The sequence below is a fragment of the Bacillus sp. AFS037270 genome (genome assembly GCF_002585305.1).
The window spans coordinates 1-57,671 of the sequence record NZ_NUNF01000016.1 but is presented as its reverse complement, the minus strand read 5'-3'; the positions used below and the strand labels follow the sequence as shown (position 1 = coordinate 57,671).

Annotated in this window: 58 protein-coding genes, 2 pseudogenes and 1 other annotated feature (1 of these 61 running past the window's edge); of the genes and pseudogenes, 18 read left to right on the top strand and 42 right to left on the bottom strand. The window is 37.6% G+C overall.

Annotated elements, in window-relative coordinates; genetic code table 11:
• The 6 genes from COD92_RS08700 to COD92_RS08675 all read right to left on the bottom strand — a co-directional run.
• Positions 1-336, bottom strand: partial view of a carbohydrate ABC transporter permease gene (locus COD92_RS08700; protein ID WP_098528260.1) — the 5' end (the start) only. Its footprint begins 567 nt before the window's first position; 336 of the gene's 903 nt are visible here — the first part of the coding sequence; the start codon lies at positions 334-336; its stop codon lies beyond the left edge, outside the window.
• Positions 337-351: 15 nt separating this feature from the next.
• A complete protein-coding gene (locus COD92_RS08695) occupies positions 352-1,248 on the bottom strand; it encodes an ABC transporter permease (protein ID WP_098528321.1) in 897 nt (298 codons plus the stop codon).
• A gap of 721 nt (positions 1,249-1,969) precedes the next feature.
• Positions 1,970-5,113, bottom strand: coding sequence for a beta-galactosidase, LacZ type (lacZ, locus tag COD92_RS08690; RefSeq protein ID WP_098528261.1), 3,144 nt, complete (start codon positions 5,111-5,113; stop codon positions 1,970-1,972).
• A gap of 198 nt (positions 5,114-5,311) precedes the next feature.
• The gene (locus tag COD92_RS08685; protein ID WP_098528262.1) at positions 5,312-6,349 is read right to left on the bottom strand and encodes a LacI family DNA-binding transcriptional regulator; all 1,038 of its coding nucleotides are present in this window, start codon (positions 6,347-6,349) and stop codon (positions 5,312-5,314) included.
• A 123-nt stretch (positions 6,350-6,472) separates the two neighbouring features.
• Positions 6,473-7,243 (bottom strand): IclR family transcriptional regulator, encoded by a 771-nt coding sequence (locus COD92_RS08680; RefSeq protein WP_098528263.1) that lies wholly within the window; start codon positions 7,241-7,243, stop codon positions 6,473-6,475.
• Positions 7,240-8,040 carry an IclR family transcriptional regulator gene (locus tag COD92_RS08675; protein WP_255286568.1) on the bottom strand — a complete coding sequence of 267 codons (801 nt, stop codon included), beginning with the start codon at positions 8,038-8,040 and terminating at the stop codon, positions 7,240-7,242. The genes COD92_RS08680 and COD92_RS08675 overlap by 4 nt, the downstream gene beginning before the upstream one ends.
• A gap of 117 nt (positions 8,041-8,157) precedes the next feature.
• Between COD92_RS08675 and COD92_RS08670 the strand changes: the two genes are divergently transcribed.
• Complete coding sequence (locus COD92_RS08670; RefSeq protein ID WP_098528264.1) at positions 8,158-9,369, top strand: 4-hydroxybenzoate 3-monooxygenase; 1,212 nt, start codon at positions 8,158-8,160, stop codon at positions 9,367-9,369.
• A 110-nt stretch (positions 9,370-9,479) separates the two neighbouring features.
• Here the strand turns inward: COD92_RS08670 and COD92_RS08665 are convergent, their stop codons facing one another.
• The 11 genes from COD92_RS08665 to COD92_RS08620 all read right to left on the bottom strand — a co-directional run bounded on the left by COD92_RS08665 (position 9,480) and on the right by COD92_RS08620 (position 21,852).
• Positions 9,480-9,719: a hypothetical protein gene (locus COD92_RS08665; RefSeq protein WP_141561089.1), complete on the bottom strand. Its 240-nt coding sequence runs from the start codon at positions 9,717-9,719 to the stop codon at positions 9,480-9,482.
• A 174-nt stretch (positions 9,720-9,893) separates the two neighbouring features.
• Positions 9,894-10,091 (bottom strand): hypothetical protein, encoded by a 198-nt coding sequence (locus COD92_RS08660; protein ID WP_098528266.1) that lies wholly within the window; start codon positions 10,089-10,091, stop codon positions 9,894-9,896.
• Positions 10,088-10,231 (bottom strand): hypothetical protein, encoded by a 144-nt coding sequence (locus COD92_RS31865; protein ID WP_176541091.1) that lies wholly within the window; start codon positions 10,229-10,231, stop codon positions 10,088-10,090. Before COD92_RS31865 ends, COD92_RS08660 begins: the two co-directional genes overlap by 4 nt.
• A gap of 411 nt (positions 10,232-10,642) precedes the next feature.
• Entirely contained in the window at positions 10,643-11,983 is a 1,341-nt protein-coding gene (locus tag COD92_RS08655; RefSeq protein WP_098528267.1) for an NCS1 family transporter, read from the bottom strand.
• A gap of 90 nt (positions 11,984-12,073) precedes the next feature.
• Positions 12,074-12,820: an aspartate/glutamate racemase family protein gene (locus tag COD92_RS08650; RefSeq protein ID WP_098528268.1), complete on the bottom strand. Its 747-nt coding sequence runs from the start codon at positions 12,818-12,820 to the stop codon at positions 12,074-12,076.
• A gap of 38 nt (positions 12,821-12,858) precedes the next feature.
• Positions 12,859-14,271, bottom strand: a complete 1,413-nt coding sequence (gene ncs1, locus COD92_RS08645) for an NCS1 family nucleobase:cation symporter (RefSeq protein ID WP_176541092.1) — start codon at positions 14,269-14,271, stop codon at positions 12,859-12,861.
• A gap of 116 nt (positions 14,272-14,387) precedes the next feature.
• The gene (locus tag COD92_RS08640; RefSeq protein ID WP_098528270.1) at positions 14,388-15,635 is read right to left on the bottom strand and encodes a hydantoinase/carbamoylase family amidase; all 1,248 of its coding nucleotides are present in this window, start codon (positions 15,633-15,635) and stop codon (positions 14,388-14,390) included.
• Between the two features lie 44 nt (positions 15,636-15,679).
• On the bottom strand, positions 15,680-17,470 hold the full coding sequence (locus COD92_RS08635; RefSeq protein WP_098528323.1) for a hydantoinase B/oxoprolinase family protein: 1,791 nt from the start codon (positions 17,468-17,470) through the stop codon (positions 15,680-15,682).
• Between the two features lie 3 nt (positions 17,471-17,473).
• Positions 17,474-19,546 carry a hydantoinase/oxoprolinase family protein gene (locus COD92_RS08630; protein WP_098528271.1) on the bottom strand — a complete coding sequence of 691 codons (2,073 nt, stop codon included), beginning with the start codon at positions 19,544-19,546 and terminating at the stop codon, positions 17,474-17,476.
• Between the two features lie 184 nt (positions 19,547-19,730).
• Positions 19,731-21,428 (bottom strand): sigma-54 interaction domain-containing protein, encoded by a 1,698-nt coding sequence (locus tag COD92_RS08625; RefSeq protein WP_098528272.1) that lies wholly within the window; start codon positions 21,426-21,428, stop codon positions 19,731-19,733.
• 211 nt (positions 21,429-21,639) lie between these two features.
• The gene (locus tag COD92_RS08620; protein WP_098528273.1) at positions 21,640-21,852 is read right to left on the bottom strand and encodes a DUF1540 domain-containing protein; all 213 of its coding nucleotides are present in this window, start codon (positions 21,850-21,852) and stop codon (positions 21,640-21,642) included.
• 183 nt (positions 21,853-22,035) lie between these two features.
• Here COD92_RS08620 and COD92_RS08615 point away from each other — a divergent pair, with 183 nt between their 5' ends.
• Positions 22,036-22,932, top strand: a complete 897-nt coding sequence (locus tag COD92_RS08615) for a DMT family transporter (RefSeq protein WP_098528274.1) — start codon at positions 22,036-22,038, stop codon at positions 22,930-22,932.
• Positions 22,933-22,970: 38 nt separating this feature from the next.
• Here the strand turns inward: COD92_RS08615 and COD92_RS08610 are convergent, their stop codons facing one another.
• Positions 22,971-23,399, bottom strand: coding sequence for a MarR family winged helix-turn-helix transcriptional regulator (locus COD92_RS08610; protein WP_098528275.1), 429 nt, complete (start codon positions 23,397-23,399; stop codon positions 22,971-22,973).
• 956 nt (positions 23,400-24,355) lie between these two features.
• Between COD92_RS08610 and COD92_RS08600 the strand changes: the two genes are divergently transcribed.
• Positions 24,356-25,453, top strand: a complete 1,098-nt coding sequence (locus tag COD92_RS08600) for a site-2 protease family protein (RefSeq protein ID WP_480254367.1) — start codon at positions 24,356-24,358, stop codon at positions 25,451-25,453.
• Between the two features lie 67 nt (positions 25,454-25,520).
• Here the strand turns inward: COD92_RS08600 and COD92_RS08595 are convergent, their stop codons facing one another.
• Positions 25,521-26,798 carry an MFS transporter gene (locus COD92_RS08595; RefSeq protein ID WP_098528277.1) on the bottom strand — a complete coding sequence of 426 codons (1,278 nt, stop codon included), beginning with the start codon at positions 26,796-26,798 and terminating at the stop codon, positions 25,521-25,523.
• 326 nt (positions 26,799-27,124) lie between these two features.
• Between COD92_RS08595 and COD92_RS08590 the strand changes: the two genes are divergently transcribed.
• On the top strand, positions 27,125-27,460 hold the full coding sequence (locus COD92_RS08590; RefSeq protein ID WP_098528278.1) for a hypothetical protein: 336 nt from the start codon (positions 27,125-27,127) through the stop codon (positions 27,458-27,460).
• A 150-nt stretch (positions 27,461-27,610) separates the two neighbouring features.
• Positions 27,611-28,603 (top strand): LLM class flavin-dependent oxidoreductase, encoded by a 993-nt coding sequence (locus COD92_RS08585; RefSeq protein WP_098528279.1) that lies wholly within the window; start codon positions 27,611-27,613, stop codon positions 28,601-28,603.
• A gap of 20 nt (positions 28,604-28,623) precedes the next feature.
• On the opposite strand, the gene COD92_RS08580 is transcribed toward COD92_RS08585, so the two are convergent.
• The 8 genes from COD92_RS08580 to COD92_RS08545 all read right to left on the bottom strand — a co-directional run bounded on the left by COD92_RS08580 (position 28,624) and on the right by COD92_RS08545 (position 35,375).
• The gene (locus COD92_RS08580) at positions 28,624-29,394 is read right to left on the bottom strand and encodes a TatD family hydrolase (RefSeq protein WP_098528280.1); all 771 of its coding nucleotides are present in this window, start codon (positions 29,392-29,394) and stop codon (positions 28,624-28,626) included.
• A 163-nt stretch (positions 29,395-29,557) separates the two neighbouring features.
• The gene (locus tag COD92_RS08575) at positions 29,558-31,261 is read right to left on the bottom strand and encodes a 2-isopropylmalate synthase (protein WP_098528281.1); all 1,704 of its coding nucleotides are present in this window, start codon (positions 31,259-31,261) and stop codon (positions 29,558-29,560) included.
• Positions 31,262-31,324: 63 nt separating this feature from the next.
• Positions 31,325-31,545: a binding site (T-box leader), on the bottom strand.
• Between the two features lie 109 nt (positions 31,546-31,654).
• Positions 31,655-32,206, bottom strand: a complete 552-nt coding sequence (locus tag COD92_RS08570) for a YitT family protein (RefSeq protein WP_176541093.1) — start codon at positions 32,204-32,206, stop codon at positions 31,655-31,657.
• Between the two features lie 144 nt (positions 32,207-32,350).
• Positions 32,351-33,385: a DUF3231 family protein gene (locus COD92_RS08565; protein ID WP_098528283.1), complete on the bottom strand. Its 1,035-nt coding sequence runs from the start codon at positions 33,383-33,385 to the stop codon at positions 32,351-32,353.
• A gap of 222 nt (positions 33,386-33,607) precedes the next feature.
• A complete protein-coding gene (locus COD92_RS08560) occupies positions 33,608-33,793 on the bottom strand; it encodes a sporulation protein Cse60 (RefSeq protein ID WP_098528284.1) in 186 nt (61 codons plus the stop codon).
• 178 nt (positions 33,794-33,971) lie between these two features.
• The gene (locus COD92_RS08555) at positions 33,972-34,142 is read right to left on the bottom strand and encodes an SPW repeat protein (protein ID WP_098528285.1); all 171 of its coding nucleotides are present in this window, start codon (positions 34,140-34,142) and stop codon (positions 33,972-33,974) included.
• Positions 34,143-34,321: 179 nt separating this feature from the next.
• Positions 34,322-34,771, bottom strand: a complete 450-nt coding sequence (locus tag COD92_RS08550; protein ID WP_176541094.1) for a helix-turn-helix domain-containing protein — start codon at positions 34,769-34,771, stop codon at positions 34,322-34,324.
• Between the two features lie 223 nt (positions 34,772-34,994).
• Positions 34,995-35,375 carry a VOC family protein gene (locus tag COD92_RS08545; protein ID WP_098528287.1) on the bottom strand — a complete coding sequence of 127 codons (381 nt, stop codon included), beginning with the start codon at positions 35,373-35,375 and terminating at the stop codon, positions 34,995-34,997.
• A 187-nt stretch (positions 35,376-35,562) separates the two neighbouring features.
• Here COD92_RS08545 and COD92_RS08540 point away from each other — a divergent pair, with 187 nt between their 5' ends.
• Complete coding sequence (locus tag COD92_RS08540; RefSeq protein WP_098528288.1) at positions 35,563-35,859, top strand: RNA polymerase alpha subunit C-terminal domain-containing protein; 297 nt, start codon at positions 35,563-35,565, stop codon at positions 35,857-35,859.
• A gap of 126 nt (positions 35,860-35,985) precedes the next feature.
• On the opposite strand, the gene COD92_RS31860 is transcribed toward COD92_RS08540, so the two are convergent.
• Both COD92_RS31860 and COD92_RS08535 read right to left on the bottom strand, forming a co-directional pair.
• A complete protein-coding gene (locus tag COD92_RS31860) occupies positions 35,986-36,129 on the bottom strand; it encodes a hypothetical protein (protein ID WP_176541095.1) in 144 nt (47 codons plus the stop codon).
• Positions 36,130-36,283: 154 nt separating this feature from the next.
• Entirely contained in the window at positions 36,284-37,156 is an 873-nt protein-coding gene (locus COD92_RS08535) for a sensor domain-containing diguanylate cyclase (RefSeq protein ID WP_255286570.1), read from the bottom strand.
• Between the two features lie 81 nt (positions 37,157-37,237).
• Between COD92_RS08535 and COD92_RS33315 the strand changes: the two genes are divergently transcribed.
• Together COD92_RS33315 and COD92_RS08525 are read left to right on the top strand one after the other, a co-directional pair.
• Entirely contained in the window at positions 37,238-37,378 is a 141-nt protein-coding gene (locus COD92_RS33315; RefSeq protein ID WP_098528290.1) for a GTP-binding protein, read from the top strand.
• A 489-nt stretch (positions 37,379-37,867) separates the two neighbouring features.
• A complete protein-coding gene (locus COD92_RS08525) occupies positions 37,868-38,107 on the top strand; it encodes a hypothetical protein (RefSeq protein WP_098528291.1) in 240 nt (79 codons plus the stop codon).
• A gap of 255 nt (positions 38,108-38,362) precedes the next feature.
• Here the strand turns inward: COD92_RS08525 and COD92_RS08520 are convergent, their stop codons facing one another.
• The 9 genes and pseudogenes from COD92_RS08520 to COD92_RS33310 all read right to left on the bottom strand — a co-directional run bounded on the left by COD92_RS08520 (position 38,363) and on the right by COD92_RS33310 (position 44,401).
• Positions 38,363-39,262, bottom strand: coding sequence for an aldo/keto reductase (locus tag COD92_RS08520; RefSeq protein ID WP_098528324.1), 900 nt, complete (start codon positions 39,260-39,262; stop codon positions 38,363-38,365).
• 149 nt (positions 39,263-39,411) lie between these two features.
• Complete coding sequence (locus COD92_RS08515) at positions 39,412-40,128, bottom strand: SDR family oxidoreductase (protein ID WP_098528292.1); 717 nt, start codon at positions 40,126-40,128, stop codon at positions 39,412-39,414.
• Positions 40,129-40,227: 99 nt separating this feature from the next.
• On the bottom strand, positions 40,228-40,740 hold the full coding sequence (locus COD92_RS08510; protein WP_098528293.1) for a type 1 glutamine amidotransferase domain-containing protein: 513 nt from the start codon (positions 40,738-40,740) through the stop codon (positions 40,228-40,230).
• A 121-nt stretch (positions 40,741-40,861) separates the two neighbouring features.
• Positions 40,862-41,380, bottom strand: coding sequence for a DJ-1/PfpI family protein (locus COD92_RS08505; protein ID WP_098528294.1), 519 nt, complete (start codon positions 41,378-41,380; stop codon positions 40,862-40,864).
• Positions 41,381-41,630: 250 nt separating this feature from the next.
• Positions 41,631-41,945, bottom strand: coding sequence for a thioredoxin (gene trxA, locus COD92_RS08500; RefSeq protein WP_098528295.1), 315 nt, complete (start codon positions 41,943-41,945; stop codon positions 41,631-41,633).
• Between the two features lie 974 nt (positions 41,946-42,919).
• A pseudogene (locus COD92_RS32740) lies at positions 42,920-43,333 on the bottom strand (GerAB/ArcD/ProY family transporter).
• A 157-nt stretch (positions 43,334-43,490) separates the two neighbouring features.
• The gene (locus COD92_RS32735) at positions 43,491-43,745 is read right to left on the bottom strand and encodes a GerAB/ArcD/ProY family transporter (RefSeq protein ID WP_255286571.1); all 255 of its coding nucleotides are present in this window, start codon (positions 43,743-43,745) and stop codon (positions 43,491-43,493) included.
• Positions 43,746-43,765: 20 nt separating this feature from the next.
• Positions 43,766-43,855: a hypothetical protein gene (locus tag COD92_RS32730; RefSeq protein WP_255295265.1), complete on the bottom strand. Its 90-nt coding sequence runs from the start codon at positions 43,853-43,855 to the stop codon at positions 43,766-43,768.
• Between the two features lie 177 nt (positions 43,856-44,032).
• Entirely contained in the window at positions 44,033-44,401 is a 369-nt protein-coding gene (locus COD92_RS33310) for a Ger(x)C family spore germination C-terminal domain-containing protein (protein WP_098528296.1), read from the bottom strand.
• Between COD92_RS33310 and COD92_RS31850 the strand changes: the two genes are divergently transcribed.
• The gene (locus COD92_RS31850; RefSeq protein WP_176550414.1) at positions 44,375-44,521 is read left to right on the top strand and encodes a hypothetical protein; all 147 of its coding nucleotides are present in this window, start codon (positions 44,375-44,377) and stop codon (positions 44,519-44,521) included. The genes COD92_RS33310 and COD92_RS31850 overlap by 27 nt on opposite strands.
• Before the next feature lie 70 nt (positions 44,522-44,591).
• Here COD92_RS31850 and COD92_RS08485 read toward each other — a convergent pair.
• Together COD92_RS08485 and COD92_RS08480 are read right to left on the bottom strand one after the other, a co-directional pair.
• A pseudogene (locus tag COD92_RS08485) lies at positions 44,592-45,335 on the bottom strand (spore germination protein); the annotation flags it as partial.
• A 190-nt stretch (positions 45,336-45,525) separates the two neighbouring features.
• Complete coding sequence (locus COD92_RS08480) at positions 45,526-46,308, bottom strand: SDR family NAD(P)-dependent oxidoreductase (protein ID WP_098528297.1); 783 nt, start codon at positions 46,306-46,308, stop codon at positions 45,526-45,528.
• 370 nt (positions 46,309-46,678) lie between these two features.
• Between COD92_RS08480 and COD92_RS08475 the strand changes: the two genes are divergently transcribed.
• Both COD92_RS08475 and COD92_RS33305 read left to right on the top strand, forming a co-directional pair.
• Entirely contained in the window at positions 46,679-47,557 is an 879-nt protein-coding gene (locus COD92_RS08475) for an IS110 family transposase (protein ID WP_098528298.1), read from the top strand.
• Positions 47,558-47,623: 66 nt separating this feature from the next.
• A complete protein-coding gene (locus COD92_RS33305; RefSeq protein WP_098528325.1) occupies positions 47,624-47,932 on the top strand; it encodes a transposase in 309 nt (102 codons plus the stop codon).
• 413 nt (positions 47,933-48,345) lie between these two features.
• On the opposite strand, the gene COD92_RS08460 is transcribed toward COD92_RS33305, so the two are convergent.
• Positions 48,346-48,780 (bottom strand): OsmC family protein, encoded by a 435-nt coding sequence (locus COD92_RS08460; protein ID WP_176541098.1) that lies wholly within the window; start codon positions 48,778-48,780, stop codon positions 48,346-48,348.
• Between the two features lie 510 nt (positions 48,781-49,290).
• On the opposite strand from COD92_RS08460, the gene COD92_RS08455 reads away from it, so the two are divergent.
• From COD92_RS08455 to COD92_RS08430, 6 genes are all read left to right on the top strand, one after another.
• Positions 49,291-49,566: a hypothetical protein gene (locus COD92_RS08455; protein ID WP_098528300.1), complete on the top strand. Its 276-nt coding sequence runs from the start codon at positions 49,291-49,293 to the stop codon at positions 49,564-49,566.
• 185 nt (positions 49,567-49,751) lie between these two features.
• On the top strand, positions 49,752-50,390 hold the full coding sequence (locus COD92_RS08450) for a response regulator (protein WP_098528301.1): 639 nt from the start codon (positions 49,752-49,754) through the stop codon (positions 50,388-50,390).
• A 12-nt stretch (positions 50,391-50,402) separates the two neighbouring features.
• Entirely contained in the window at positions 50,403-51,509 is a 1,107-nt protein-coding gene (locus COD92_RS08445; RefSeq protein ID WP_098528302.1) for a sensor histidine kinase, read from the top strand.
• A 143-nt stretch (positions 51,510-51,652) separates the two neighbouring features.
• Positions 51,653-52,588, top strand: coding sequence for an ABC transporter ATP-binding protein (locus tag COD92_RS08440; RefSeq protein ID WP_098528303.1), 936 nt, complete (start codon positions 51,653-51,655; stop codon positions 52,586-52,588).
• A 12-nt stretch (positions 52,589-52,600) separates the two neighbouring features.
• On the top strand, positions 52,601-53,719 hold the full coding sequence (locus COD92_RS08435) for an ABC transporter permease (protein WP_098528304.1): 1,119 nt from the start codon (positions 52,601-52,603) through the stop codon (positions 53,717-53,719).
• A gap of 1 nt (position 53,720) precedes the next feature.
• Complete coding sequence (locus COD92_RS08430) at positions 53,721-54,866, top strand: ABC transporter permease (RefSeq protein WP_098528305.1); 1,146 nt, start codon at positions 53,721-53,723, stop codon at positions 54,864-54,866.
• A gap of 55 nt (positions 54,867-54,921) precedes the next feature.
• Here the strand turns inward: COD92_RS08430 and COD92_RS08425 are convergent.
• Positions 54,922-56,258 (bottom strand): IS3 family transposase gene (locus tag COD92_RS08425; RefSeq protein WP_098528306.1). Its coding sequence is split into 2 segments (ribosomal slippage): positions 54,922-55,814 and positions 55,814-56,258, totalling 1,338 coding nucleotides; the frame shifts between segments, so codons are not numbered across the junction.
• Positions 56,259-56,563: 305 nt separating this feature from the next.
• Here COD92_RS08425 and COD92_RS08420 point away from each other — a divergent pair.
• Positions 56,564-57,409 carry a nuclease-related domain-containing protein gene (locus COD92_RS08420; RefSeq protein ID WP_306418539.1) on the top strand — a complete coding sequence of 282 codons (846 nt, stop codon included), beginning with the start codon at positions 56,564-56,566 and terminating at the stop codon, positions 57,407-57,409.
• Positions 57,410-57,671: the final 262 nt, after the last annotated feature.

Sequence of the window (57,671 nt, the reverse complement as noted above, 5' to 3'; positions counted from 1 at the left end):
ATACAAGAAATCCTGGCGCTGCAAGGCATAACCTGTCATTGCGACAATAAACAAACCTACCGCAGTCCCTACAATCGTAATACCCAACGTTACGATATAGGATCCAATGACAAGTCTTGGATTCTGGAAAACGATCTCATAGGCAAATGTAGAAAACTCTTTAGGCCATAAAGAAAATCCATGGTCCATAATAGACTTCTCTGTTGATAAAGAAGACGATATGATCAAGATAAAGGGCAAAAGACAAGATAGAGCAAAAACGCCGATAAAGCCATATCCAATAATACGAACCATTATAGTAGACACATCTATATTTCGTCTGGCCGTATTTTCCATAAATACGTCCCTCCTTTAAAATAATGAGTTATCTGGTGAAACCTTTTTAATAATCCAGTTAGCCACTAGGACAATAACGAGGCCAAAGAAAGATTGATATAAACTTACAGCACTTCCTAATGAGAAGTTAAAGTTCGTCATCAATGTTCGGAAGACATAGGTTTCAATAATATCTGTGGTAGGATAGAGCATGGTATTATTTGCCCCAACCAAGTTATAAAACAAACCGAAATTTCCTTTTAATACTCCACCTAAAGAGAACAATAGTAAAATGATGAAAGTTGGCTTAAGCCAAGGAATAATGATGTATCGAATACGCTGGAAGGCATTAGCGCCATCGATTTCTGCAGCTTCTATAATAGATTTATCTAGACCCATAATGGCAGCAAAATAAACGATTGATCCATAGCCTGTGGATTGCCATAGGAATGTAATGACAATAATATAAGGCCAAATATGTGGATTAGAATAAGTTTGTACTGGATCCAATCCAAACATTTTTAAAAATGAATTTAATAAACCATAATCGTAACTAAGTATGTTATAGGCTAAAAGTCCAACTAGTACTGCGGAAATAAAGTGTGGTAAAAACATAATCGTTTGTGATACTTTTTTGAACCATTTATTTGTCAGTTCATTAAGCATGATGGCTACTGCTATTTGTAGGAAATTACCTAGAACAATGAAAGCTAGATTATAAGCAATTGTATTAAAGGTTAACTTCCACAAATCACCGGTCATGACCAAAAAGCGAAAATTATCAAGGCCTACGAAAGCGCTTTTAAAGATTCCAAGTGAATAATCATAGTTTACGAATGCAAGGTAAAGTCCCGGCATGGGCAGATAAGCAAAGATAGCAAAGAAAATAATCGCAGGCAAACACATAAGAAGAAGGGTTCGGTTCTTCCACATTCTTTTAAATGCGGACTCTTTTGTTTTTGTTTGTTTTTCAACAATAGGTGTCGGTGATTCCACAGTAACAGTTTTCAAATAAATCCCTCCTAAACAACATATTTTGACCTATAAAGCGGCAAACCAGTATACAAAAACAAGCGACAATGTGATCTAGCAGATTACTAATCTAGTACCTGAAAAAAACTTTCTTTTAAGAAACAAAAAGATTTGGATAGGATATATGGCATATACCAATATCAATTAACCAGGATAATTGAAATGGGTTTCAAAAACATCCCCACAAGTATTCACATTCGGTTATTCTGTTCTTGTTTATTATGTATGTTCTAGCAGATAATGAAATGGGTTTCATTTAATTGAGATAAAAGTAATATCTTGTGAGGAATAACATAGAAGTCTTTATAATTCTTGGTTGTAAGCGGTTACCTGTCTTCATTATATTCCTGCGCCTACTAAATGTAAATACTGTTATTTTGATAATTTAAACTATTTTTAAAATTGTCATTATTAAAATCATAATTAAGTTACACAGACTTTTTAGGTAATCCGCTTGAAATAACATCAAATAGAAATGGGTTTCAGGACGATATCAATAACCGGTTTAGACGATGTTCCCTTGGCTAAGAATAAATAGTCCAAGGGAACACACTAACTCTAAAGCGGTAGGTCGTACCTAGTGATCGGAACGTCCTGATTGATCAAAATCACAAGACTTGGGCTATAAATCCTTTACACTAATTCCCTTAAGTTTGAATGTATAAGAGTAGCATCGATTGGCAAATAGCGTGAATTCAGGATGTGTTTTTTGCCCCCAGCTATCATCTCCGCCTACGCCCATTTGTTTATAATTAATCCGTACCACCGTCTTTACGCTTGGTGGTAATTTATATCCGTGATCATGTTCTTCAAGCTCAAATGGAGTATATGGTAAGGCATTCACCTCAACTGTAGGGCTTCCAATTATCTTTAACCCTGCCCCCTGTTGATCGGATAGTACAGCCCATCTTACGCCTGTTTTATTGCCGCATTCCTGAGGTTTTAAGTATGGTACATATTGATCTTTTACTTTCCCCGTATATAATCCAATTTTTGTGCCTTTTTCTTTATCCCAATAATTTTCATATGGGCCTTTTCCATACCAAGTGATGGTGTCAAATCTGCCATCTAATGTTGTCATCATTCCAACCTCTGGCAACTCAGGAAGATCGTTCCCTGGTTGTAGTTGATAGTCTACTGTTATTTCTCCATCACCCGTAATGGTGTAAACAACCTTGCATATAGATAATGTTGTTGGCAAACTGTATTCGGTTGTCACTACCGTAGTCGAAGGACTTTTCACATCCACTAAAAACGATGTCAGAACTTTATTCATCCCCGCATCTCTCCAAACAGAGCTGCGTTCATGCAATTTATTCCCACGGTCATTATCTGTCATTGCACGCCAAAAATTCAGACCTAATCCATTCTCAAGTAGAAGGATACCATTGAATCTATAAGACTCTAAATCCCCAGTGGTTTTATTAAAAACAACAGTAAAGCTAGCACCATTTATCGTTACATAATCTTTTTCTTGTCGTACTTCTGTTTTAGGTAGGTTGATAGGTAAACTTGCTGATTCTGTTTTCGAAGTAGGAATTACAAATTGTTCAAAAGCAACTTCATGGCCCTTCTGAGCCCAAAGCGTATTATTTTTCAAATGCAGGCTAACCGTTAAAATGTATTCATCTGACTGTTTACAGACTTCTGGAAGAGAGTAAGCGAGTTGAATCGTTTTGGTGGAGCATGGATTTACCTCTATTTCACCAGTCCCCTTTTGGATGAACACACCATTTTCTGCTAGCTGCCATACTAGTTCGTACTCTCGAAGGTCAGTAAACAGATAGTTATTCACCACATCAACACGACCTTCTTCCAGATTATTGGCTGTAAAACGAACATTCTGATAGCACTTTTTAACCTCGATAATCTTTGGTGAAATCGTACCATCGGCAAAAATCAAACCATTCCCTGAAAAATTACCATCATGAGGTGTTTCTCCAAAGTCACCACCATAGGCTAAGTATGGTACACCATTGTTCGTCTTTGTTAGTAATGCTTGATCCTTCCAGTCCCAAATAAATCCACCCTGAAGAATAGGATATTTTTCGAAGAGGTCTGTATACTTATAAAGGTTTCCACAAGAATTTCCCATCGCATGGCTATATTCACATAGAATGTATGGTTTCGGATTTTCTGCGTTCTCGGCATATTCAGCATATTTCTGCACACCTTCAGGATTTACATACATCGTGCTTTCAATATCTGAAGCTGCTTCTGATTTACGGAAATGGAAAATCCCTTCATAATGAACGATTCTAGTAGGATCATTTTTCTTTAAAAAATCATGCATTTTAATAAAATTATCCCCGCCAAATGATTCATTACCAAGGGACCAAATAATAATTGAAGGATGGTTTTTATCTCGTTGAAACATGGAATTACATCGATCAAGGACGTTTTCCCGCCATTCAACCTTGCTTCCTGGTACCGTATCGCCTTCATCTTTTTGCCCATACTTCCATGTCCCATGGGTTTCAAGATTCGTTTCATCAATCACATACAAACCATATTGATCACATAATTCGTACCAAAACGTATTATTTGGATAATGGGAAGTACGGACGGCATTAATATTATGCTGCTTCATTAGTTTAATATCATTAATCATATCCTCATAACCAACGGCTCTCCCTTTATCCGCTGCAAACTCGTGACGGTTTACACCTTTGAGGACAATTCGTCTGCCGTTGATTTTCATGAGACCGTCTTTTATTTCAAATGTTCGAAATCCAACCTTACAGTTTTCCGTTTCTTGAATGATTCCGCTTTCATCTTTTAAAATGAAAACCAGTGTATAAAGGTACGGTCTTTCTGCACTCCATTTAAAAGGATTTGCTATATGTGTTGAAGCATGAATCGAAATAAAGGATTGATTATTCATATCCACCTTTATTTGAAGAGAGTCCTCAAAAACAGGATTGTTATCTTGGTCATAAAGCATTGCTTCGACTGTATAACCATTCACTACCTGCTCAAACGCATTTTTAATTTTGGCTTCGATTTTTAATTCGGCATCCTTATAATCTTGATCGAACTCCGTGGTCACAAAGAAATCATTGATATGAACTTCTGGAGTTGAATACAGATAAACATCACGAAAGATTCCACTCATCCTCCAAAAATCCTGGTCCTCTAACCAGCTCGCATCACACCAACGATAGACCTCTACTGCTAACTTATTTTCGCCGTCAATTAAGTAAGGTGTTAAATCAAACTCTGCTGGTGTAAAGGTATCCTCACTGTATCCAACAAGTTCTCCATTCACCCACACATAAAAGGCTGACTCCACTCCTTGAAAGCTGATATAAACCGGTTGGTCCTTCCAATCCTCTGGAATCGTAAAGTTCCTGATATACTGACCAACAGGGTTATATTTTGTTGGAGCAAAAGGTGGCTTTATATCTTCTTTTCCTTCCCAAGGATATCGAAGATTTGTATATTGAGGATAATCATACCCTTGTAACTGCCAGTGTGCCGGCACCTTGATTTCATCCCACTCACTAGCATCATAAGCCTCTTTAAAAAATGCTTGATTTCTTTTTTCAGAATTCTCATAAAATGCGAATTTCCAGTTTCCATTTAATGAATGATAAAATTCAGACGAAGTTCGGTCCCCTTTTATTGCTTCCTCAACTGTTCTGTACGGCATTAATGTTGCATGAGCATCCAATCGATTTAATTGAAAGATCTCGGGGTTGTTATTCCATTCGGGATATCCATTTTTAGGTGGAGTATACTTATATTTATTCAGTTGTTTGAGCATAAAAATACCTCTCTTCCATACATTTAAATTCGTAATTTCTCCATTCATGAAACCCATTTCAAAAATTATTAAAATAATAATGGAATATTAATCATCTATTATAGTAAAATTGAATACTATCAATTAATATTCCAAACCTTACGAAACCCATTTCATTTTTATCGTACCCCAAATTATGGAAGGGTGCAATCATTTATTTTATGATTCTGAAAATAATTTACAAGAATCCCTCAATACGAGTGATGTTGGAACGACCGTTTCTTTCTCTGCTTCATTCTCATTAATTAAATCTACTAAAACATTGATAGCCGTCTGACCCAGCTGATCATAATTCTGGCTGACTGTCGTAATTCCTGGAGGAAAATGCTGCGCTAAATAAATATCATCAAAGCCAACAATGGAAACATCATCTGGAACTTTTAACCCAAATTTAGTAAGAACCTTTATGACCCCTATTGCTACTAAATCATTGGCACAGATAACCGCTGTAGGTCTTTCTTTTAAATAAAGCAATTGAGCAGCCACTTCTTCACCAGATTCAATATTAAACCCAGTACCAAAAATCCAATCTTTGTTGACGCCTAACCCTTTAGATTTCATGGCTTTCACAAACGTATTCTTTTTCACGTCCGTTGAACTAATTCCTTCCAATCCACCTAGAAAACCTATCTTTTTATGTTTTAGATTTACTAATAGTTCAACAAGCTTTTCAATCCCTGACTCTTCATCTGTTCTAACCATATGGGCATCCACCCCAGCCATTTGACCGTTCACAAAAACAACCGGAATTCTTTCCATCACTTTCTTCATTTCTTCCGCATATTCTTGATCGGTGTCTGTATCATTAATTCTTCCGCCCAGATAGATGATCCCATCCACTTGTTTTTCTATTAAACTTTGTAAGTATTTTGATTCATTTGCTGAGTTGTTCATCGTATTGCACAAAAAAGTTGTATACCCTAATTCCAATGCATGTGCTTCACATTTTTGAACCAGTGTTGAAAAAAATGGATGATTGATGTCTGGCAGGATAAAACCAATCGTTTTCGATTGCTTATGTAATAAGCTCCTTGCTAGACTATTAGGTCTAAAATTATATTTTTCAATTACATCTACTATCTTCCGCATTGTTTGAGGCCGCACTTTTGCATTTCCGGTTAAGACTCTCGAAACAGTAGCTGGAGATACATTAGCTTCTTTGGCAATGTCATATATAGTTATATTTTCCTTTTTCATAACTTTCCTCCATCGCTAATGATTTCATTGCATTCAAGAAGGAAGAATGAAACCGATTTCAACTAAATTGTAATCCTATAATAGCCACAAGTCAATATATTGTTTAACCACTCTTTGAGCAAATCAATTTTGTAAGCTTTTTGTCACTTCATCGGCCGCTTGCTGTACTTGTTTTATTAATTTGGGAATAGTTCGCTCATTTATTCTAGTTATAGGTCCTGCGATACTAACAGCGGCTATTGGTTTGCTTTTACTATTCCTAACAGCAGCTGCGATCGACACAACCCCTTCATGAAGTTCTTCCTTACTCACCGCATATCCTTTGGATCGGATTGTATGTAATAACTTTTTTAACATCATAGGATTTGTAATTGTTTGTGATGTATAGGATATTAGTCCCCTCTCCAACACCTGTTCAATAGTGGACTCTTCTTGATACGCTAACAAAACTTGTCCAGTGCTCGTACAATGAAGCGGACTTCTCCTCCCAGCATGCGACAATAAATGGACGGGATGTGCACTATCGATTTTCAGGAGATACATCAGCTGAAATTTTTTAATAATACCAATATGGGCTGTTTCACCCGTCCTCTCTGCTAGTTTCTCTATATGATTGAGTGACAAATGATATAAATTTTCCTTTTTAATGAGCGTCTGTCCCAAAGCTAATAAAGATGCTGCTAGACGGTAGGATTTAATGGATGAATCCCTGACAATAAAGCCTTCTACCATCAATGTATGAACTAAGCGAAACGCCGTACTTTGCCCTATTTCCAAACGGCTTGCAATATCCTCTAATTGTAATTCAGGTTCTTCCAAGGAAAATAGATTGAGAAGACGAAGAGCATTTCTAAAAGACGAGTAATGATAACTATTCGTAGCAGGATACCTCAATGTTCTGACCACTCCTTTTCAGGAATATTTCCTAATCTCAGCGATACTTCATTTGCTGCCTCCATGACCCTTCCAGTAAACCTATTAATTTCATGATTTTGAATACGGTCCCTTGCCCCGACAACACTGACGGCCGCTACTACTTCACCCGTGTAGTCCCTAACTGGAGCTGCAATACTTATAACATTGTCATGCATTTCATCGATACAGATGGAATATCCTTGTTCTTTAATTTGACGTAATTGAACGATTAGTTGCTCAGGGTCTGTCTGGCTGTTTGGTCCCATTCGTGGAAGACCTTCCCTGATGATGCTGTCAACTATATTCTTTTTCCCAAATGCCAATAAAACTTTGCCAGCACTTGTACAAGATACCGGATTTTTTTTTCCAATCGATGATAAAAGAGGTACTGGATTCGAGCATTCGACTTTATGGACGTAGGTAATTTCTATTCCTTCTAAAATAGCAACATGAGCCGATTCCCCTAAATCAAATACTAATTTTTTTAATATGTCTTTCGATTCTCGGTGGATTTCTAAATCGGAAGTAATCACGCCACTAATAGAAAGTAACGAAAATCCAAGACTATATTTATTCCCTTCTTTTTGTAAAAAACTTTCAGCAGTTAAATCGGATATTAACCTGCTAACTGAACTTTTATTCATTTCAAGTGCATTGGCAATCTCAGTGATTCCCCAAACAGGTTTTTCAATTGTAAAAAGTTTTAGAATTTGTAGTCCATTTTGGACCGATTGTAAAACAGATGTTTTTTTATTAGTCGGAATGATACAAATCACCTCAAAAGATTTAATTTGTTCCGTATATAAGAAGTTAACACTACTATTCAGAATATTTTAATTATATTATATCTTTATCAAAATATAAAACGCTTTCAAATAAAGGAGCTGGAAAAATTGAAAACACAAGTTGGGATTATCGGGGCCGGCCCAGCTGGTCTTATTCTTGCACAACTACTTCATCTACAAGGCATTGATTCTGTTATCTTAGAGCGTAAATCAAGAAATAATATCGAGGGAACCGTAAAAGCCGGTATTTTAGAACAAACGACGATTGATATTTTAAGAGAAATGGGTGTCGGCGACCGAATGGATCGAGAAGGTCATTTTCATAATGGCAACTACTTTCAATTTAATGGTCAAAGACGCCATATTGATTTAAAAAAATATTCTGGCGGCAAGCAGGTTGTGGTCTATCCACAGCATGAAGTGATAATCGACCTGGTCAATGCCCGCTATGAAAATGGCAAAGACATTATCTTTGACGTAGAAGATGTCACCCTACATGATATCGATACAAACCAGCCGAAAATAAGATACCGTAAAAATGGGTTGGACGAAGAGCTTGTTTGTGATTTTATTGCAGGATGTGATGGCTATCATGGACCAAGCCGTCTTGCGATTCCTGATAATATCAGAAAAGAACATGTTCATTTTTATCAGTATGGCTGGTTAGGAATCCTCTCCGATTCAGCACCAGCAGCGGATGAATTAATTTATGCGAGTCATGACCAGGGGTTTGCCTTGCTTAGTACACGTACACCTATTTTACAGCGTCACTATCTGCAGGTAGACCCATTTGATGATATTGCCAATTGGTCGGATGATCGAATATGGTCAGAATTAACCGCACGAACTAAAACAAATGATGGCTGGCAGGTGCCAGATGGACCGATTAATTCAAAAGGAATTTTTCAAATGCGCAGTTTCGTTTGTGAGACGATGCAATATGGCCGCCTCTTTATTGCCGGTGATGCTGCTCATACGGTACCGCCTACAGGTGCCAAAGGACTTAACCTTGCCGCTACGGATGTAAAAGTAATGTCGCGTGGAATTACCGAGTTTTATCAGGATGGCAGTACAGATATACTGGATCGTTATTCGGAAATTTGTCTTCGTCGTGTTTGGAAGGCAGAACGTTTCTCTTATTTCATGACAAGACTTCTCCATACCAATCCTAAATTTGATTCCTTTGAACGGGGTGTTCAGCTGGCAGAACTAGATTACTATACCTCATCTGAAGCTGGATTAAGTACGATAGCTGAAAATTATGTGGGCTTGCCGATTCAATGGGAGAAAGCTGGGGATTTTATGGCTTTAATCAAATAAAAGGAGGGTTGGTTTTTGGGTAATATCGGTAAAAAAGCCAATGTTGTTTAAAAATGAGCCAATGATGGCAGTAAATCGGCCAATGTGTGCAAATATTGAGACTATCTAGCCTAAAAATCATCCAAAACCCTTAGAAATTCAGCAATCAAATATTTAGGCACTAAAAAAAGGAATTTGACTCTGATCAAATTCCTTTTTCTTGAATTACTGTTTATTGCATCTTCTAAGAACACCTTTAAAGGCTTCTGATACTCTTCTTCCGCAACCGCATACGCCTTAGTATGCCCCGCTCCAGGCACAAACCAAAGAACTTTTTTACTCTTAGAAGCATGATAGATTTCATAAGCCATCTCAGTTGGCACCAGAACATCCTTGTCTCCGTGGTTGATAAACAAAGGTAATTTATTTTTCTTGACGCTCTCTAGTACTGAAGCCTCTTCAAATGTATGAATACCCTGCTCAGAATTTAGTAATCATACTTGTCACGTCCATGATTGGAAATGCTGGAGGGTGATAGAGATACTTTAATTGATGGACAATTCGGCCTTGACCGTTTTATAACCACTGTCCTCGATAATTCCTTTTACTTCACTTGGCACATTTTCTCCTGATGTCATTAAGTCTGTTGCTGCTCCCATTGAGAACCCATGCAGGAAGATCGTATTTTCGGTCTTTTCTTTTATTAAAAAATCAATCCAATTGATATAATCCCCTTTACTCATGCCATGACCTCTAGCATCAGATTTAACACATCATATTTCAGGTCGTAGTAATACTTTGTAAACCCTGGCATTTGTTCACTGCTGCCTTTATAGCCATGCGCTAAAATGACAGCTTTTCCGTGGGAGTTTGGGTTCTTCAAGTAGCGCCCTTTTAGGGTTAACCCATCAAAGGATTTGATTTGGAAGACTCAAATTTCTGCTGCTCGGTCCAATTAATAAGCGCTGCGATTTTGTCTTACTGTTCTTTTGTTCCTTCTATGTTTGCTGCGGCTGCACTGCTCCCGCCATCATGCAGTTAAGGAGGTCCTTCTTGGCTTCTTTTTGTGCCGACATTATAAAAATAGTTTCACGCAACTCCGAGCCCTATGACAATATTTGGACAAGAGAAATACCTACTTTCAACATTCTCTTCTTCAATTTACATGCCTATCTCTCTTTTTCTACAATTCTTACCTCTGTATTTTAGAAGTTCATATTGAAATAGTCCAAACACTAACTTTGAAATTTAAAAAAAGCATTCAAGGACGTATCCTTGAATGCCTTTTTCCTCCTTAGGAAGGGATTTCTACTTCATTATTAGATTTATGTGATTTATATGATGGGAAAACTTTATACCCTGCCCAGTATAAAATCGCACTTATCGGCATACTTACCATCCAGGAGATCGATAAGAAAAACACACCAATGACCCCACCAATAAGCAGTGAACCTAAACCTAACCAATTGTACTTAATATCCCTCTTGTAAAGGGCATCTACATCAAAGTTTTGCTTATGAACGAAGTAATAGTCCGCAATTAATATTCCAAGTAATGGTCCAAGGAATGCTGAATAAAATGCGATGAACGTATTAAATGCCGAACTGGTGATCAGTAACCATGGGAATGTAACAATACTTAATACTCCTACAATGATCACTGAAACACCCCAAGTAAAGTTAAATGTCTCCATCAATACAAGTGCTGGTGGTTTGATATTAATGGTTAAATTACTGGTAAACTGTGCTACTATTATAAAAATCATCATAGCGACCGCTACAATTGGATTAGGAATGACCGATACAATCGCTTGAACAGGATCCCAAATGCCGGTAGCTGCTGCCGCTAGGATTCCAATTACGAGCATGATGACAAACATTGGTACGATGCCAAAAAAGTGACCTATTGTGTTATAGCGTGGTTTATTCTCAAGATATCTTGCTAAGTCAGCATTATTAATAATGGCAGTGATTAAAACACCCACACATGCAGTTATTGCTGCAAAAAATGGCATTCCCCACGAACCAGTGGTATTCCAATTATCTGCGATCTTTAGTCCACCTACATTGATTAACTGTACCGTGATATAAATTAAAAATCCAAGAACAACTACTGATAAGAGCGAATCAAACCATTTAATCGAGTTAATCCCAAAATAGGCAATCGCTGTTTGAAGGACCTGAAATAGAATAAAATATAACCAGATGTTGCTATAACCCCAAATGGTTTCAGTAATATAGTCCGTAGCTGCTGCACCAATCCAGGAACCGATTCCATACCAAAATACTGCTGGTAATACCCTGATTAAAGAGGCAATCCTTGCTCCATTATATCCGAACGATGATCTTGCTTGAACGATAAAGGGGATACCATACTTAATACCAGGACGGGAGTTTACGATAAAAAGGTAGCCAATTAAAAAAGCGGAAATAACAGTGACGACACCCGCTTGAAACAGATTCAATTTTCCTGCAGGAGGTAGAAATGACTGTCCGACCATAAAAATTTGAATGACCACCATCGATGAAATCCACAACGTAATATAGGTGGTTAGACCAAATAACCTATTTTCATTGGAAACTGGGTTCAGTGATTCTCTTTTTGATTGGGATGTAATGTCTGTAGAATTAGCCATTTTTATAATTCCCCCACTACCTTAATTAGTTAAAAAAGTAGGATGCTCTTTTTTACGGAACATCCTATATAGATATATAGATTCGTTTCGTTATTTCTTTATTGAGCTATAACCAAAACTAGCTAACTTCCCGATATATTCCTTTTTCTCAGGATATTTATAGGTTTTTAATTTACTTGTTTTCTTGCCTAGATCAACAATCGATTCAGCAAACTTAACAGCGGCTAATACGCCATCAATAACTGGAACACCCAGTTCTTTTTCAAGACTATCCGCAAATTCGGCCATTCCCGCACAACCTAGCAGGATGGCTTCTGCATGGTCCTCCTCGACCGCTTTTCTTCCCTCTAACCGCAGCAATTCCATCCCTGCTTCTGGGTCTCTTTCAAAGTCCAAAACTCCCATAGGGGTGGTTCTAATATTCACGACACGCTTATGCATACCGTAAGAATCTACTAATTCTTCAAGCATTGTTTTGATCCTTGGTAAAACCGTTACTACGGAAAACCTAGCCGCTAGGATGGATGCTAAATAAACTGAGGCTTCTGCAATCCCTACAACAGGTTTATCCGTTACTTCCCTAGCTGCATGTAAACCTGGGTCGCCATAACAAGCGATGACAAAGGCATCGACTCCCTCTTCTTCACCTTTGATCACTTCTTCGATGACCCCTGGAATGCTCAAATACTCATCATAATAGGATTCAATCGATACAGGACCCATTTTAGGACTGACCGCAAGAATCTGTGTATCTGACCGTGCAGCCGACTTAGCCGCTTCCTCGATCCCCTTAGTCATCGCTATTGTAGTATTCGGATTAATTACTTTAATTTTCATACTCGTTCCCCCTATAAATTGAATTAATAGACTAATAACTATAATTTATGATTTACTTCTTGGACAATTACAGTACTGTTTGTTATTTCAGGCTGATCATAGATTTTGCATATCCAATATTTCATTAATGAATAGTATAGAATCCCCGAGATTAATAGTGCACTGAAAAATCCATAATCAGGCAAAAGGAAGACTGAAAGGCCTGCAGGAATATAACTGATAATCGCTGCGGGATTTACATTATTCCAATACTTGTATTGACCATTCACCTTATAGAGTTCACTGATATTCAACTGTCGTTTTCTAAGTAAATAATAATCCGTAAACATAATCCCAACGATTGGTGCTAGGGTGGCTGTAATCGCTAAAAGAATCTGTGGAACATAATCTGCGTAGTTCCATGGCTGAATCAACAGCCCGATCACACCAGCAATGATGGCACCTTTGGCAAATGATATTTTTCGAGGAAAAAGATTAACAATGATATATCCCGGCGGTAAAAGATTGGCACTAATATTAGTAGACCACTGTGCTAAAATAACAAACGCTAAACAAACAATTAACAACAATGGATTATCCTGACCCATGGTTTGAACCATTGCATCAATTGGATTCCACGTTCCTGTCGCGACACCACTAGTTAAACCAATAATGGTAAAGAGCAGCATAGAGCCGATTAATCCAAAGATATGTGCCCAAAAACTACCTTTATTGATTTTCCACCAATTCGTTTCACTACTTTCAAACTTAGTTTTCAAGAATCGCGTGAAATCAGGAGCATTTAAAGCCATCGTAATATAAGTACCCATCATTACAACAACCCCATATCCGAGAGATATGCCCCCTTCTCCACCTTTTGAAAAAATTTCACCAAAAGTGATATGATTTTCCTTCATAATGTACACTTGCAAGATAATACCGATGATAAGAATACTTGGTGAAGCTAACCACTCAAATTTGGTAATAGCCTCCATCCCCATTGCAGTATTAATAATTTGTACAGCACCAAAGATGATGATCAGTAAGGTAAGATTGGAGTATCCAGTTAGCATTTCCATGATCGTATTTAAGGCGTATGCCCCCATCCAGGTTTGAAACCCAAACCAAAAAATCGCTGGGATTGCTCGTATTAAAGCTGGTATATGTGTGCCTAAGTAGCCAAAACAGGCCCGTATATAAACTGCATAGGGGATTCCATATCTTACCCCTATATCTCCAAGAAGAGTTAAAAGAACGGCGACGATTAAATTCCCTAGGATGCAAGCGATGATAATTTGTGCAGGAGATAAGGCAGGATACAGTTGAGCTGCAGTAATAGGCGTGACAAGTTGAACCGCGATGCCAACCCATAGAATGAAGTAAGCTACAGCAGACATTGTTCTTTCACTGCTTGTAGATGGCATGATGTCCTTACCGGTTAAGCTAATTCCCTTTTCCGTTTCTTGACTCATGGAACTACCTCCCATTGATAGCTTTGTATTAATTAATAGAATTTTCAAAATACTAAAGCTATACCTTACCCTATTTCCTAAGCATGGCAGTCTGATCACTGCCATGCCAAGAAATATTAGATATAATTTAATACTGTTTCATAAAGGATTTCGGTTCCATTGACGATATCGGCCATTTCCGCCCATTCTTTCGGATTATGGCTAATTCCATCCCGACAGCGAACAAAAATCATTCCGATATCGGTTATCTCAGCTAATAGCATCGCATCATGACCAGCGCCGCTAACCATGATTGGGGCGGTAATACCTTTTGTTTCGCTAACCACGCTTAACCTATCTACAATCTCTTTGGAACACTCCACTGGGTCGATTTCCATATTACAATTAATCGTATAGGCCAAGCCTCTTTCTTTACAGATCTGCTTGAGTTTGGTTTCAATTTGATTAAAGACTCTGTTTCGTCGTGACAGGTTGATATCCCTCAAATCGAGTGAAAACTCGACCACATTTGGGATGATATTACTCCCGCCTGGATAGGCTTGGATAATGCCCACGGTGCCAACCGTTTGCTTTGCCGACTCGCCACTGCAAACCTTATCCACTTCTACGATTAATTCAGCTGCTCCTACGAGCGGATCATTCCTTAGGGACATAGGAACCGTTCCCGCATGACCTGCCACACCCTCCAATTTAATGGTATACCATGCCGGACCAGCAATTCCTTGAACAATCCCAACCGACTGGTTCGTAGTATCTAAGTATGGTCCCTGTTCGATATGCATCTCTAAATATAACTTAATCTCCCCATTAGTACGGATTGATTCTTCGAAACAATCCGGATTAATCCCGTAGCCAAAGGATTTAAGAGCTTCATATCTAGAAACATGGTTTTCATCCACTTTATTAAAATCTGCTTTGGTTATCTTACCAACTATGCCTCTACTTCCAAACAGGCCATCATTAAATCGAGAGCCTTCCTCTTCACAAAAGGCGACCACTTCAATTGGATGTTCATGGGCAAGGTTTGACAGAGAAATCGCATGGGCGATTTCGATTCCAGCTAAGACCCCAATGATTCCATCAAACCTCCCACCGTTTCGGACAGAATCGATATGTGATCCGATCATTACCACCGGTAATTGAGGGTTTGTTCCCTCTTTACGCCCGATCAAATTGCCAAAATGATCATGTGAAACGGTTAACCCAGCCTCCTCCATCCATTTGGATACAAGAATGTGAGCCTCTTTGTCTTCCTTACTTAACGCACGTCTCTCTACTCCATTTTGTTCGTTTTTACCAATCTCCCCCAGCTCCATAATGCGCGTATAGAGCCTTTCTCCATTTATTTTGCTTACTGTTTGCATTTCATACCCTCTTTTCCGGCAGCACTCCTGAATGTATGTTAGCTCTAATTATTTTTTCTTAGCGCATCTGTCTTGTCATAATCAATGGTCTCGTCATTGGTTATCACAACTCCATAATCTGAAAGAGCTTTCTCTTTCGTGATATATCCGTCAAAATAATCGGACAAGACTTTCTCTGGATTCCTTTCGAATGGGTCTCCATATCCCCCGCCACAAGGCCCGACTAACTGAATCGTACTTCCTGATGAAACCGTTCGATTGGGCAGCTTTGATGGCAGTTTCACGATTTCTCCTGTTTCCTCGTCGCTGATGGATAAACCGCCAACTGAACCTGATTTTCCATGATCAAATCCCCACGGTGCAAATTTGTGACCATCTGCTTCGACAGAAAAGCTTCCATCGCTTAAGAAGGTAACCTCGCGGACCGATCCAATCCCTCCACGCCATTTACCTGGGGCACTATAATGATCTCTGAGCTCGTAGCGATTTACTCGTAATGGATAGTGAGATTCGATATCCTCGATTGGGTTGTTTCGTGTATTAGCGTACAAAGTGTCAACGGCATCCATACCGTCCTTACCGTAACGACCGCCATAACTGCCTTCCATAATATCCATGTAAACCCAATAGTTTTCATCTTCGGTCTTCCCACTGAACGCGACTACTTGAAGGTTGCCGACTCCGGCACTTATTTGATGCGGAACCACCTGGGCCAATGCTTTCATGAGTGTATCTGCGACAATGTTCCCTGAGTTAAACCGGGCAATGGTCGGGGCTGGGAATATCGGATTACACATGGTTCCTTTTGGTGCCACTATGTTGATTGGCCGTGTTAAACCAGAGTTTTGCGGGAAGTTCCCGTATTTGGTGGAATCTAATAGAATAGATCTCAATGTTAAATAAATGGCGATATCAACTGTACCAACTAATGGCATGTTAATGGGTCTATCAGAAACCTGTGGTGAAGTTCCTGTTAAATCAACTGTTAATTCACTACCATTGACCTTCACAGTTACGGCAATTTTTAAATCCTTTTTAGATGGATCATCGCTGTCCAAGTATCCATCTAAAAACCCTTCAGCCGAATATTCGCCATCTGGCAGTTTGTTAATGGCATCTCTCATCATTTTTTCAGAGTAATTCATCAATTCCTCTGTGGCTCTTTCAACGGTTTCTAAACCATACTTTTCAATAATTTCGATATATCGCTGCGCCCCGATTCTAGCAGCAGCTATTTGGGCTTCCATATCGCCGACAACCAATTTAGGAGCCCGGATATTATCCATTAAAATATCCCAAACATATCGATTTTTAATTCCACTGTCGTAGACCTTGATGGCTTTAAATTGAAGACCCTCTGCATAAGCATCCACCGCATCCACAATGCCGCAGCTTCCTGGTGTAGAGGCGCCAATATCTAGGTGATGGGCGGTTGTAACTGAAAACCCAATGAGCTTATCTTGATAAAAAACCGGTATACAGAACCCGACGTCAGGCCCATGAGACGCGCCATGATAAGGAGAGTTATGCATAATCACATCCCCAGGTTGGAAAGTATCTTTCCTTTCCTCCATAATCTGTTGAATTCCCTTCACATAGCCTGGGATTGGACCGGACTGAAGAGGCGTACTATGAGATGATTCACATAATTGTTGTCCATTAATATCAACCAGAGCACAGCCAAAATCTTCTGATTCTCGGATAATACTAGAATAGGACATTCTTGCCAGCTTATGCCCCATTTCAATTGCCACGTTTTCTAAAGCCCCAAGCACAACCTGAACTGTGATAGGGTCAATCTTTTTTAATTCTGTTCCAACTTGAGTCTGTGTCATCATTTATACACCTACCTTGATAATCATATTTCCAAATTCCTCAATATACGCTGTACAGTTTGGCGGAATAACAGTTGTCGTATCTTTTTGAAGCACAATACAAGGACCAGCGAACTCTGTATCAACAGGAATTTTTTCTCTCTGATAAAACTTGGTTTCAACATTTTCAAGATTTCCGTCAATATTAAAAATTGTTGTACCTGTCTTAAGCAGTGCATCCACTAATTGATGCTGATGATGGACAGCTTGTTTCTCGATTTTTGGCATGTATCCTAGCCCTGTCACACGAATGTTGACAAATTCGATTGGGCTATCAAGGAAGTTATGGCCATATTCTGCCTTATGAATTTCATGGAAGTTATTTAATGCTTCAACGATGGTTTCTTTATCCAATACTCCACCTGGTAAGTCGACACGAAGCTCATAACCTTGACCTGCGTATCGACAATCCGCACTGCGGAGAACTTGAATCTGCTCTTCCTCTACGCCATCATCTTTTAATTGGCTAATAATTTGTTTCTCTAACGCTATAAAGTCTTCATTAAGCCCGATAAAATCAAAATGGGTGCTTATCATAAACTCTGTCTTGATTACGTCATATTTAAGGTCTGTTGTTAATAATCCAGTGGCTGAATTAATTCCTGGGTACAACGGTATAATGACCTCTGGGATATTTAAGATTTGTGCAACCTCTACGGCATGAAGTGGTCCTGCGCCCCCAAAGGCAACCAAGGAGAATTCTCTTGGATCCTCACCCTTTTGAATGGTTTTTTCCCGAATGGCATTGGCCATATTATTATTCATGATTTGAAGAATACCTTCTGCCGTTCTTTCTCTGCTTAAACCTAAATTTTCTGACAGCTCATCAATCACCTTATAAGCGGCATTGCTATATATTTTCATCTCGCCGCCTAGGAAATTGTGTTCATCAATTCGGCCTAGGACAACATTCGCATCACTAACGGTCGGCTTTGTCCCGCCATGACCATAACAAGCAGGACCAGGTCTTGAACCGGCACTTCTTGGCCCAACCTTAAAAGCACCACCTTCATTAATATGAGCGATACTGCCTCCACCTGCTCCAATCGTATGGAGGTCAATCATCGGAACCATTACTGGATATCCGGCAATCCATGTATCACGAGCAGATGATTCACTATATCCACTTCCGGTGATAATACCGATATCTGCACTCGTACCACCAACGTCAAAGGTAATTAACTTTTCTCTGTTCGTCAGTTCCCCTGCCCATGCACCGCCTAAAATTCCCGCTGCCGGACCTGAAAGCAGTGTGTTTACCGGTTTTTCTGAAACGGTTTTAGGTGTGGTCACTCCTCCATTTGAGCACATAATATGTAATTCAGCTGGGACTCCGAATTCTTTTAACCTCACTTCTAGGTTTTGAATATAACTTTTTACTTTTGGCCCAATAAAACCGTTTATGGATGAAGTAGTAAATCGTTCAAATTCACGAAACTGCGGCGAAACATCAGAAGAAATCGTGATGAATGCTTCTGGGTATTCTTCTTCAATAATTTCTTTTACTCTTTGTTCATGTTGTGGGTTGATATATGAGAATAAGAAGTTAACGATAATAGAATCAACGCCTGACTCCTTTAAAGTAGCGACTGCGCCTCGTACTTCTTCTTCATGAAGCGGTGTAATAACCTGATCCTTAGCAGGACCCATTCTCTCAGAAACAGTTAATCGGTGTCTTCTTTGAACAAGTGGGCGATCTTGCCATGGAATTTCCTGCATAATGGAATAGTTTTGCGGACGCTGGTGTCTGCCAATGTGAATGATATCCCGATATCCCTTTGTGGTAATCATTCCCGTTTTTGCCCCATCATTCTCGAGAATGGCATTGGTTGCAATTGTTGTCCCATGAAACACGTGGTCTATTTCTGTCCTGTTAATGTTTTGACGTTCACAGAGCTCCAGAATCCCTTGGACAACACCCGTGGATGGATCTTCCAATGTAGTTGGAACTTTATGAATGGCAGTGATTCTTTTTTCCGTGTCTGTAAAGATTACATCAGTAAATGTTCCTCCGACATCTACGCCAAATAATTTCATTCACTGTTACCTCCTTATTTTGCTTACACTTTTATAATTGCAAGAAGCATGCCAAGTTTAAGAATGCTATATATAAAGACTTTTGAATCCTGCGTTTTCTATGTAATTGCATTATTGCAACGAATAAAATTCTAAATTTTCAAAAAAACGACTTAATAGTAGTGGATAATAAAAAATTGCAATTTCACAATTGAAATTGCAATTTTGCAACGTTAATGTTGTATTTCCTCACTTTCCTTGTGATTGTCGATGCATCCACGCCCAACTTGATACTTGCTTCCTTCATGGTCGATGACGTCTCTAGAACCTGCAAAAGAATCTGTTTCTCATATCGTTCCATTTCTTTCTTTAGATTCAAGCCGTTCCCTATCTTTCTCGTTTTTGACGCATAGGATGGCAAAAATTGTTCAGGGAGATGTTTCATTTCTATACATTGATCCGGAGCGGTGACGATTAACCTTTCAACCGTGTTCTGCAGTTCACGGACATTCCCTTTCCATTCAAAATCTATAAAACTTTGAATTACTTCTGGGTCAAAGGATTTGTTTAATCTATATTTTTGATTAAACATCTCTGTGAAATGATTAATCAAGAAAGGAATATCCTCCTTACGATCCGATAAGGAAGGAATGTTGATTGGAATCACTACCAAGCGATAATATAGGTCTTCCCGGAATGACCCCTTTTTCACCATTTCTTCTAGGTTACGATTGGTTGCCGCTATAAATCGAACATCGACTTGAACGGGTTCTGTACCTCCAAGAGGAGTGAACTGTTTCTCTTGTAATAACTGCAATAATTTCGCTTGCAGGCTAAAAGGTAATTCTCCAATTTCATCTAAGAATAATGTTCCTTTATCAGCTGCAAGGGCCAACCCTTTTTTTCCTTCTTTATTTGCCCCGGTAAAGGCACCTTTCGTATATCCAAACAGCTCCGATTCCATAATACTCTCTGGAATCGCTCCACAGTTCACCTTAATAAAAGGGGATTTTTTTCGATTGCTTAATTGATGGATGGTCCTTGCTAATACTTCTTTGCCGACACCTGTTTCACCATGAAGATAAATCGTTGCGTCTACATTGGCCACCCGGCAAACTAGCTCATAAACCTTTTCCATTGCTCTCGATTTGACCACCATCTCTTTATTCTGTTTTGTTAGATGGCTTAGCTCGTTCTGATAGTAATCTAGTAATGTTCTTGTTTCTTCCAGCTTTTCATGAAGATTAGATATTTCTGTAACATCTTTAGATATATTGATTATTTTATTTAATGTTCCATCATCATGAAAGATAGGATGCCCTTCCACCATTAAGCGGCGTCCTGACTTAGTGGTTTGATGCATCGTAATTTTACGCTGTTTTTCTAAGACCTGTTGTGTGGAAGAAACATTAATAACCCCTGCTTTTTCTAAGCTATTGGTAGATTTCCCAACTAGGTCAACTTCTCTCACTCCAAAAAAGTGCTCACAAGTGTTATTTACCCGTAATACAATACCATTAGCATCTGTAATCGTGACCAATTCACCACTTAGGTTCATGATAGCTTCTAACTCTTGCTTTAACTCTATGACTTTAGGTAAATGATTGACAAAACCCTGAAAAATCTCTTCCTGAAAAATTAGAATGGCACCTAAATCTTGCTTTACTATTGGAAAATTCATTAACAGCATTCTTTCATTCAGGTAATAATTTGTGAACTCAATATTTCCTTCTTTAATGACCTTAATGATCGTACTACCGGGTAATAAATCTTGAATATTTTTGGATTTGTGTAACTCAAGGAAACCTTCACAAATTTCGTTGGCAAACGTTATGTATCCTTTACTGTTCACTACTAAAAGTCCAAAAGGTAGTTTCTCAGCAATATCTTGTGAATCAAACATTAACACCCCTCCTTTTGATAAAAGAAGTATCTGAATTTTCGATATTTTTATACTATATTCTATCTTATTTTTTTGATTTTTTATACCAATAAGGCAGAAATGAGCAAGATTGTGTATGAATAGGTCAAGATAGGTATCTTTTTAATCCATGCCAATCAAAAAGAGCATTCATCAGACCAAATCAAATGAATGCCCCTTTCTACTAACTAATTCAACTCCGCTTTGGCTTAAATGTTTTACAACAAGTCATCGCCGAATGGTCAGCTGTATCTTGATGATTCTTTTCACCTAACTCGGCAGACATTTCGGTATCATATCTTGCATGGCTATCCAGTTCAACCATAATTTTATCAGCAGTACAGACATTTCCATCTCCATAAAATGTGCAGTTCGAGATTGCACATGAAACTTCTACTTTGGGCATTTTAGTACCTCCTTTTTGTTATACCTTTGATAGCTATTTTTTGCAAATGTCGATATTTCATTCAATGTTGCAATTCCAATATCTCTCAAGTAATTATTTTCTGCTGGTTTTAAATGATATAATAAAAAGCGTATGACCTTAACGGTCTAAAAGGTAATTTGTGTTTATGTAAAGGGGATTTTTATGAATAAAAAAGCACTTGCTATGGCAATGATAACGGTAATCATATGGGGCTCTGCGTTTGCTGCCATCCGCGCAAGCCTGCAAGGTGGATATTCATCAGGCCACTTAGTGTTATTTCGCTATTTAATTGCCTCTGTTTCGTTTGTTATTTACGCATTTCTTCCCGGAGTTAAATTCCAACTTCCAACCAAAAAAGACTGGTTTAGAATTTTAATTTTGGGTTGGATAGGGATCAGCACCTACCATATAGGTGTTACCTTTGGTTCTCAAACCGTATCGGCCGGTACGGCAGCCATGCTTGTTGCGTCTTCACCAATTTTCACCACCATTATTGCCATGTTTGTGTTAAAAGAGCGGCTTGAGGTAATGGGATGGATTGGACTTTTCATTGGTTTTACAGGCATAGCCATTATAACCATGGGCTCAAATGACACATTTACTTTTTCTTCGGGAATCATCCTTATATTAATCGCGGCAGCGGCCACTTCTGTTTTCTTTGTTTTACAAAAACCGCTCTTTGATCGCTACAAGCCCATTGAATTGACAGCCTATTTTACATGGGCCGGCACACTTCCATTTCTAGTTTTCTCTCCTGGGCTGATTGAGGGGATTCAGCATGCAACATTACAAGCAAATTTGTCAGCCATCTACGTAGGAATATTCCCGGCAGGCATCGCTTATGTTACTTGGGCTATAGCTCTTTCGATGGGAAATGCCAGCTCTGTTTCAACCATTCTTTACATTGAGCCTGTATTTGCCATATTAGTAGCTTGGGTTTGGCTGCAAGAATGGCCAAGCACCCTCTCTATTGTGGGAGGAATCGTTACCGTTTCGGGTGTATTATTGGTAAATCTGTTAGGTAAAAAGAAAACAGTTGGTATGACAATTAACTATTAATCTATAAAGTGAAAAAAATTGGGGATTATAGCCAAATGCTATAATCCCCAATCCAATTTTAGTATCTCTTTAAGCAGTGTTACCTGTTCTGCTCCAATTTGATCTGCAATTTTCCTCTCTAGTTCCGCCTTTAACGTCTCGTTTTTGACATAACAATCTTCGCCAAATGCTGTTAACTCAATGCATTTTTCTTTTTTATTATTCTCTACATTTTTAATTTCAACTAATCCTTTAGACTCCAGGCTTCTAATAAACTTATGAGTCGCTTGGCGTGAAATATCTACATTTTTTGAAACAGCTGATATGGTTGGCTGTTTTTTATAAATTCTTGCCATAATAAACCATTCAGAATTCGAAATGGATACTTCACTGTTATCATTCCACAGTTTTTCTGTTATTCTTCGAAGTTGGACATGCCGCTCACTGATTGAATCAATTAAATCTAAGTGTTGTAATTCAGCGTTCATCCCTATCACTCCAATCATTATATCGCCACTACTATACAAAACACTCCGGACATTGTCAATTAGATTGACAAACAATCAACCAAATTGTAAAAATGGGACCCTCTTTTAAGAAAGTCCCATTTCTTCTATAAACATTTCCTTTTAGGGATTACATCCATTAAACCTCTGTTTGTGACATAGCCCCTACAGCTAGAAAAGCCCCCTCATGCAAGATGAGTAAGGGCATTTCGGTCGTTCAATCAACTAAATCTTTTTATTTTCTCAATCAAATACTGTACGCCATATAATAAATAGGCTTTATAGTGCAAATAAATAAAAAATTGAATATGGTTTAACCGATTTAGACTTACAATTTTAAATTTTTTCAAGACATCAATAAAAAGAAAAGCAAAAAGTCCATCTGAAATAACATTTAGTAAGATAAACTTTTTAAAATTTCCGTACGAACATTTAAGTAGCCACATGGAAAAAGGCATATAAGGCCCCACACTAAAAGGAAGTTCATCCTTAAAAAACGATTTACGCTTGTCTTAAAACTCCCACCACTTCCGCTTATGTCCATACAAATGGTTTATGATCTCAAAGAGAACAATAAAGACACCCGCTAAAGAATAACGCTTGAAACTACGCTTTCCTATTAACAATAACGATAACCATGAATCAAGATAATAGATAGAATAAATACCTTGTGTCTCTTTGATATCATAGTTGATGTCACCTCAACCTACTTTTTCTATTCTTGTTTAATTTATCCAATTGTTATAAAAAAAAAAACGCCCATAAAAGCTGTCATATCCTTAATCAACAAAATCCTTATCACTTTGTTTCCTTCAAATTTTATATCCATACTTGCTTATTTGTTAACTTATTTTCCCATATTTTCTTGTATAATAGTCATACAACTAATTTTCCGATAATGTGTTTTTAAAGGGGCTGTTTATTTGAAAAAAAGGAAGATCAAAAACGGCAAGAGTACCTCTTTGGGAGTATTAGGTACAATCGGAGTTTTATTATTAGGTAAATTAAAATATGTTTTAGTCATTTTAAAATTCCTTAAACTTCAAACACTTTTGAGCATGTTTATTTATCTAGGGACATACGCTCTCATTTTTGGCTGGAAGTTTGCTGTAGCTTTAGTCTATCTCTTATTTATTCATGAAATGGGCCACGCGTATGCAGCTAAAAGAATTAAACTGCCAGTTAGCCCAGCTGTATTTATCCCTTTTATGGGTGCGGTTATTGGAATGAAGGAAATGCCGAAGAGTGCAAAAGAGGAGGGATTTGTCGCCTATATGGGGCCTTTATTTGGATTGTTATCCTTTTTGCCGGCCATCCCTTTGTATGTTTATACACATGAGCCATTTTGGGGCCTTCTAATTATATTAGGGGGGATGATTAATTTATTTAATTTGATCCCTATTACCCCACTGGATGGCGGGAGAATCGCCGCCGGGATTAGTACTAAGCTTTGGAGCTTAGGAATCATTTTGTTATTAGCTTACTCTATTTATCAGCTTAGTATATTAGGATTTATCATCGTCATCCTGGGTTCTAGAGAATGGTACAAATTATATAAAAAACAAAAACGTTTAAAAGACGATCAATTAGAAGTGCAAGAACTTAAACACATATTAGAAAAATTAAAGCAGGAATCTCATTCTCTAGACTCGACTCAAGAATTGGTTAGAAAGGCAAAATTGAAAACCTCCGATATGGAGATGATTAAATTATTAAATACACTGAATGTGGAAATTGAAAAAATGAAAAAAGATCATTATCTTCAGCAATTATCAGGTGCCTATTTTTTAAGTGAAGAACATAGCTATCAAAATCAACAAGTTATTTTAGGTATCCTTAACCAATTAGAAAAAAGATTAACAGCTTTTAAAAGAGATGTACAAATCACAGAAAGCTATTATAAAACCGATAAAAAAACGAAATTGCAATTATTTTTAATTTATATTGGTCTAGTCATAGCGTTGACCATTAGTTATTTTTATGGAAATCAAATTCTCATGAATCATCCGGAAATACAAAAAGCGATGAATAACTAAAAATAATGTCAAACAACGAAAGAAGGTACACACACATAAATGGTAGTGTACCTTCTTACATTTAAAGTCAGATTAATTCATTTTTCTTTTTTAATATTACATACAAGACAATGCTGCACCCCGAACATATAAGTGCAAGAACAGCAATAAATCCATATCCTGCCTGCAATCCCAAGATCTCGTTCACTCCGCCATTCTCACTTTTGAACATCTTACTAACTAAATCAATAATAAAACCAATCAATAGATTACCAATTACACTGGCGATTCCCATTAGGGTTACCGTAAACGTAATCGCCGCTCCTGTACCTTTTGGGTACCGCTTAGCTAAAAGCGCCATCACGGTAGGATATATTAACGCAATGCCCACTCCTGAAATGGCAAATAACATCGCTCCTTTTTCGCCTGTCAAAATGGCAGCTAAACTACAAATACCTGAAAAAGCGGAAGCAATAATAATCGATAAGGTAAAACCAATTTTATCCGTAACAGCTCCTAAGAAAAGCCTAGCCAGCATAAAGAATAGGAAAAACATAGACAACATCCTCGATGCATCATGGATGTTCCAACTATAGGCTTTCACCAAGAATTGTACCAGCCAGCTTCCAATAGCAATCTCTGAGACCACACCGAAGGATAATACAGCTACGATTAGCCATGCGACAGGGTCCCGGACTAGAGACTTGTAGGAAGTAGTTTCTTCTATTTCATGAGTTTCTTTTGGAAATTTACCTAACAGCGAAGGAACAATTGGCAGAAGAGACAATAGTAAAACCAAAAGGTACATCCCTCTCCATCCAATTTGATCACCAAACATATTCCAGCCCATTATCGATGCCGCTACCGTCGGAGCTACGGTTGAACTTAGCCCGTAAAAAAAGTGCGAAAGGTTCATCATCGCTCCCGTATTTTTAGTGAAAATTCGAGCAGCCATGATACCCAGTCCTATCTCTAGAACGCCATTGCCAACATAGAGTAAAAAGAACGAAGCAGACAGTGTGGCATAATTCACTGATAGATAAATCACAAAACCCGCTAAGGCCATTGATAAAAATGCGATGATTCCCGTCCATTTGATCCCAATTTTGTTGCTTAATGCCGATGTAAATGAACAGGCAAGAAGATAGCCTAAGGAATTCAAGGCTAATAGAATACCAATTTGTGACTGACTTAAATGAAGTTCATTTTGTATGATTGGAATAGCTGGACCTTTAATGTTTTCGGATAAACCAAAGATAAGAAAGCCGCCAAAAACGATACTGAGTAAAAGATAATAATTGTATTTTGGATTTACCTTTAAGAATGTGCTGCTTTTTTTAGTACTTAGGGATTGTTGAGTTTCCATGAAAGTTCCTTTCTTTTTATAAATTATTGTATCCTATCTAATGATCATTCAATTACACTATTTAAAAATGAAGCTTAAAGAATTTTATTCAATTAACAAGAATTTATCAATACAATTTAAGCCAATGAAGGAACCTAAAAACCAATTTCTTATATTGTCCAATAAATATCATCTGAGTCTTCTTTTCGTTGAACTTACTGCATATAGTTTGGTAAGGAACAAAACCGGAGTGAAAGTCTCGCTTTTTTTTCAGCTAGATGCTGCTGTATGTGATTTATTTTTCAGATAGAAAAATATTCAACATTCTGTAAAGGATGTGGGGTCTAATGGATTTAAATACCTTTATCAGATTATATCAAGCATTTTTAAAAGAATGTGAACAAAAGGGATGGACGATCGAAATTCTTATCGAAGAATTCGGCAATTATCTAGCTGCCATAACCAATATTGATGGTATTGAAGTGCAATTTTATATTGAGTTGGACTTAGAAAATTGTGTTCAGCTTAATGGTGCTACCAATCAAAGCAGATTGGATTACGGGGTAATAAGGGATGAAGGTAAAGGAGACTTATTTGCAAAAGAAGTACTGGATGAATTCCATCAGTATTGGGTCAAACATATACCTAAACGGTACTCGAGCTTTATTCTCTATAAACAATGAAATATAATCATTTTCGAAGATATAATTGAATATTATATCTTTTTTTTATTTGTTTACTATATGGCGGTAAAAAAAGGTAAAATTAGACAACATAGACTATAGAACAAATTTGAAACGATGCAGTATGCCTGTTAGCTGGAGGTTTAACAATTGAAATTAAGTGTTCTCGATCAATCAGTCATATGTAAAGGTGAAACAGCAAGTACTGCCTTACAAAAAACGGTTAAACTAGCGCAAATAACGGAAGATCTAGGATATACTCGGTTTTGGGTTGCCGAACATCATAATACCAATGGAATGGCCGGTTCTTCTCCGGAAGTCCTGATATCTCATATTGCTTCCAATACTAGAAAAATTCGTGTCGGTTCGGGCGGTGTATTACTCCCTCAGTATGCTCCTTATAAAATTGCTGAAAACTTTAAGGTGTTAGAAGCCTTATTTCCGAATCGGATTGATGCAGGAATTGGGCGTTCCCCTGGCGGTTCCGCGGCGACACGACTGGCGTTGACAGATGGGTTACGAAAAAGCCTGAATGAATTCCCTCGACAGCTTAAAGACCTCCAAGGGTTTTTACAGAATCAATTACCTTTAGACCACCCTTTCCATGATGTACAAGCATTCCCTGATACAACAGGTTTACCGGAATTGTGGCTTTTGGGAATTACGCACCGCGGTGCAAGGCTGGCAGCAGAAAATGGGACAGCATTTACTTATGGGCATTTTATTACTCCAGTCAATGGAGAGCGGGCAATAGACTATTATTATCAGCATTTTCAGCCCTCGCCTACGTTAGCTGAGCCTAAAGCAAATGTTTGTGTTTTTGTCGTTTGTGCCTCAACCGAGGAAAAGGCCGAAGAATTAGCTTTAAGCCAGGATTTATGGCTATTAGCTGTTGAAAAAGGGATTGACACAAGAATTCCGTCTGTTAAAGAGGCAAAGGGCACTTCTTTAACATATGATCAACGGATGAAAATACAGGAAAATAGAAAACGGATGATTATAGGGACACCGCAAAAAGTTAAAAGTGAAATTTTTCGGTTGAGCGAAAAATACCGGACTGAAGAATTCATGATTATTAGTAATATATATAACTTTGAGGACAAAATTGAAATATATAGGTTATTGGCTGAATCCATCTTGTAACTAATAGACAGTTAGCTGATCTATATCCCATAAAATTTCTTAGTGTTTTCAACTAATCTTTCAGAGACTTCTGTTTCTGAAAGATTTTTTATTTCTGCAATCTTGAAGATTGATTCCCTCATCATAGCAGGGTGAGTCATTTTTCCCGAAAATGGACCTTCGAACGGCCATGGACCGTCTGTTTCAATCATCATTTGTTCCAATGGGCAGCTTTGAACTAAGTTCTGGATTTTCTCTTTATAGACAATCTCTGGTGTAACTGAAATAAAGTATCGATTTTGAATCATTCTCGCAACGGTCATTTCATCCCCTTTAAACCAATGGAAATGGGCCTTTGCCACTGAATGTTTTTCTAAAAGATCACAAACAATCGGGGCATCATCATAAACTGCATGCAGAACAATCGGCTTATCCCATTTCTTAGCCAATTTCATGAACATCTCAAGGTGTTCAATATATTGACCGTACTGAAGCCTAGATACCTTTTGGTCCAATTTTAGATAGTATGGCAAACCCACCTCTCCAACCGCCATCATATCTGTTCGATGTTGATTCATCCATTCTATTAGCATGCTGAACTCTTGTTCAGTCGGCAGACTTTGCTCAGGATGAAACCCAAATGCGGGCTTTACCTTTGGATACTTTCTCGATAATTCTAGATTTCGCTTACATGATTCTAGGTCAAATGAAACAGATAGCAATGCTTCAATCGAGTCTGAACTTTTCAATATCGATTCTATTTCTTGATCTTTATATTGATCTAAATGAATATGCGCATCGATCATTTTCATATGTATTCACACTTCCAGAACCAATATTTTATACTATTAGGTTATGTCGCTATAGCTTTTTAAAAGATTAATTTCATAACAAGATAAAGGGCTGCCGCATTAACTGTTTACAACAGATCACGCAGCTGCCCACATCCATACTTATAAAATAAATCTGGAAAACTTATCTCTTTGAAAGAGAAAATCCTTTTCCAATTGTAGATTCAACACTAGATACCATTTTATTTACGGCACTAAACAGTGCTTTTATGGAAGAAGTCATAATATCAGCGTCAATCCCACAGCCCCAATAAACAGCACCATCTAGAGCAGTAAACCCGACATAAGATACAGCATTTGATTCCGATCCTCTTTCTAGTGCATGCTCTGTATAAACTAAATCTTTAAAATTGATACCAAGTGTGGTTCGCAGACCATTGCTGATCGCGTCAAGTTTACCATTCCCAACACCAGTAAATTCATGAGCCTCGTTATTTATCTTAACTGATACAGTTGTTTCATACTTTTCATTTTGAGTAAATCTGTAATTCATAAACTCAAGCGGTGTCTTTATATTGACATATTCTTTTAAGAAAATGTCATGAATTTCATTTGGCATAAGTTCCTTGTGCATGTGATCCGATACATTTTTAACACTATAACCAAAGCTTTCACGCATCTCCGCCGGCAGATCAAGTCCAAAATTCTGCATCAGCACATAACCGATACCTCCTTTACCAGATTGGCTATTAATCCGGATAATATCGCCTTCATACTGTCTGCCAATATCTTTTGGATCAATCAATAGATAAGGGACTGTCCAATACTCATTTTCTCTTTCCTCACGCCATTTCATTCCTTTTGCGATGGCATCCTGATGTGATCCTGAGAAGGCCGTAAAGACAAGTTCACCGCCATATGGGTGTCTCTCATGAACCTTCATTCCTGTTAATTTTTCATATTTGGCAAGGATATGATAGATATTTTCAAAATGAAGCTTTGGATTTACACCGTGAGAATACATGTTTAAGGCAAGTGTTACGATGTCTACATTTCCTGTTCTTTCTCCATTTCCAAACAGTGTTCCTTCTACCCTCTGCGCTCCGGCAAGCATTCCTAGCTCTGCATCTGCGACCCCGGTTCCCCTATCATTGTGTGGATGAAGGGAAAGAATCACATTGTCCCGGTAGTTTAGATGATCACTCATGTATTCGATTTGACTCGCATAAACATGTGGCATTGACATGGATACTGTAGCTGGAAGATTGATAATCACCTTGTTGTCAGCAGTAGGCTGCCACACATCCAGTACCCGATTGCAAATTTCAAGCGCAAACTCCATTTCTGTGCCCGTGAAGCTTTCCGGTGAATATTGAAACTGGAAATTCCCCTCCGTTTCGGCGGCGTATTTCTTCACCATTTTTGCCCCGGTTACTGCAATGTCGATAATTTCTTCCTCCGTTTTTTGGAACACCTGCTCACGTTGCGGGACAGATGTAGAATTGTAAAGGTGAACGACAGCCTTATTTACACCTTGAAGCGATTCAAACGTTTTTTTAATAATATGTTCTCTTGACTGGGTCAATACTTGAATCGTCACATCTTCAGGAATTAGTTCCTGTTCAATCAAGGTACGTAAAAAAGTATATTCTGTTTCAGATGCGGCAGGAAAGCCCACCTCTATTTCCTTGAAGCCAACTTCTAACAGTAATTGAAAATATTCCAGCTTCTCCTCCAGACTCATCGGCACAACCAAGGCTTGGTTTCCATCTCGCAGATCCACACTGCACCACGTTGGAGCTTCCTCAATATACTCCTTTTCCGTCCATTTCAAGCTTTTTACTGGAGGCATGAAATAACCTCTGGAATACTTTTCAATATTTTTCATTCTGTTGCCCACCTTTTTATCAATTTAATTTGTCCTTTTTAAATAAAAAAAGCCTATCATCTCATAAGAGACGACAGGCTTTGCCTACGTGGTACCACTCTTTTTGATTCGTTTAAAAAGTAAACGAATCCACTTGACGACTTTATTACGGTGATCAACCGTTAAGGCCTACATTTCAGCCTTACCACTCCTGGGTGAGTTGGGGGCGTTATTGACTGTCTCTCACCAACCGACAGCTCTCTAAACAATAAATATCCCTTAATACTCCCAATCATTGCGTTTGATTTTTTTGAATTTTCCCCATTTTATTATTTTTTTTAACATCAGTCAACCCTTAAAACTTAAATTTAGTCAAAACACATTTTTTACCCTGCTTAATATTTTTCAATCTTCCTAAGATGAATTCCCTTTAATTAAGGAAGTTGTTATGCCAACAATCGTAATAGCCAAGCATGAATAAAGGAATGTGTCTAATGCCAGTACAGTAAAACCTGCTAAAACAATGAGTCCATCAATGATTATGATGGCAAAGGCAATATTTAAGGTGAAATTTGCAGCAATGATTTTAGCAAGTAAGTCAGTACCTCCAGTACTAGTCTTATATCTGAGCATTAGACCAACACCCGTTCCAATAATGACTCCTCCTATTAATGCACTTGAAAGGTGTGATAGGAAAAATTTATTGCGCAGGGGTGAAAGCAAATCAATGAACAGAGAAGAAAACAGCAGCCCTTGTACATTGCTAAAAAAATACCCTCGTTCCGTTGTTGATGCGATTATACAGATTGGCAGACTCAAAGCCACCATTGTAACTCCAGTCTGAAAATCAAAGAAGTAATGAAGTACTAATGCAATTCCAAGGACTCCGCCGTCGATTAAATGATGCGGTACTAAAAACCCATTTACCCCAATTCCTAATAGCAAACTGCCAATGAGAGTAGCCATTAATTTCTGGAAAATTTATATCACCTTGTCCTGTCTTTTTAATCTATTAATATGTCGTCATCTCTAAATTAAGAATGATGGACAAGAGTAAAATTGGACGGGTTAAGGTAATTAAAACGGTTCATTTATTAGTTCAAATAACTACTAATTTGCTGTTAAATTTTTTCTATCAACTGCTTTAGGTGGTTGTTCCATCCACCCCTTTTCAATCATCGTTTTTGCCGCTTCTTCAACAAATAGGGAGATTTTCATAAACGATTTTGAATAGATCATGCCTATATCATGTCGTCCATTTACAGCCACTGAATTTCCAAACGCTCTTATTTTCATTGAAAACATATCCATCTTATGAAATAACATTAACTTGTCTGAAAAGGGAGAAAATGTAGATGCCGTTACCAAATGGTCAAGAAAGGGCGGCGAAGGCAGATTTTCATCAGAAAGCTTTTGCATATACGCTTCAATATTTTTAGTTGTCAGGTCCCGGCCTTTTTCAAATAACTTCCTAATCTTTTCATCCTTTGCAACTTGTGCAAATGCCATAATGAGGGCTTTACTGGTTACATTATTTTCAATATTATCGTAAAAATGAGCAATTTCTAAAGCATGCAAAGGCCTGACATGTCCGAAAAAACCATTTAAAAAGTCCTGATGAACAAATTCAGCTTTATCCGGAACCGGAATAAGAGGTGGTTTGATGATAAAACCTTTGTTCATTAGTATCTCTTTGATTTGTTCCATCAGAGCCATGGTAGAATTCATACAATAAGTAAAAAACTCCACTGCATCCTTTCGATAAACAAGTGGCAGGCCTACGTTATAAATACTCATACCGGCTTTAGCTGCATATTTCAAGTAATGAACATAGAATTGATCTTCGAATAACCGAGGGGCACCAAGGTTTACATCTTCTTTACCGAATCCTATAGGAATAGGGAAGTTTTCCTTTTCAAAAATTTCTTTGGATACTTTCATAAACTCTTCGCATAATTTTAATGCATTCTCTAATAAAGTTTTAATATCCTCATCCTCAACGTGTTGATGATAATAACTTAACACGCATTTTGCCATACTGTTTCCCGTATAAGTTGCCCAAAGTTTGCCCATTTCTGCTGAAGTTAATTTTTCTTTCGTGTTTGTTTTATTTGAACTTAATTTAATAGGCTTAATCGTTTGTATGGGAACTCCTTCATCCGCATTTTTGGTTAGTATTACCTCCAGTTGAAATCATATTCTAACGCAAAATAACGTACTATTTTGGTTTTACAAAAAGAAAAATAAAAAAAGAGCATTCAGCTCTTTTTTATTTATCCTACTGCAACTAAACAATTTTAGTTATAAAAATGAAATAGAGCTGGCTTTTGTCTCTTAAAATACTTTCTCTAAGTTTTGACCTTTCTTCTATAGTTTTTGCACGACCTTATATACCACCACTGCAGAAATTATGCCTCCGTCCAAAGTTGTTACCTTGATATCTACAAAATTCATTTGGTCAAGCGTATTTAAAAAAACATTTACCTGTTCCTCGACATCATTAGGGGAACCTGTAAATATTTTTGTTCTCACCTTTCGAACTGTAAATTCCAAAACGCATCCGCTCCTCTGATTTATGGAAATCCTATGCTAAAAGTCAATGTCACAGGTTTGCTATCTATTTTTATTACTCTTTCAATCCTGTGCACATTTCCTACACCTACTTATAATTTCTGCCAACAACAGAGGCTGAAAATTAAGAAAGCTTGCTGTTGGCAGATTTAAAACTGTTCTAAGAATTATTGTTTTTGTTCGCCGCGCCTGCCCAAATAGCTAAAATTAAGACGATGATTCCAAAAATGACACTATTCCACATAGCGCCAACATTACTGGTGAAGCCATACACCCACGGAGAAATGATGAGCCAGATACCGATCAGTCCAGTAAGCCAAAGTTGCCACATCATAAAAACCTCCTCTATTCTAATTGACGTTAACGTCAACGTCATTAAATCATATGAATTTTTACAAAAGGATATTCCTAGTTTCATATCTGTTAAAGAAAAAAAGGAACACGATCGTTAATCATCTGATTAATGACCGTGCTCCAAGGAATTAGTTAATTAAAAACGGATTGGGACTTTTACCTTTTCTTCAATTCGTCCATAAAATGTAAAGAACGTTCCACTTGCTCTTGATACATATCACGCATAGTTACTACGTTTTCTATTTTCGAATTCATTTTTTCAATCAAGTTGTGTAAAACATCGATGTACTGATTCACCAGCACTCTTTGTACATCGGCACTCTCGGCATTCTCATGAAACGTCTGTCTTATGTCTTTTAGCGACTCCTCCGCCTCCAACACTTCCTGGATCTCTTGAAGGGAGATACCCAAATAATCTTTCAGCCGTAGAATTTGCTTAAGACGATCTATCGTGTTTTGTTCATAAAGACGATGCCCGCCATTTGTACGTAATGCGGGAGAAATTAGCCCGACTTGCTCATAGTAACGAAGCGTTCTCGGTGTAATGCCTAGTTGTCGTGAAACCGTGTCAATGGTCAACACGTCGTATGTCTCATTATTCGTCAAACTGATACACCCACTTTTGTACAGAGATATCCTAAATAACAGGTATAATTCTATTAAATCATATGGATAACTTCCAAGTAAATCCATTTATACAACTCACACATTGGTATACTTTTTTATATATTATGATGTCCTGATTATTATAATAGTAAAAATAGCGTTTCCACTTTTAGTAGAAACGCTTTCAGTCATTCAATCATTTTGCCTACATGGCAGCTGAGCATTACTTTCTTTCCATTACGGCAAAGTAATTATTTTCACTATCTGCAAAATTGAATACTCTACCAGAAGGCATAGTGACCATTTCACCGACAGTAACGTTTTTATTTGATAAGTCTGTATATAATTGATCTAGATCTTTTGAAAAAAACATTAAGGAAGGTGTACCAAGATTTAATTCTGGCTGCATTTTAGAAATTAGTTCCTTATTATGTAGTACTATACTTGTCTCGACTCCATTTGTTGGGGCAATTTCAATCCATCTCATCCCCTGTCCATTATTTTCCTCTGAAATCACCTTAAAACCTACTTTTTCTGTCCAAAATTTAACTGCCTCATCTTGATTATTAACATACAACATGATTTGACCTAACATATTAATCATTCTTTTCACCCTCTATATTAAATTACTTGAAATTATAACACACTTATCTATTTTTTGAAAAAATTGGATTATTATTCCTACTTTTCAAACCTATAAAATGTAACCTTCTTCCAATTTAATGGGATTTTATGTTAATATATGATTTATAAATTAACTAACGGTACAATCAAACAGGGGGTCTTAAAAAATGACAACTTCAAATAAAAATTTAAGGACTTGCGATAAAGGCCACAAATACTATAAAAGCAGCGACTGTCCAACCTGCCCGATTTGTGAGCAAGAACGGAAACCTGCCGAAGGATTTCTTTCTCTTCTCTCGGCACCAGCCAGACGTGCATTGGAAAACAATGGGATCACTACTATACAACAGCTTTCCAACCATAGTGAAAACGAGATTTTGCAATTTCATGGTATGGGACCGTCTTCCATCCCTAAGCTTAGGACTGCATTGGAAATGAGTGGGCTATCTTTTAGAGAAAAATAGGTTTTGCAGCTATCTACCGATATTTACCTTTAATCCTCTATCAGTACAAACAAAGAGGCTGCCAAAAATGACAGCCAAAATGAACCCTTTAATAGTAAACCATTTAATTTTCACATAAACATCTTATTAATCACCAAATCTAAATTTGGGTAATGCCTCTGCTGTGTCAACGTTTTGAAGTTCTTCCTGCTTTACTTTTGACTTTTTCGCTATGAAGAAACCGATAATTCCCACCAAGACGATCGCAAGTAAAAGCCAAATAAAAACCATAAAAGCATGCTCCCTTCAAATAAATTTATCAGACATTAGAATATATGAAGAGAAGCTTGTCATTTTTAATGTCAAAATAATAAAAATTTTTACAGATCCAGCTAAAATCTGTAATATTTATACCAGATAAATCCCGATCTATCGTCTGTTCATCCTAACTTGAATACTCAAAAGCTTGTTCAAAAAGTTCAACATAGTTTCTCCCCTTCCTTTTGGCTTCATAGAGCGCCTGGTCAGCTTCTCTCATTAAGTTTTTCAAGGTTTGACTATGATCTTCCCCCATAATCTGAGCTGAGGAAACCCCAAAACTGGATGTAACATGAATTTCTTTGTCCATAAAAGGAGTTACACTCTCTGTTATTTTTACACGAATAGATTGGGCAAGCTCATATGCCGCGATTAAAGGTGTATCTGGCAGTAATAGAATAAACTCCTCACCGCCATACCGCCCAATGATGTCGGTGCTTCGTAGACTTTCCTTTGTCAAACTAGCAACATGAGCTAAAACCCGATCTCCAGCTTCATGTCCAAACGTATCATTAACATTTTTAAAATGATCTATATCAAACATGATGAAAGACACTTTTCCCCCAGTCATGCTAAGGGACTCCATCATTTTTTCTGATTCTTGCATAAAGAAGTTTCGACTATATACCTCAGTTAAGCCATCCATACTAGCTAAATTCTTTAACTGTTCCTGAAGAAGGACTCTTTCTGTCACATTCACAAAAGTAATGATCTTCCCTATTATCTTATTATTTTTATTTCTAACAGAGGAAAAACGAATATGGTAGTAAGTCTTTTCTTCGTCTAAACACAGCTCATAATCCAATTCCTCCTCATGCCTAATAATGTCTGCAAGTTGACCATATCCATCAACTATTGGCTTTCCGATCACTTGGGAGTTTAAATTTGGTAGGAGATCTAGCATCGCATGATTAAAATCGACGATTACACCATTTTGATTTAAAACAAGAACTCCATCCTTCATGCTTTCAAATACCGAGTCCCTCGCAATGGGAGTCACATTGAATATTTGATAGGATAAAACCAGCACCGTGGAAAATAAAAGATAGACTCATGGAAACCGGTCCTAGGTCGATGCCATATGGACTCAATCCATTTAAATAAAAATAATGGGTGTATTTGTTGTACAGTACTTGGGGATTTAAGTTCTACTCTGTTAAATATTTACCACCAAGTTAAACCAGATATAATTATTATTGAATTTATACAGCGACTTCAGTAGCTTCCATTAAATTCAGCAGTGGGAGAAGAAATAAAAATAAGGATAGGAACATACCAGACAGTAAGAAATTTGCTCAGGATGGAGAATCAACACAAAAGGCATTTATGGCAGTTGTTGTGCTATAGCGTTAATGAAGGATCCTCTAAAACAACAACAGAACGGAGAAGCTTTGTTTGTACCAATGGGAAGATGTAATCGGAGGTTTTCTATATAAAAAATGAGGAGGCCCGGCTTTCCAACCGGGCTTTATGCTAGAGTTAAGGGAGAAACCTTAACCATAAGTAAAATTGCAGGTCCTACCTAAACAACAGTTGGCTACCAATATGATGCGAAAATTACTGTTCAGGGTGCAGAGGATGGCCCTATAGCAAAACCAACTCCCGTATTTCCTTGGAAGTCTTCCTCCTTCTCAATATAAAGTGATTGGACTAGATGGAGATCTAAACAATCCGTTCTTTGCTTACACTGATCAGGAGCCAAAATATCCTAATGATCCTACAAAATATATTGACGTTAGTCCAGGAAGTAATCCAAAGCAAATACATTGATAAAATTTTTGGCGGAAACAGTCAGCCTAACGTTGCTCCAAACTCAGAGCAATTACACAACCTAATTAACAAGTATTATCAAGAGTACAACAAACCAGTTGTTCTTTTTGGTTATAGTATGGGTGCTTCCATTATTAACCTAACCTTAATTACTGTTTATACTATCCTTCGGTATAAATAGCAATTAAAACTTTTGCCTATCATCACCGATATTGTTGATGTAATTATCTCGCATTTAAGAGAATAAATGAAAGAGGAAACAAAGAAATCAGTTTATATTAAAACACTTCGTGAAATTGGATATAATTGGAGGAGCCAAAAGGGGAAAGCATGTGAAGAAATGTACTTTAGGACTCTGTTGACAAATCAGAGTTTGAGAAGGGACATTAACAGGTTCTCCTAGGCAAAGAGTACAGATCCTTTGTCCCCATTCATTTTATATAATATCCAAAGGTATTTTTCTAGTTGGTTTTGGAAATACCTCGTCAAGTCTGTTCAGATCTTCTATGGTCAATTGAATAGTAGCAGCTTGAGCATTGGCTAAAACATGTTCTTCCTTAACAGCTTTTGGGATAGCAATTACGTTGTTCGAACGAATGGTCCACGCAAGAGCAATTTGTAATGGCTGCACATTGTATTTTTCTGCAATCTCAATGATGGTTGGATCGCTTAGTAATTGTCTTCTTAAGCTCCCTCCCTGGGCCAGGGGACTATAGGCCATAATTGGCATGTTATGTTCATGATGCCATGGTAGGAGGTCATAATCAATTCCTCTAGAACCTAGATGATATAACACTTGATTTGTCATACATTTTTTTCCGTTAGCGGTATCCCACAACTCTATCATATCATCCGTATCAAAATTAGAAACTCCCCATCTTATAATTTTACCATCCTTGCGCAGTCTCTCCATTCCTTCAATCGTTTCTGCCAAAGGAACACGACCTCTCCAGTGTAAAAGATACAAATCAAGATGATCTGTTCCTAGTCGTTTTAGACTATTTTCACATGCGCTTTCAATCAAATCTAACCCGGAATGATGAGGATATACTTTCGATACTAAAAAAACTTTATCTCTACGCCCCTTGATTACCTCACCAACTAAACGTTCGGAATCGCCATTTCCGTACATTTCAGCCGTATCGATTAGCTTCATGCCTAGTTCTATTCCAAGTTGCAAAGCTTTGATTTCTTTGTTTTTCGATTGAGGATTTTCACCCATGTACCATGTTCCTTGACCAATGCTTGGAAGAAAGGTTCCATCAGGTAAAGTTACTACACGTTTTTCAAGTGAATGCTTAATTCTCAATATTTTTTCATGGTCACGTAAACTCATTTTCATCATTCCTTTCATATCTCCTTGTTTTTCTTGAACTGCATTCTTCAATCATTACCATTTATTGAAAAATTGGATTATTATTTAAAAAATAAATGTGGCTATACATTGTTGTAGTATAGCCACAAAATTAACATTATAATGCTCACTTACACCAAGTGAGCCCCGCCATCAATAAGAAGAACATTACCAGTTGTAAAACCATTTTTCACTAAGTACACGTAGGCCTCAGCAATGTCTTCAGGCTGTGCCACGCGATTAACAGGTATCTGCTGTGCAATTTTGCTGTATAAATTTTGTCTTTGCTCGTCAGGCATCCCTCCGTAGAGTGGGGTGTCTACGATACCAGGTGAAACAACATTTACCCGTATAGGGGCCAGGTCTACTGAAAGCCCCCTAACCAATCCATCGAGCGCTGAATTGATCGAAGCAAGTGTAGTTGCCCCCTGTGGTGGACGGATTCCATAAACACCAGAGGTCAATGTGATAGAACTGGTATCATTTAAGTACGGAATAGCAGCACGAACGGTTAAGTATTGCCCCCAAAACTTACTATCAAACGCTTCTCTAACATCCGCAACAGGTAAGTCACTAAAATGACCCATTGCACCTTCACCTGCCGTAACGACAAGGTGATCAAAATTCCCTACCATTTTAAAAAAGTCAGCTAGTTTTTCTTCACTGCGAAAATCAATATTGTATGCTTCCACATTACCACCAAGTACATTCTTTGCCTCCGATAGTTTTGCATCAGAACGACTTGCAATAATGACTTGAGCAGATTCATCAAGAAATGCCTTTGCTGCGGATAATCCGATACCAGAAGTACCTCCTATTACGACCACACGTTTTCCTTTTAATGACATTGAATGAACCCTCCTTAAAAAATTCTTTTTAGGTTGTATCTGAAAACAATATTACATACTACTTTTAGTGAAAATAATATAAACCAACGCTTCATTATTTTATTTTGCTAATAGTTTTAGCACTTCACGATTGAATGCCGGGATATCATCTGGAAAACGGCTAGTCACAATATTATTGCTTACGACAACTTCTTCATCTTTGTAGTTAGCCCCTGCATTTTTTAAATCATTACGAATAGATTTGAAACCAGTTATGTCGACGCCTTTTAATAGGTCTGTATCGATCAATACTTGTGGTCCATGGCAAATGGCAAAAACAGGTTTGCCTTCTTGGATAAATTCTTTTGCGAATTGACCAAAGCGGTCATCTTCACGTAGTAAATCAGGGGAGAAACCACCTGGAATAAGCAAAGCATCAAAGTCTGCAGGATTAACTTCATCTATGGCTTTATCAATTTTTACGGTTGCGCCTTTTTTACCAGTTACTTCATTTCCTGCATGTTTATCAATTGTAATCACTTGATGACCAGCTTCTTTGAATGCTTCTGCAGGTTCTGTAAATTCAACATCCTCAAATAAATTGGTTATAAGTGTAGCAATTTTTTTACCCAAACTAAAAACCCTCCTTGAATCGCAAAAACTTATTATTCTCACAAAAAATGCTTATATTTAATGGAAGCGGTGGGTTCGAAATTTACTTCCGAACCACACTCTATCCAACTAAAATGTAGAACTAACGTAATGCTTTAACAAGGGCTTTTCCAAATTCTTTCGCACCTTGTGGACCATCGCCAGTAATAATATCACCATGGGCAACAACGTGTTGTTCAACATATTTAACGTCAACAGCTATCAATTCGTTCTTTTGAACATCTAGTGGATAGCAAGTTGCTTCTCTTCCAGAAAGCAAACCAGTTTTAGCAACTGTAACAGCCCCTGCACAAATTCCTGTTACAAGAACTTCCTCATTGTAAGCTTGCTTCAAAAAGCCTTGTAATTCTTGATTTCCCCATAGATGATCATTTGTACCAGATCCTCCAATTACCGAAACAACATCAAATTCTGTGGGCGATACGTCTGAAAAGATAACCGAAGCAGTTGCTTTCCCATCATAGTCACCAGTAATTTCACCTGCCACGGTGCTAGCAATGGTTACTTCGACTCCTGCATTTTCAAGCTCTTCTTTTGGTTTGAATAACTCATCTTCATTAAAACGTTCTGGCGGTATAATTAAGAGTGCTTTTTTACTCATTATTTTTTCCTCCTCAAAAAGAAAAAGATTTGTTGATAACACTTTTTCATATATTCGTATTTTTACCTGTGGCTGTTATCAATTTCAGCTAAAATTTCAGCAAGCTGTGCAAGTTCTAGTGTATTGCGAAAAGCATCAGCTGGAGAACTTCCAACGTGCAATCGGTGAAAGGTCTAGCAATGAGAATGGTATATCAAATACTTTTTTGTATGCTCAGATATAGATTCATCCTCTTTCTAAAAAGTCTTTATTACATATGCTTTGAAATTATTTCTGTCAAAGCTTCTTTTGGATAGAACCCGATAACCTTATCTACAGCCACTCCGTCTTTGAAAAGAATCAACGTTGGAATGCTCATGACTCCAAATTTTCCTACTGTTCCTGCGTTTTCATCTACATTAAGCTTGATAATTCTAACTTTGTCACCCATTTCACCATCGATTTCCTCCAATACAGGTGTAATCATTTTACAAGGACCACACCATGTTGCCCAAAAATCCACTAAAACTAATCCCTCTTTAATTTCAGTGCTAAATGTTTGATCTGTTACGTGTGAGATAGCCATTATTATATCCTCCAATTCATTCGTATAATTTTAATAAAAGTTTTTATAATGTTTACAAAAAATACAAAATTACCCCCTTTTAATGTAATAAAAAAAGTTACAGTTTGTTTTTTATAAAACGTACTGTAATAAAATAGTTTACAGTATAGACATTACGAAGCAAGCAATGGTCTGGTAAATGTCCCTAACAAACTAAACTATTTTAAAAGCCACTTTTCAAATTGATTGCTTCCTGTTCAAAAGGAATAACTGTAATTTTAATATTTACAGTTTATGAAGTCAAGAAAAATTAACTCGATATTCTCAAATTCCACTATAGTGGGTATACACCGATGAAAAGTTCTCATCGCATTTTGCGTTTTTCACCTGAAGCAGATTTTTGTTTATTTTGTTTATGATAATATACGAAAGTATCTGACTTTGCTAACGCCTCCTATTTCACCTGCGAAGGTATTTTTGCGGTTGTGCTATTTCCGATAGATCTGGTTGAGGAGGGGATTAGTGATCTTAGGTTCGAAAACGACTAAAGTAAAAATAAACTATTTAAAATGAAAGAAGTGAAGGTTTTGATTAGATATAAATGTCTCCATTGTGTAAGTCTTAATAGAAGTTTACGGGAAAATTTTATGTTTAAAAGAAATACCTCGTCCTAATTTTGATTTTCAAGGTGCATGAAATAGGGGGACAGCAACTCCACTTGATAGTCGAGCCAGATTCACAGACGATTCGTCAATATGAAAGCGCATCCGACATAGAAGGTCACTTTTCATTTAAAGTTGAGAACTATTATGACACTCTTAAATGGCTTTCAAGTCAAAGAATGGTTCGCTTTTTTAATCTTTCTCATAAACCCAGAGAGCCTAGCCAGTATATTGCCACAATATTAAATTGTAATCTTTTTCTATCAACATCTAGATATTCTCCCTGTTGAACATTTTCTGCTTCATATAAATAAACACAAATAAAAACGGAATTTAGAAATAAACAAAATAAAAAGCAATTTTTGAATAAATGTCACCTAATCGTACGATTAGATTATTCTCAATCAGTAAATTAGCTAGAAAAAAGAATAATACCAAGACAATTAATAAGCTTAAACGTTGCTTCAAATTTACTAATTTCTTAAGGCCACGACAGGCTGCCCATATTTTTAAACTGACATTAGGTAAGATAAGCAGCAGCCAGATATATTCGACCCTTTCTATAAGCGGAAATTGCGCAATTTTCATCAAATTTAATGTAGGCCATAAAGTATTTTTTTAATGCTCTTGGCTAAAGAATGCAAAAGAAATCCGCGCTATAACCAAATAAAGTAAGGTTGAAAACAGCAACCCAAAGTGAGCCCATTTTTGTGATTTACCAGGGTTCTTAACAATTGGGTAAAACATAAATAATGGTTCAAAACCCACTTATTGAAACAACATCTCTTTTGAAGATAACAAGATCCATGGCGGAATAATTAAAAAGCGGCAATAAATGATCCCATTGGGCAAATTCTAAGGCAAAGAAATTAAGGGGAGTTAAAATAAAAGGAATCACCGTTCCTCAAAAACAAATACCAGTAATTACTCGGAATCCGCTTGAAACCGTATAATAGATAAGCACTAGAAATGGGATGCTGATTTGCCATGTCTTCATTAAGGGGAAAATCCACACCTGCACCACTTCAATATAAACACGGAAAACAATAAGGGCCAGTACAAGAAAATAAAAAATAATAAACAGGTTAATGATGCCGCCAATCCATTTCCCAAAGACAAATCTTTGAATATAAATAATGTCGTTATCGGCAATAGCCATTATTCGATACATCATCCAAATTAATATATATGGATACTTATCCCAGATATTATAATGGAAATCCATGCATCGTAGACAGCATTCTTAATAATGTTCCTCTGGAAACTCATAATGCCTACACCAAAAGAAGACTAAATAAGGTAATACAGTATATTGCTCGCTAATTAAATTTTTCAAAAGGCTTCACCTCTATAATTACTGTACGATTCCAGAGTTTCATGGACAACTGTATGTACTGTTGTTTAACAATGAAACTAAGTCCTGGATCTCAGCAGTAAAATACTTATTTAATAACTTTTCTGATGGTTATTCTTTTTGGATAATTTCAATAATGACAATTCATACTTAATTTGGGCGTTAAGCTTTAAATCGATCAGGATATGGGGAATAGGCTTGCTCTTCTCAACCGTATAGGTAACTTTTGAATCCAGATTTTTCAATAATAAGCTGTCTTCTTTATCGTTAACCGTTAATTTGTTTTTATAGTTACCATTTTTGAATCTTTCCATTAGCAATTTTAGAATAAAAGACTGCTTCATATTAATATTGTGGATAAAACCATATCCAATTTTCAATTGGATAGGCTGATTTGTATCCAATCTTGGAAGGATGAAAAGGAAGTGACTTTGATGAATGACAAAGGAAAAAGCAAACATCTTTTCCACTTAGCTGCTTTCTTTCTTGTCTTCTTAACAGGATGTCTAAATGACCGGATTATCGATAAAGTTCAAATTATTGAAACACTGGCTTATGATATGAAAGCTGACAAAACATAAGGAACGGTCATCTATCCTATCTTTTCGGAGAAAGGGAAAACTAAATATAAAAATTTTAAAACCAACTCAACTACTTTCGAAGACAGTGTGGACGACTAGGATCATATCTCCAAAGAGAGTTAGGACGTAAGAAACCTGGTCTTTTAGTTGTTATACTATATGACGCACGTATCAAGCTATCATTTAAATCACCAGGTCTTAGTGGATATAACGGAACGGTATAAGGCGATTCTTAGGATTCTAAACGAGTAAGATGCACAATTAAAAAGCATATTCCTAGTACGATACCAAGTCCCCCCAGATCGAGGAAATAATAATTAAAGGAAATCGTACGAAACGAATGGTGTTAGACATCTGAAAGATGGGTGTTGTAAACGAAGCTAAAGCGGATAGAGCCACTGATCAACAATACGTTGCTTGTAAACGCAGCCTCTACTGATGCTTGACCGATAACAATACCATCTACGATACCGAGAGTTTGTCCTACTTTCGTTGGTAAACGTGCTCCTGCTTCACGCAGCAATTCAATCGTAAACTCTAAAAAAAGCACTTCCAAAACCGGCGGGAACGGAACGTTATGCCGCGAGAAACTAAGCGGGCCAAGTAAAACTTTAGGAATCATTTCATAATGATACGTTAAAACGGCTATATAGATAGAAGTGGTGAATATAGAAAAAAGAACACTGAATATTTGTATCAAACGGAAGAAGGAGCCAAGCACCCACGGTAAGTAGTAATCTACCGGAGAAATAAAAAAATCCGTCAATGTAGCGGGTCCAATGATCGCATATCCTGAACCATTACTAAACACAGCTTGATTAAGATTGGCTCATTCCCATAGATTATCGGCTTTTTTACCATTTATAACCAATTTATCATCTTGAGAAAACCATAAGGACAACCCGTCCTAAAGTCATTCATAACCCCGATGAACGAAAAACCGCAAAAATAAGTCTCTTTCTCTATTCATTCATATTGCCAAAGAAGAAGTCTCTTCACTCATTTTATTTGGTTCTATTTTTTAACCAGCTGTCAAATTCGGTTGCGACTAGGCGTTCACCCGTTAATCCTTCAGATTGCTCGGAAGCAAGATAAACGATAGGTTTTGCCATGATTTCCGGCTTCAGAAGCTGAGAGTTTCCTTCAAGTTCCCTTTTCACTTCATCAGGTATCATTCCGGTTACGGTGGCCCCGCCAGGAAGAAGCATATTTACCGTCACTCCAAATTCACTCAGGTCTTCAGCCATGATAAATGACAGGGACTCGGTTGCGGCACGAGAAGGGCCGTATGGGACAAATCCTTTTCGTTTCATGGTTTCATAATTCATCGATATATTGATGATTTTTCCTCTTCCCTGCTCGACCATCAGAGGAGCGAATCCCCGGGAGGTTAGGAAATAACCGGTCACATTTGTATCGATTAAATTTCGAAACCCTTCAGGAGAGACCTGATAGAAAGGCTGTGGTTCTGTAAGGAATTTTGGGTTTACAGTCCTCATGCCTATCCCGGCATTGTTCACGAGGACATCGATCTTACCCCATTCCGTTTTTACCCAGTTCACTGCATCTTGTACCGATTCCTCTGACCTGACATCCAATGGAAGTTCAAAAACATTCGAATATCCCTTATCTTGAAGGTTTTTTACAGCTTCCGTCATTTTTGCTCCCGGACGGGATGCCACTGCAGCCGTTGCTCCTTCATCAAGAAGTGCTTCTACCATGGCATATCCTAAACCGCTTGATCCTCCTGTAACAACGGCATGTACGCCAGTTAATTCTTTTGCCATTTTTCCACCTCATTTGGTTTAAATTCAAATCTTCGAAAGGATTATGATAGTATGTACAGTTTTTATATATCAGTTCCCCTGCAGTTAAAAATTTTATGTGCATCGGAAGCGACTAAGTTTTCCAAACTCATTCTTACTTTCTTTGCTAATAAAGCCCAGCCAAATAATCCATTATCTTAAAAACCTGGAATGGTTAAAGATCAGGAAAATCCCGACCACTAATTTAACCCTTTTTTTCATAGAAATAAATTCCTTCCAAATTCCAGGATTTAACTTTATTATATCTCAAATTCCTGAAAATAAAAAAGCTGACCCTGTAAGTGTTCATAAGAACCTCGGGGTCAGCCTGACTTATTGATGAATCGATTGGATGATTTTATTGAAATCTATGATCTTAAATTATTTTGGGGAGGTACTCGAACCCTCATTCTCCTTTATGGTCAGCCAATCTGGAATGAAGTTTTTAATTGATAAGATTGAGAAAGCACAAATTTCCTGTAATGCAGAACGTGTATTTGTCGGCATTGAAGCAATAGGACATTACTATGAGGACATTGTTCACATTCTTACGGAGAAGGGCTATTCTGTTCATATTATCAACCCTGCATCTACTCATGAAGAACGGAAACAACACCTCACTTATACTAAAACAGACGATATTTATTTATATCTAATTGCTGAGGTCTTGATTGGTAATAAAACAACTAATGCCAAATTGGCTACCGGCGTTTATAAACAACTTCAACATCTTACCCGTGCTAGAAGAAGTGAAATCAATAATCGTTCTCTTATTAAAGTAGAGATTCGTACCGTACATGACCATATCTGGCGTGAATACCAGGGTTACAGCTTATTAATGGATGGAAAAGTTAAGACGAGAACTATCTTTAGTGACTTTTTGGGGAAAGCTAGTTTATATCTTTTAACTTACTTCCCTCATGCTTCTCAGATCCTAGAACTTGGAGAAATTGGCTTACCTCGACTGTCTAAAGAACACAATTTGAAGATTCGTAAGACAACCATTGAAAAACTTATCTACGCAGCCAGTGAAAGTGTTTCAAAGCCTTTAGAGGACCTTTCCAGTGAACTTTTCCTACTAAAGCAAAAACTAAAGGATTATGAATGGCACACCCAAACTATTAAAACCTATGACCAGGAAATAGAGCGTATTCTAATTGAAACAGACGGTCTTTACCTCTTAACCACTTCCAGGTATCGGTCTTGTAACAGCTGCCGAAATCTACTGTGAAATGGGAGATCTCACCCATTATACAAGTGCGAATCAGCTCATAAAAAAGCTGAAACTAACCCAACTATTAAACAATCAGGTCCTACAGAGGGTTATTATGGACGTATCTCGAAACAAGGAAATGCGAATTTACGAAGAGCCATTTACAACGCTGGACGCTCTCTTTCAGTCCACAATGATGTTCTTAAACCCTTTTATACCCGACTAAAAGAAAAAGGAAAAAAAGCTGGAAAAATATATATCGCTATGGGAAACAAGTTTATAAAAATCGCTTTCGCAATGCTTAAAAATCAGTCACCGTTTAAGTGGGACAATCCTACTTTTGATTACAAACAAGAAGTTACTAAGAAACTAATGTTGCAAATAGCTGCTTAATAAAACAAATAAATAGGATCCATTCTTTTGGTTCGAGTGGAGATCGGATCTAATTTCCTGAGGCTCTGACCTCGACGTTTAGCTTTATCCCACTCGTCCTGTAAATGCGAATCAGTACGTTAATTCTAATTTGTACTCAATGCCAGAATGCATCAATGCAGACCAAGAAGCGAGTATATGCCCATTTCTGAATCAAGAAAATGGCGTCTATTTTATAATAAACTTGGTTAATTGTTACTTGTAAAAAAAAGAAATTAAAGTAAGTGTATTTGAGTTACCTAAAAACTTGAAAAAAATATTTGACATTGTACGCTAAACGATAAAAAAGGCAGCAGAATCGCCGCCTTAAATTTAAAACACCGTTTTATTTAAAAGGTCTAAAAATAAATTACTACATCTTTGAATGAATCAGTTTATTTCAAAGAAACTTTACCTTGAATTTCAATTTTAACATCTGCTTTTTTCAATAAATTTCCGACTTCGCACCCTTTATCTGCTGCTTCCGTCGCTCTTTGTGCGGATTGAATTTGTTCTTCTGTTGCATCTTTAGATAAAACGATGTGAGGATAATGGATAATTTTAAATTCATTATCAGATATATTTGCCTCTGAGTTCACTGTAAGTTCAGCAACATGCAGGTTTCTGCTTGCAAGTACAAACGTAAGAGTTGCTGTATAACAAGTAGTTACCGAAGAAACAAGAATCTCTTTTGGATTTGCTCCGTTGCCACTACCTCCTAAAGATGTAGGAATAGCGATTTTTGTATCAAGATACTCCGCTTTAAGGGTTCCATTCCCTTTTACTCCACCATCCCAAACAGCATTCACATTTATTTTCATATCAGCCATGTTTAACACTCCTTCAAATAAATAAATTATATTTATATCATGTTCGTTCATGTATGTTTTTTATTCTACAGGTATCGCAAGTTGTTCACGAAAGATGAAAAATAAGGTACAAAACATTGATTACGGTGTAATTAAGACCAAATTCCGCGCAATTAATGTTGGTTCGGTACAATTACTTTCTAACTATACGATAATGAATGAATTTTGAACCTATAATATATTAAAAAGCAACAAAGTTTGCGAATAGAGCCCTAAGTGTATTCGAATGAATCGAAGGTCTTGTACAGATCGGTGAGAAGAAATTTCTCAACGATCTGAAAATAAATCCTGCCGTTCGGAAGAGGCTATTTTATAAGTTGTAAAATTGAAACAAACTGTGCTACACGGAGCTTGGTTAACTCCGTTTAAGCTATCATGATAGAGTGACAGACTCTAGTCCGTTGATAACACCCAACCAATATTGGCTTAATTGTTGGGAATTGGTATAATTTAGTAAAAAAGGAGTTTTCTATGAAAATACTTAGTAAACTTTCTATTATATTTACTATTTTAGGTGTCCTGTTCATCAGTTCTGCTTATATTTATTCAATGTATTTTGAGCCACTAATGATTTCAGGATTTAGTATTTTGTTTATTGGATTATTAGCAAGTTTTGGTGCAATGTATAAAAAGGAACAAGGTAATATAAAATTTTTAGCAGTTGCTGCATTTTTCCTTTTGAGTTTTATTGTTACTTGGAATCAACCATTTGATATTTTACGATTATTGACCTGGATAAAAAATTAATAAAGATACAATATGATTTAAAAAGGAGCATAAAAATAAAAGCTCCTTTTTAATATGCACTAATTCTTTGTATCATAAAATTTTATTTATGCATCAGGTACTCCTCAAAAATCCTTCTTTCTGATATGTTTATGTTAGTTACTACCAATTTAAGGATGTGAAAGGCAGATCAGTCCTGCTGTGAGATGAATATAAAAATTTTGATTGCGGATGATAATTCGTTTATTCGCGAGGGTATGAAAATCATTTTGAGTACATACGGAGAGTTTGAGGTACTTGCAACCGTAGATAATGGTAAGGAAGCAGTTGAATATTGTCAACATCATCAAGTTGACATTGCGCTTCTGGATGTAAGGATGCCCAATATGAATGGCGTTGAAGCAACAAAACTTCTGACGGTAACAACGAAGACTAAGCCGATGATTTTGACAACGTTTGATGACGATGAGTACATTTTGGATGCGATTAAGAATGGAGCAAAAGGCTACTTATTGAAAAATACCGACCCGGAACGGATCCGCGATGCTATTAAAAGTGTCTACTATGGTAACACCGTTATGCAGGATGTCGTGCTCGATAAGCTTAAATCCAAAATGACTGGCAATGCAAAACCCGAATCCAAAGTGGATGCCAGCCTCTTCACCGAGCGGGAAATGGACATCATGACACTGATTGCCAAGGGCTATTCCAACAAGGCGATTTCAAAGGAGCTGTTTATTTCGGAAGGCACGGTTGCCAACTATATTACTTCGATTCTAGGTAAAACTGGCTTGGAGCATCGAACACAAATTGCCATTTATTTTCTTACTGGCTCAGTAGATTAAGAGGACCAATCGATGGAATTATGGATCATTTTCAGCAAACTTATTATAATCCTGTTTCTCAGCTTTTCCTATATCCAATCCGAAACAAGTAATCTGGCTTGGATTGTCCTTTCGATTTTAGTGTATATCAGTATCAATATTACCGTTTACCTTGTTCGATTGGAAAAAGTGAAGATTGGCATTCACCTCGTGTCGATGACGCTGATTTTTATTTTCTTCCGGGAAGTGAATTCGTTATTCATCCTGCTCCTGCCAAATAATATCTATGAGCTTACCTGGCCTTTTTTTGAAAAAAAGTGGTTGTTATTGGTAGTGGGATTGCTGCCTGTATTTATTGTCCCTCAGCTACAGGCATCATACGGTCTGATTGCTATGTTTTGCTTTGTGGCTTATTTTATGACCAGCCAATACTCGAAAAGACTGATTAAATATGAGAATACGCTTGATAAGATGCGCGTTGATATGCATCGGCTCTCCAAAAGCCTTAATGAAAATAAAGAGTACATTAGGCAATCGGAATATACCTATCGCTTAGAGGAACGCAACCGGATTTCACAGCAGATTCATGACAGCATTGGCCACTCCATGACTGGCGCATTGATTCAAATGGAAGCCGCGAAGACTCTTATGGCCATTGATCAGACTAAAGCAGTGGAGCTTCTTCAGAATGCGATAAACATTTCAAAAGAAGGAATCGAGGATATTAGGATTACCTTAAAAAATATGAAGCCTCCAACCGAACAAATCGGCTTGCAGCGCATAAAACTGTTCATTGAGGATTTTTCCATTCAGCACCAGTTACGGATGCCGTTCGTGCACAAAGGAAACATAGATTTGATTACACCGATTCAATGGAAGATTATTGCTGAGAATATCACCGAAGCCCTTACGAATTCATTAAAATACTCAGGTGCGTCGGAAATTTCGATTGACATTCAAGTATTGAATAAGCTAGTTCGGGTCGAGGTCCGTGATAACGGTAAAGGGATTGGATCCGGCAAAGTGGTAAAAGGGCTCGGCATCGTAGGCATGGAAGAACGGACCGCCTCCATAAAAGGCACGGTTATCGTCGATGGAACTAATGGATTCTCCGTCACCACCCTCCTCCCCATCGCCTAATGAATGCATTCATATGAAAAACATGAAATTTCTCATGTATAAAGGGTGAACTAATGCACTTATGTTAGTTCACCCTTTTTCCCTATAATTAAATTACAAATACAGGAAATGGTGTCAGGCACCATCCAATATGAGGTGAGTTTATGAACGTGTTGGAGATTAAAAATTTAACGAAGAAATTTGGCGATTTTATTGCTGTTGATAATATGTCCTTAGCGATTCAAGAAGGTGAAATTTTCGGTTTCCTTGGATCCAATGGAGCTGGCAAAAGTACAACGATTAATTTGATTTCGGGACTATTACGAAATAACAGTGGGGAAATCCATATCCTCGGCAAGAACATTGCTTCACACAGTAAGTTTGCCAAGATGAATATCGGGATTGTACCGCAGGACCTGGCGATTTATGAGGATATGACAGCTTACGAGAATGTGAGATTTTTTGCGGGATTATACGGACTGCGAGGAACAGAGTTAAATGAACGGGTCGAAGAGGCACTGGAGTTTGTCGGGCTGCTAGATAAGCAAAAGAGCTATCCAAAGAACTTTTCCGGCGGAATGAAACGCAGATTGAATATTGCTTGTGCAATTGCCCACCGTCCAAAGCTGATTATTATGGATGAACCAACTGTTGGCATCGATCCACAATCACGTAACTACATTTTAACCTCTGTCCGCAAGTTAAACGATATGGGCTGTACTGTCATTTACACGAGTCACTACATGGAAGAGGTAGAAGAAATCTGTTCGCGGGTTGCCATTGTCGATCATGGTAAGGTGATTGCGGAAGGAACAAAGGAGCAGTTAAAAGCGATTATTACGGATACAAAGGATATTTGGATTGAAGTGAAAAACTCGGAAAACCTCGATGAAGCGTCATTGAGGGAAATCAAAGGGGTTAATTATGTTTCCATCGAGGAAAATGTTGTGAAAATGAACTCTCAATCAGAAATCAACAACTTAAACCAGATTATCCAGTTCTTCATTAATAGGGGAATGGAAATCGGCTCGCTTCAAGAGCAAGCACCAAACCTAGAAACCGTGTTTCTAACTTTAACCGGCAGAAACTTAAGAGATTAGGAGGAAGCATTTGTGAATATCATCAATATTGCTCTTAATGAATTCAAACGCACCATCCGGGATATAAGGACGCTGGTGTTTATGCTGGCCTTCCCTATCGTGTTAATGCTGATTCTCGGAACTGCCTTGTCTAGTACCTTTGACAAAAACATTAAAATAGGAAAAATCAATGTGCTATATACCGAAAAAAATGACAATAGCTTCTCTGCCCCATTCCAAAATTTTATAAAAGAAGCCAAAAAGCAAGACATTCATTTCTCAAAAGCATCTGAAAGTACAGACGGAAAGCGTGCAGTTAAGCAAAATCAATATGATGCCTATGTGGAAGTCACGGATAAAGGAATTCAATTTTACGGCAGTGAACGGAACAGCATCCAGGCAAGTATGGTTGAAGGCATGCTGATTGCTTTTACCGATAAATACAATTTGATCACCGAGGTAGCAAAAGAAAAACCTGAACAAGTGCAAGCCGTATTGGCCAGTACCTCGAGCGACTATGTAAAAGAAACCTCCTTAAATGCAGATAAAGCACCAGGATCAATGGATTATTATGCGATGGCAATGACGACAATGATCGCCTTATACAGCGCCATTTCCGCCAGTTCCTTGATTCGAGGGGAAAGAAGACGGAACACAGCCATTCGACTCGCCATCGCACCTATCAACAAAATGGAAATTTTTCTAGGTAAAATTTTGGGAGGAATCGGTATTAACTTTGTTTGCATCTTGCTTGTAATGACATTCAGCCGTTTTGCTTTTGGCGCCAATTGGGGCAGCCATCCCGGAATAGTGGTGCTCATTCTGTTCACGCTCGTATTCCTGGCCGTCAGCTTTGGGCTCGGACTCAGCTATATCATTAAAACGGATCAAGGTATGCAAACCATTGTCATGATCGTCCTGCAGCTTGCTGCTTTTTTTGGCGGGGCGTATTTCAGGATTGACAACGCCGACGGGTTTCTGAAGATCATGATGAATTTGTCACCACTTACATGGGCAAGGGATGCATTAACAAAAATTATTTATAACAATGACTTAACGGCTGCACTGCCTGCGATTTCATTAAATATAGGAATAGCTATTGTTTTCCTGTTGATAGCCATTGTTGCATTCAGAAAACGGGAGGGTCTCTAGGATGAAAGAAATCATGTGGCTGGTGGCCAATTCATTACGTTCCATTTTTTTAAATAAGCGAAAAATTTTCTCTTACGTGCTCGTGCCGTTACTTGGCATCTTCATTGCTTTCATGGCGTATGGCAATACAGATCCCTCCTATCTGCATGCAGGGATTGTTGACCTGGATCAGACGACGATTTCGAAAAATACCAGCAGGTTTATCAGCGGTTTAAATAATGTAAAAACTAGTAAACTAGCAGAATCTGAGGTCAAAAATAAAGTCGCTTCCGGCTCCCTGGATTGCGCAATTATCCTCGAACCAGGTTTTTCAGAAGCAATTATGAACGGCGAAAAGCCTGAGGTGCAAATCATCTCCATTAAAGGGGCACAGGTCACGACTTATATTAAGGCCTACCTAAACAATTATATTGGAAATCTCTTGTCCTTAAGCACTGCAGCCAATGGGGATGTAACGGTTTTTAATACTCTCTATCAAAATTACCAAAATTCAGAGTTTAAAGTATCTACCCATTCTTTAAAAGATACATCTAATAACAACGATATGACCATTCAGACGATTGGTTTTCTGCTGATGGTTATGCTCAACTCTGCAGGCGGCCTATCTGAATTGATTTTAAAAGAAAAAGAAAACCGCACTTATTTCCGGATTATGTCAGCCCCAATCGATGGAAAAAAGTATGTGCTTTCTAACGTGATTGTCAATATGATCATTATGACCATTCAAGTGGTTGTCACTTTGACGGTTATGACGAAAGTCTTCGGCATTTCAGCTGGAGTCCCCTTCTTGGAAATGCTTGGTGTGATGATGTTTTTCTCGCTTGTCTCTGTCGGTTTATCATTGGTCATTACTGCCTTTGCCACCAACTCAAATTCTGCAGGTGCCTTGCAAAATCTTATTATGACACCCACCTGTCTGTTGGCAGGCTGCTTCTGGCCAGTGGAAATCATGCCAAAGGCAGCACAAAAAATTGCGGATTTTCTGCCGCAAAGATGGCTGCTCGTCACAATTTCCGAGCTGCAAAAAGGGCATACGCTCAGCAGTTTGTCATTGAATCTGGTAACCTTATTGGCCTTCGCTCTTGTATTCTTCATGATTGCGATATATAAGTTTAGCCGGAATAATAATGTTAGGAGTTTTATTTAAGAACGTAGAAAACTCGCCGTGGTTTGAAGTGAACCAAAAAAGTTAGACAAATATCCTACGCAACCTGTTGGACATGAGAACGGTATTCTACTGGACTCATGTCCTTTAATTTTTGCTTCATGCGTTTATTGTTGTAGTAGTGTAGTTCTCGTATAAAATGCTCAATGCTTTCAAATTCTTGCAAGTAGAGGAGTTCTGTCTTCAGAATACCAAAGAAGTTCTCTATAACTGCATTATCTAGGCAGTTTCCCTTCCGGGACATGCTTTGTGTGATATTCCGTTCTTTAAGAGTTTTTTGATATTTAGCCATCTGGTAATGCCATCCCTGGTCCGAATGTAGGATCAATTCATCCTCTGGCTTTAGAACCTCTAACGCCTGTTCAAGCATGTCAGCCACTAAATTAAAAGTTGGTCTGAATTTAATCGAATATGAGATGACTTCACTATTGAACAAATCAAGAATAGGAGATAGGTAGATTTTCTGTCCAAAAAGGCAAAATTCTGTCACGTCGGTTACCCACTTCTGATTAGGCTTGTCGGCTTGGAAATTCCGATCTAGAATGTTTGGCGCAACCTTTCCTACATTTCCACGGTAGGACTTATATTTCTTCATGCGAACCTGACATCTGAGACCCATCTGGTTCATCAATTTGAGGACGGTCTTGGGGTCATGAATGATGCCTCTTTTCTCAAGTTCTTTTTTGATATTACGGTGTCCATATCGGCCTTTATGTTCATGGTATATTTCTTGTATCGCGTCTTTAACCTTTTCATATTTATCAGGGCGTTCCATATGTTTTGTCCAGTAATAATAAGTGCTTTTTGGAATTCCTGCAACTTTAATAAGCTCAGCGACTTGATATTCTTTCCTTAGTTCGTAAATTACCTGCGCTTTGAGTTTTGTGGTAACTTTTCCTTTTCCCGAACTAAGGCATTCAACTTTTTTAGATAGGCGTTCTCCATTCGTAAACGTTCTAACTCTTCGATAAGAGATTCCTTTGATTGGTCAGTAGGCTTATTCTTTTTTCTTTCTTTTGTCATGGAGGGACGCCCCTTTTTCTTAGGAATTAGGGCCTCAACTCCTTCTGTTTCAACGGTTGCCCTCCACTTTCGGATGATGGAGGGATCAGGTATTTTGAATTTGACCGCTGTATCTAAAAGAGATGCCCAATTGTCGTACATGAATTTAAGTACCTCCATTTTAAACGCAGCAGAGTAGTTTGTATAATTTTTTCTCAAAGATTCTTCACCATGGGCCTGATAGATAGCTACCCAATTTTGGATTGTTTTATGGTGAGTACCAAGATGTTTACCAATATCTCGATAAGAAAACTGCCCTTTCTCATATTCCTTAACTGCCCATAACTTTTCCTCAAATGTAAATTTAGCCATATAAAAACTGCACCTCCATTGTTAGTTTTGTGTCTAACAATGGAGGTGCAGTTCAGTTGGATGAACGGCGAGTTTTTTATATATTGTGGGAATAGGTTTAGTGACTAATAACTAGTAATTCAGAAGGTCCTATACTGATATTAAAAAAATAATTGAATTGTAACAGAATATTCATATCTCGTAAATGGCAGCTTGATATTTTTTTATAAAATGAACATAGAGCTTAAGAAAGGAAGTGGCATATGTTACTCAAAGGCAGATCAGAGTCATATGAATTATTGATAATGAGATTTTTAAATGCACGAATGGAATTAGCAGAAGAAGAAAAATGGCACTATTTAAGCTTGGAAAAAGGCTACGAAGGCGAAGTGAAATTTGACCTCCTTGCAGAAAGTCTTCAGGAAGAAAGGTATATCATAAATGACTTGTTCCTTAAAGTAAACAACTCCTATTTTCAAATTGATAGCTTGATTATTTCGCAAGGAGTTATTCATTTATTGGATGTGAAAAATTTTCAAGGTGATTTTTACTTAGAATCGGACAAACTTATTTCCGTAAAGACCGATCGTGAATATAAAAATCCGGTAGTTCAGTTAAAAAGGAGCTCGAGTCTACTCCGCCAACTTCTTCAAACCCTCAAGCTTAATTACCTCGTGGAAGCTTCCGTTATTTTTATCAATCCTGAATTTACTTTATTTCGAGCCCCCATGGATCTACCTATTATTTTACCAACCCAGGTAAATCGCTTTATTAATGATTTAAATAAAACTCCTTCTAAGTTGAATGACGGACATAAAAAACTAGCCCAAAAACTCATTTCATTACATCAAACCAAAAATCCATTTACCATTTTGCCTAAATATATTTATGAACAGCAAAAAAAAGGCGTTTATTGTAAGATTTGTATGTCTTTTGAGGTTTCTATTAAAAATAATGAATTTATTTGCGAGAAGTGTGGATGTCATGAAAAGATTGAGGAAGCTATTTTGCGGCATACGAAGGAATTAATGCTTTTGTTTCCTGATCGTAAGATAACGACTCAAAGTATTTATGAGTGGTGCAATGTGGATTTAAATAGAAGGACATTTTCTAGAGCTTTGAAGAAACACTTTACTGCGTTTGGAGTTACCAGTGATACCTATTATAAATAAGTATGAATTTTATCTTTGGACTTGATTATGTTTTTGTTTTTTCCCTTGGACGACTGACTTGCTTTTTCCATTTTCATTATGCCCCGTGCGAAGTTAACTAGGAATCGGACAGGGCTATTATTTTCTTGCCTTTTCTTGTCCGAAGGTTGCCCTTGTTCGGACAGTGTCTTCATCTTTTGCCTTCTCTTGTCCGAAGGCGACCTTTGTTTGGACAGAGCCTTCATCTTTTTGCCTTCTCTTGTCCGAAGGCGACCCTTGTTCG

Bases quoted from the DNA above. Each gene is read 5' to 3' on its own strand.
- COD92_RS08430 (WP_098528305.1), top strand. From the start codon at position 53,721: ATGAAAGAAATCATGTGGCTGGTGGCCAATTCATTACGTTCCATTTTT.
- COD92_RS08665 (WP_141561089.1), bottom strand. From the start codon at position 9,719: ATGGCTTATGAAATCTATCATGCTTCTAAGAGTAAAAAAGTTCTTTGG.
- COD92_RS08685 (WP_098528262.1), bottom strand. From the start codon at position 6,349: ATGAAAAAGGAAAATATAACTATATATGACATTGCCAAAGAAGCTAAT.
- COD92_RS08505 (WP_098528294.1), bottom strand. From the start codon at position 41,380: ATGAGTAAAAAAGCACTCTTAATTATACCGCCAGAACGTTTTAATGAA.
- COD92_RS08545 (WP_098528287.1), bottom strand. From the start codon at position 35,375: ATGATTAATATGTTAGGTCAAATCATGTTGTATGTTAATAATCAAGAT.
- COD92_RS08620 (WP_098528273.1), bottom strand. From the start codon at position 21,852: ATGCCCAAAGTAGAAGTTTCATGTGCAATCTCGAACTGCACATTTTAT.
- COD92_RS31850 (WP_176550414.1), top strand. From the start codon at position 44,375: ATGAATGACAAAGGAAAAAGCAAACATCTTTTCCACTTAGCTGCTTTC.
- COD92_RS32735 (WP_255286571.1), bottom strand. From the start codon at position 43,745: ATGGCTATTGCCGATAACGACATTATTTATATTCAAAGATTTGTCTTT.
- COD92_RS08610 (WP_098528275.1), bottom strand. From the start codon at position 23,399: ATGAACGCTGAATTACAACACTTAGATTTAATTGATTCAATCAGTGAG.
- lacZ (WP_098528261.1), bottom strand. From the start codon at position 5,113: ATGCTCAAACAACTGAATAAATATAAGTATACTCCACCTAAAAATGGA.
- COD92_RS33315 (WP_098528290.1), top strand. From the start codon at position 37,238: ATGGACTCAATCCATTTAAATAAAAATAATGGGTGTATTTGTTGTACA.
- COD92_RS08615 (WP_098528274.1), top strand. From the start codon at position 22,036: ATGAATAAAAAAGCACTTGCTATGGCAATGATAACGGTAATCATATGG.
- COD92_RS08650 (WP_098528268.1), bottom strand. From the start codon at position 12,820: ATGAAAATTAAAGTAATTAATCCGAATACTACAATAGCGATGACTAAG.
- ncs1 (WP_176541092.1), bottom strand. From the start codon at position 14,271: ATGAGTCAAGAAACGGAAAAGGGAATTAGCTTAACCGGTAAGGACATC.
- COD92_RS08655 (WP_098528267.1), bottom strand. From the start codon at position 11,983: ATGGCTAATTCTACAGACATTACATCCCAATCAAAAAGAGAATCACTG.
- COD92_RS08480 (WP_098528297.1), bottom strand. From the start codon at position 46,308: ATGGCAAAAGAATTAACTGGCGTACATGCCGTTGTTACAGGAGGATCA.
- COD92_RS08515 (WP_098528292.1), bottom strand. From the start codon at position 40,128: ATGTCATTAAAAGGAAAACGTGTGGTCGTAATAGGAGGTACTTCTGGT.
- COD92_RS08420 (WP_306418539.1), top strand. From the start codon at position 56,564: ATGGAATTAGCAGAAGAAGAAAAATGGCACTATTTAAGCTTGGAAAAA.
- COD92_RS08635 (WP_098528323.1), bottom strand. From the start codon at position 17,470: ATGACACAGACTCAAGTTGGAACAGAATTAAAAAAGATTGACCCTATC.
- COD92_RS08570 (WP_176541093.1), bottom strand. From the start codon at position 32,206: ATGGCTACTCTCATTGGCAGTTTGCTATTAGGAATTGGGGTAAATGGG.
- COD92_RS31860 (WP_176541095.1), bottom strand. From the start codon at position 36,129: ATGGTTTTTATTTGGCTTTTACTTGCGATCGTCTTGGTGGGAATTATC.
- COD92_RS08640 (WP_098528270.1), bottom strand. From the start codon at position 15,635: ATGCAAACAGTAAGCAAAATAAATGGAGAAAGGCTCTATACGCGCATT.
- COD92_RS08460 (WP_176541098.1), bottom strand. From the start codon at position 48,780: ATGGCTGATATGAAAATAAATGTGAATGCTGTTTGGGATGGTGGAGTA.
- COD92_RS08525 (WP_098528291.1), top strand. From the start codon at position 37,868: ATGATCCTACAAAATATATTGACGTTAGTCCAGGAAGTAATCCAAAGC.
- COD92_RS08455 (WP_098528300.1), top strand. From the start codon at position 49,291: ATGAAAATACTTAGTAAACTTTCTATTATATTTACTATTTTAGGTGTC.
- COD92_RS33310 (WP_098528296.1), bottom strand. From the start codon at position 44,401: ATGTTTGCTTTTTCCTTTGTCATTCATCAAAGTCACTTCCTTTTCATC.
- COD92_RS08440 (WP_098528303.1), top strand. From the start codon at position 51,653: ATGAACGTGTTGGAGATTAAAAATTTAACGAAGAAATTTGGCGATTTT.
- COD92_RS08540 (WP_098528288.1), top strand. From the start codon at position 35,563: ATGACAACTTCAAATAAAAATTTAAGGACTTGCGATAAAGGCCACAAA.
- COD92_RS08580 (WP_098528280.1), bottom strand. From the start codon at position 29,394: ATGAAAATGATCGATGCGCATATTCATTTAGATCAATATAAAGATCAA.
- trxA (WP_098528295.1), bottom strand. From the start codon at position 41,945: ATGGCTATCTCACACGTAACAGATCAAACATTTAGCACTGAAATTAAA.
- COD92_RS08695 (WP_098528321.1), bottom strand. From the start codon at position 1,248: ATGTGGAAGAACCGAACCCTTCTTCTTATGTGTTTGCCTGCGATTATT.
- COD92_RS08630 (WP_098528271.1), bottom strand. From the start codon at position 19,546: ATGAAATTATTTGGCGTAGATGTCGGAGGAACATTTACTGATGTAATC.
- COD92_RS08660 (WP_098528266.1), bottom strand. From the start codon at position 10,091: ATGAGTAAAGGGGATTATATCAATTGGATTGATTTTTTAATAAAAGAA.
- COD92_RS08520 (WP_098528324.1), bottom strand. From the start codon at position 39,262: ATGAGTTTACGTGACCATGAAAAAATATTGAGAATTAAGCATTCACTT.
- COD92_RS08445 (WP_098528302.1), top strand. From the start codon at position 50,403: ATGGAATTATGGATCATTTTCAGCAAACTTATTATAATCCTGTTTCTC.
- COD92_RS08450 (WP_098528301.1), top strand. From the start codon at position 49,752: ATGAATATAAAAATTTTGATTGCGGATGATAATTCGTTTATTCGCGAG.
- COD92_RS08595 (WP_098528277.1), bottom strand. From the start codon at position 26,798: ATGGAAACTCAACAATCCCTAAGTACTAAAAAAAGCAGCACATTCTTA.
- COD92_RS08625 (WP_098528272.1), bottom strand. From the start codon at position 21,428: ATGTTTGATTCACAAGATATTGCTGAGAAACTACCTTTTGGACTTTTA.
- COD92_RS08555 (WP_098528285.1), bottom strand. From the start codon at position 34,142: ATGTGGCAACTTTGGCTTACTGGACTGATCGGTATCTGGCTCATCATT.
- COD92_RS08575 (WP_098528281.1), bottom strand. From the start codon at position 31,261: ATGAAAAATATTGAAAAGTATTCCAGAGGTTATTTCATGCCTCCAGTA.
- COD92_RS08590 (WP_098528278.1), top strand. From the start codon at position 27,125: ATGGATTTAAATACCTTTATCAGATTATATCAAGCATTTTTAAAAGAA.
- COD92_RS32730 (WP_255295265.1), bottom strand. From the start codon at position 43,855: ATGAGTTTCCAGAGGAACATTATTAAGAATGCTGTCTACGATGCATGG.
- COD92_RS08475 (WP_098528298.1), top strand. From the start codon at position 46,679: ATGATTTTATTGAAATCTATGATCTTAAATTATTTTGGGGAGGTACTC.